This is a genomic window from Micromonospora sp. NPDC049891 (assembly GCF_040660295.1).
Taxonomy (GTDB): Bacteria; Actinomycetota; Actinomycetes; order Mycobacteriales; family Micromonosporaceae; genus Micromonospora.
On the sequence record NZ_JBFAML010000002.1, the window covers coordinates 170,944 to 228,614 of the forward strand.

Here is a 57,671-nt window from a genome sequence, read left to right on the forward strand (position 1 = left end):
GTGCACATCTCGGCGCGGTCGGACTACGCCGTGCGGGCCATGCTGGCGGTGGCGCAGCATCACCCGGAGGTGGTGAAGGCGGCGGTGCTGGCGGCCAGCCAGGACATCCCGTACCCCTTCCTGCAGGGCATCCTGCTCGACCTCCGGCGCGCCGGACTGTTGCACAGCCTGCGCGGCACCGACGGCGGGTACGCGCTGACCCGGGCGCCGGCCGAGATAGCGGTGGGGGACGTGCTGCGAGCCACCGCCGGAGCGTTGACGACGGTACGAGGGGCCCCGGCCGAGGTGGCGACCTACCACGGCGTGGCCACCGGCCTGGGCGAGGTGTGGCTGTCGGTGCACCGGGCCATCGAGGGGGTGGTCGACGGCACCAGCCTGGCCGACCTGCTCGGGCGAGACCGTCTGGTCAGGCGAAGCGTGGCCGACTGTGGACCCGACGCGGCGTGACGGTGGGGTCGGCGACCAGGTGTCGTCGTCAAGGCTTGAAAACCTGTCGAGTTAGTGGGATATTCGGTGCGCGGTCGGTGTGTGGCGACCGCCGCACGTCGCGCGGCTCGATGTCGAGTGCGACGGCGTTCGTTCCTGCGGGGCATGCCGGGCATCGAGGCCCGATGCGTGATCCGTACTCGTGTTGCCGTCCTCGTGGCGGCTTCATGCTGGGCGAATTACCTATTTAACCAGTCGGATTTATATAGTGCGGGCGCACTGAAGGAGGACGGGTTCGCAGATGAGGCACCGGATCAGAGCAGTAAGCGCCCTGGCCGTAGTCGTCGGCCTGGCCCTGGCGGGTTGCGGTGGCGGGGACGCCGCCGGCAGTTCCACCACGCTGAGCATCGTCGGTTTCGCGGTACCCGAGGCGGCGAACAAGGCCATCGCCGCGGAATGGAACAAGACCGAGGCGGGCAAGGGGGTGCGGTTCCGCACCTCGTACGGCGCCTCCGGAGACCAGAGCCGGGCCGTCGTCTCCGGGCTGAAGGCCGACTACGTCCACTTCTCCGTCAGCAGCGACGTGACCCGGCTGGTCGAAGCCGGCCTAGTCGAGGAGAGCTGGGACGACGGGCCGAACAAGGGCATCGTCTCGTCTTCGGTCGTGGTCCTCGCAGTACGCAAGGGCAACCCGAAGAACATCCAGGGCTGGGACGACCTGATCAAGCCGGGGATCGGCATCGTCACGCCGAACCCCGCCTCGTCGGGTGCCGCCCGCTGGAACGCCCTCGCGGCCTGGGGCCACATCGCTGCCAACGGCGGCACGGACGCCCAGGCCGAGGAGTACCTCACCAAGCTCTTCGCCAACGTGGTGTCGCTGCCCAACAGCGGCCGGGACGCCACGACCACCTTCCTGGGTGGCACCGGCGACGTCCTGCTGGCCTACGAGAACGAGACGATCCTGGCCCGGCAGAACGGCGAGGAACTGGACTGGGTGCTACCCGCCACCACCATCCTGATCCAGAATCCGGGCGCGATCCTGAAGGACGCGGACCCGAAGGCGAAGGAGTGGCTCGACTTCGTGCTGGGCCCGCAGGGCCAACGGCAGTTCGCGCTCACCGGCTTCCGCCCGATCATCGACGGCGTCGACACCAGCGGCGTCGAGGGGGCGGTCGACCCGAGTAACCCGTTCCCCGCGCCGCGGCAGCTGCTCACCGTCGACAAGGACTTCGAGAGCTGGTCGGCGTTGTCGGAGAAGTTCTTCGACGAGAGCGACGGCATCGTCACCAAGGTCATCGCGGCCTCCGGGAAGGCGAAGTGACCTCGACGACCCTGGTTCCGGACCGGCCGGCGGGCGACCGCCGGCCGGCCCGGGCCGGTCTGCCGCTGACCCGGGTCTCCGGCCTGGGCCTCGGCGTCGCCATGGTGTGGTTCAGCCTGCTGGTGCTGATTCCGCTCGCCGCCGTGGTGGTGACCGCCTCCGAGGGCGGGTGGGGCGGGTTCTGGGGGACGGTCACCAACGAACAGACCGCCGCCACGCTCCGGCTGACAGTGGGTACCGCGCTGCTCGTCACGCTCGTCAACGTCGTCATGGGCACCCTGATCGCCTGGGTGCTGGTGCGGGACCACTTCGCCGGCAAGCGGGCGCTCGAAGTCCTCATCGACGTGCCGTTCGCACTGCCGACGATCGTCGCCGGTCTGGTGCTGCTGTCGTTGTACGGGCCGGACAGCCCGCTCGGCGTCAACATCGCCAACACCAGGATCGCGGTGTTCCTCGCCTTCCTCTTCGTCACGCTGCCGTTCATCGTGCGGACCGTGCAGCCGGTGCTGGCCGAGCTTGATCCGGAGGCCGAGGAAGCGGCGGCGTCGCTGGGCGCGAGTCGGCTCGTCACGTTCCGGCGGATCATCCTGCCCAGCCTCACCCCGGCCATCGCGGCCGGCGCTGCGCTCTCCTTCGCCCGCGCGGTCGGTGAGTACGGCTCACTGGTCCTGCTCTCCGGCAACCTGCCGATGCGTACCGAGGTCGCCTCGGTGCGCATCCTCAGCAGCATCGAGAACGACAACCCGGACAGCGCGGCAGCGGTCGCGGTGGTGCTGCTGGCCGTCTCGCTCGCCGTCATCGTGCTCCTCGACGTCATTCAGCGGAGGGTGATGCGCCGTGGCTGACAGTTCGATCGCCGCCCCTACCCCGGTCGGCCGCCGCCCCGGCCGCCACGTCCTGCGCGCCGTCGTGGTGGCGTACCTGTTCTTCCTGGTGGCCTGGCCGTTGTATCTGGTGGGACGGAACGCCTTCGCCGACGGGCTCACCAGCTTCCAGGACATTCTCACCGACCCCGACGTGACCCACGCGCTGCAACTAACCGTGGTGATCGCGGTGGTCGCCGTGGTCATCAACACGGTGTTCGGTGTCGGCATCTCCATCCTGCTGGTCCGCTACGACTTCCCCGCTAAGCGGGCCCTCAACGCCCTGCTCGACATGCCGCTGTCGGTCTCACCGATCGTCGTCGGGCTCGCGCTGATCCTGGTCTACGGCGGTCGTGACGGCTGGTTCGGTCCGACCCTGGAAGCGGCCGGTATCCAGATCATCTTCGCGGTGCCGGGCATGGTGATGGCCACCGTGTTCGTCGCGCTGCCGCTGGTCATCCGGGAGGTGGTGCCGGTACTCCAGGAAGTGGGCGACGAGCAGGAACAGGCCGCCCGCAGCCTCGGCGCCAACGCCTGGCAGACGTTCCGGCGGATCACACTTCCGTCGATCAAGTGGGGCGTGATCTACGGGGTCGTGCTCAGCCTCGCCCGCTCGCTCGGCGAGTTCGGCGCGGTCAAGGTGGTCTCCGGCAACGTGCTCGGTGACACCCGTACGGCCACCCTCGTGGTGGAGGAGAAGTACCTCAACTTCGACAAGGGCGGGGCGTACGCCACCGCCTTCCTCCTCGCCCTCGTCGCGGTGGCCTGCATCATCGTCGTATCCGTTCTCAGGCCGAAGGAAGAGCGTTGAGCATCGAGATCTCCCACGTCGGCAAGCGGTTCGCGGACTTCGTCGCCCTGGACGACGTGTCGGTGAGCATCCCGGCCGGTCGGCTCACGGCGCTGCTCGGTCCCTCCGGTGGTGGCAAGTCCACCCTGCTGCGGATCATCGCGGGACTGGAACGCGCCGACACCGGACGGGTCGAGATCGACGGCGTGGACGCCACCAGGCTGCCCCCGCAGAAGCGCAACGTCGGTTTCGTGTTCCAGCACTACGCGGCCTTCAAACACCTGTCGGTACGCCGCAACGTGGCCTTCGGCCTGGAGATCCGCAAGCGGCCCAGGGAGGAGATCCGACGGCGGGTCGATGAACTGCTCGCCCTGGTGCATCTGGGCCAGTTCGGCGACCGGCTGCCCACGCAGCTCTCCGGCGGGCAGCGGCAACGGATGGCGCTCGCCCGCGCCCTGGCCGTGGAGCCGACGGTGTTGCTGCTCGACGAGCCGTTCGGCGCCCTCGACGCGAAGGTCCGCAAGGAACTGCGGGACTGGCTGCGCCGGTTGCACGACGAGGTGCACGTGACCACCGTCTTCGTCACACACGACCAGGAGGAGGCCCTTGAGGTCGCCGACGAGATCGTGGTGATCAACGAAGGCAGGGTGGAGCAGATCGGGTCACCGGACGACCTCTACGACCGCCCGGCGAACGAATTCGTCATGCGGTTCCTCGGCCCGGTCACCCAGCTCGGCGACCAGCTCGTACGCCCCCACGACCTTCAGCTCGCGGTGGACCTGGCCGACGGTGTGCCCGGCCGGGTCACCCGGGTCACCCGGATCGGCTTCGAGATCCGGGTCGAGGTCACCACCACCGACGGACAGCCGGTCACGGTGACCCTCACCCGCAACGAGTTCCTCGCCCAGGGCATCGAGACCGGCACCGACGTACGACTCCGCATCGCCCCCAACACCCCCACCCCCACCCTGCCCCCCACCCCCACCCTGCCCCCAACCCCCACCCTGACCCCCGCCCACTAGGTTTCCGCCCGCACACCCCCGCTGATCAAGAAGTTTGCGTCGCCTCCGGGCGCAGATCCGACGCGAACTTCTTGATCATCCCGGAGGGCGGGGGGTGGGTGGGGTGGTTGGTGCTTAGCATCCTTGCTGGAGCCGCAGGTTGCGGCGGGTCGGTGGAGGGGAAGGGTCTGCGGCAGGTGCGCCGTCGATGGCGGGTGGGTCGGCCGGCGCCGGGTCGTGGGGTGCGCACGGTCACGCCGTTCGAGATCTTCTTCGACCTGGTCTTCGTCTTCACGCTCACCCGGATCGTCGCCTTCATGGGGAAGCCGCCGGATCCGGTGGCGATGGGCCGTGGGCTGCTGTTGCTGATGCTGCTCTGGTTCGCCTGGTCGGGATATCTCTGGCTGGGCAACCAGACCCGCGTCGACCGGCCACCGGTACGCGTGCCGGTGCTTGCCGCGATGGCCGGGTTCTTCGTCGCCGCCCTGGTCATGCCGGACGCCTGGGACTCCGCGCCAGGTCTGGACGGACCGCTGCTGCTGGCCCTTTCGTACGTGCTGCTGCGCGCCGTCCACCTGGCGCTCTACTACTGGGTGGGCGAGCCGGTGCTGCGGCTGCGGATCCGGCGTTTCGCCGTGGCAAGTGTGCTGGCCTGGTTTCCGCTGCTGGTCGGCGCCGTGCTCGGCGGCTGGGCGCAGACCTGGCTCTGGGCACTGGCCTTCCTGGTCGAGATCGGCGGGCAGCGTGGCGTCGTGCAGAACCGCCTGGGCGGGTGGCCGGTGCACAGCCCCGAGTACTTCGCCGAACGGCACGGGCTGGTGCTGATCATCGCGCTGGGGGAGTCGTTTCTCGCCGCCGGTGTGGGCGTCGGCACCATGGTCACCAAGCTTCCGGTGCTCGCCGGCGCGGTGATCGGTTTCATCCTGATCGCGTGCCTGTGGTCGATCCACTTCGACCGGGTCAGTCCGCTCGCCGAGCAGGCGCTGTTACGGGCCGGCGGTGAACGGCGGGACCGGATCGGCGCGGACGCCTATTCCCTTGGACACCTGCCGCTGATCGCCGGGGTGCTCTACACGGCGCTCAGCTTCGAGGACGTGCTCTCGTTGATCTCTGCCGCCGACCGGCCAGGTGGGGAGCCGCTGGAGTGGCCCGGGGTGGTGGCGCTCTACGGCGGCACCGCGCTCTACCTGCTGGGCACCCTGCTGGTGCGGTACCTGTCCGGCCGGGGCACCCGGACGAGCCACCTGGTCATCGCCGTCGTACCGCTGCTCCTGCTGCCGGTCGGCCGGGCGCTGCCGGCCCTGCTCTCGATCGGCCTGCTCGCCACCTACCTGGTCGGGCTGGTCCTGCTGCCCGGGATGGCATCCGGCGGGCGTCAGCCGGCGTCGCCAGCCGACCGATGACAGCTCAGCGGCACGACCAGGGCACCGGGCACCGGGCCGGCCGGACCGAGCAGGCGTTCTCGGCACCTGATTCACCGACGGTCAGTGGGCACCGGGCCGGCTGGACGGAACAGGCGTTCCCGGCACCTCACTCGCCGACGGTGGTCGCGACCCGGGGGACCAGGCCGACGGCGGGGTCGTAGCGGACCGGGACGGGATCGCTGAGTTCGCCGACGAACTCGCCGTCGGCGTGCTCGACGAAACCGATGAGGGACCAGCCGTCACCGTCGGGGACCAGGCGGGGCGCGTACAGGTGCGGTTGCGCGACCGGCTGAGCGGCGGCGATGTCCCACGGGCCGCGCACCGTGGGCCCGGTGGCGACCCAGAGCCGCGACCCGGATTCCTGCCCGGGGGCGAAGGCGTTGGTGCAGAACAGCAGCAGTGGCTGTCCGTCGACGACGGCGACCTGCGGCACCTCCAGGTGACCGAACCCGGCCGGCGTGGACAGCGGCGGCCGGACCGTCCAGTTCACCAGGTCGGGGGAGGTCGCGTGGCCGACGACGCCACGCGCTTCGCCCGGCCCCTGGTTGGCCCGGGCGGTGATCAGCATGTGCCAGCCGTCGCCGTCGGGGTCCGGGAAGACCCACGGGTCGCGCCAGGCCTGCTCGTACCACATCTCGCGGTCGAGCAGCTCGTACCAGGTCGGGTCGGCTTCCAGCAGCGGCGCGTCGCTGTGGCGGTGCCAGGTGACCAGGTCGTCGGAGACGGCCAGGCCGATGCGCTGGACCAGGCCGTCCTCGGCTCGGCCGACCCCGGTGTAGAAGAGGTACCACCGCTGGTCCGGTCCGCGTACCGTGCAGCCGGTCCAGGTCGCCAGGTCGTCCCAGGCGGGCGCGTCGGCGGGCACCAGGGCGTCGGCGCGCAGGTGCCAGGAGCGCAGGTCGGTGGAGACCGCGTGGCCGATCGAGGCGCGCCGGTGGCGGCGGTGCGGGTCGAGCAGGGCTCGGGAGGCGCGCAGGAAGAACGCGTGCCAGTGGCCGTCGTCGTCCTGGGCGTACCAGCTGTCCCACACCCAGTGGTCGGGCAGTCGAAGCATGGCCGGAAACGTACCAGTGAATCGGTTTAGCGACTACGGCGGGTGCGGGCCGCCTGGCCAGCGGGACGGTGGGCTCAGTCGGCGGGGGCGGCCACGGACCGCCGCCGCCGCAGCGGCATCGGGACGAACGACGCGGCCCCGTCACCGCCGTCGAGCAGCACCTCCACCGCGCGGCGGCCCATCTGTTCGTGCGGCAGCGCCGCGGTGGACAGCCCCGGACGTAGCCACGCGGCGATCGGGTCGTCGTCGAAGGAGATCACCGAAAGGTCGTCGGGAATGGTCAGGCCGGCCTCGCCGAGCGCCTGGTACGCGCCGAAGGCCAGCCGGTCGTTCATGCAGATCACCGCAGTGGGACGGGTCGGGCGGTCCAGCAGCGTACGCATGGCGGCGTAGCCGTGCTCCGGCAGCCACTCCGGGCAGAAGCCCTCGGTGAGCAGCGAGACACCGGCGGCGGCGAGGGTGCCCCGGATGCCACGCAACCGGGCGTCGGCGGCCAGTGAGATCTCCGGGTCGCGTTCCTTCTGCCGGTTGCGACCGATCAGGGCGATCCGGTCCCGGTGACCCTGGGCGAGCAGTGTCTCGGCGGCCATCGCGCCGGCGCCCTCGTCGTCGGGGAGTACGCAGGGCAACGGCTCCGGACTTGTGGCGTTGAGCAGCACCACCGGGCCGCCGAGGATGGCCGGCGGCACCGCCAGTCGGCGGGTCGCCATGGCCGCGTAGATCACGCCGTCGACCTGGCGGTCGAGGATCGCCTCGATGGCGTACCGCTCGAACGTCGCGTCGCCCTGCGTCTCGGTGATCAGCAGGACGTGGTCACGCTCGCGGGCGGCGTCCAGCGCGCCGCGGATGAGGCCACCGGCGAAGCGGGTGGTGGCGACGATGTCGGAGACGAACGCGATGGTGGCGGTCTTGCGGGTGCGCAGGCTGCGGGCGGCGACGTTGGGGCGGTAGCCGAGTTCCTCCGCGGCCGCGAAGACCCGCTGGTGCGCCTCGGCGGAGAGTCGGGTGCCCTCACGCCCGTTCAGCACCATCGACGCGGCGGTCTTGGACAGACCTGCCCGTCGCGCCACGTCGGCAAGTGTGGCTCTCTCGCGGCCCATTGAGTCCTCCGATCACGGCGGCCGTCCCGACACCGCCGTCGTCCCATCATGATGGGTCGAGTCGCTTCCGTGGTCACCGGCGGTGTGTCCCAGCTGGCCACGAGGCCGGTGAACCATCTGTTTCCAGACCGTTGCGAACTCGTCCTTGACAGTCCCCGACGACGCGCGCATGCTCTGCTAAATCAGTTTAGCGACGTGGTTTCACCTCTGCGGTGGACGCCTTCGCGTCTTCCGACGTCATATTGGGTACCGCGGGCCGCGAGCCGGGTTCGGCACGCGACGTGCGACACGTGGTGGCCGACGGTCCGGCTCGTGGCGGTCGCCACGGACGACCGTCAACCGGCTCGGCGCGCGGATGAGTCAAGGAGCATGAGGTGCCGGAGTTCTCGACGAGGTTCACCCGACGCCGGTTGGCACTGCTGGTGCCACTACTGGGCGTCAGTATGGTTATCACCGCCTGTAGCGCGCCAGGTTCGGAGCAGACCCCCTCGGGGGACTCCGACGCCCCGGTCAGCACCGAGCTGGGTAGCGACCCGATCACCCTGGAAATGTACGCCGAGACCGGCTTCCCGCTGGCCAAGGCTCTCGCGGACGAGTTCACGAAGCAGCACCCGAACGTCACGTTCAACATCCGCGAGGACCAGTTCACCGTGATCACGGAGAACGCGCCCCGGGTGCTCGCCTCGGACAACGCGCCCGACATCATCCGGCTGCCCACCATGGTCGACCTGGTCAAGGACGGGCTGCTGAAGAACCTGGACCCGTACTTCGACGCGTACGGCTGGGACAAGTTCCCCGCCTCGTCGCTGATCCAGCTGCGTCTGTCCGACGGCGGGGCGGTGCGCGGCAGCGGCTCGCTGTACGGCATGGGCCTCGGCTACAGCGTGACCGGCGTCTTCTACAACAAGAAGCAGGCCGAGCAGGTCGGCATGACCCAGCCGCCGGCCACCATCGCCGAGTTCGAGGAACTGCTGGCCAAGGCGAAGGCGGCCAACCTGCTGCCGATCATGCAGTTCAACAAGAACACCGCCGGCATCAACTTCCCGCACCAGGCACTGCAGAACCAGTACGGCGACCCGACCGCGATCGCCGACTGGATCTTCCAGAAGCCGGGCGCGACCTTCGACACGCCGGCGGCGCTCAAGGCCACCCAGACCATCCAGAAGTGGGCCGAGGCCGGCTACTTCCCGAAGGACGCGAACGCCATCGACTACACGGCGATGATGGGCGAGTTCCAGAAGGGCAACGGCCTGTTCATGTTCAACGGCGACTGGGAGTCGGGGAACCTGGACAAGAACATGGCCGGCGAGGTCGGCTTCTTCCTCTTCCCGGGTGAGACCGCCGACGCCAAGCGGGTCGCGATGTCCGCGCCGAACACGTTCGGTGTCGGTGCCAAGGCCAAGAACGCCGACGCCGCGGCCTTCTTCCTCAACTGGGTGCACACCAACGACAAGGCCCGCGAAATCTCGGTCACCATCGGCGGCTCGCACCCGGGCGGCCCGGCCGACCTCGCCCTGCCGCCGGTGTCGGAGGGCACCGTGCTGGCCGAGACGCTCAAGGCGTCCCAGCAGCTCGGCGCGGACAACGGTGCTGTCGACTTCACCGCGAACGCCACCGGCGGCATCTTCGCCGCGGCCATCACCCCCGAGATGCAGAAACTGATCGCCGGTCAGCAGACCCCCGAGGGGTACGTGAAGGCGGTCCAGGCCGAGTACGAGAAGGAACTGTCCCGATGACGTCTGCCCTCGGCAGCGCCCCGGCCGGGTCGGACACCACGTCCCGACCCGGCCGGGGGGACCCCCGGTCAGCCGCGCGGCCCCACCGGAAGCGGTGGGGCCGCACGGTCCGGTGGACCGGGTGGGTCTGGGTCCTGCCCGCACTGATCATGTACGGCATCTTCGTGCTGCGTCCGCTCGTGCTGACCGTGCAGTACTCGCTGTACCACTGGAACGGCATCGGTGCGGCCCGCTGGGCGGGGCTGGACAACTACCTCACGGTCTTCACCGACCGCGACCTGTTGAAGATCATCTCGAACGCCTTCATCCTGATCATCTTCTTCAGCTTCATCCCCGTCCTGCTCGGCCTGCTGGTGGCCAGCCTGGTCCGGCGGATCACCACCGGCCCGGCCGGCACCATGGTCCGGACCGTGCTGTTCCTGCCCCAGGTGATCCCGCTCGTCGCGGCCGGCATCGCCTGGAGCTGGGTGCTCTCCACAAACGGCCTGGTCAACCAGGCGCTGCGGGCCGTCGGACTGGACGGCGTCACCCGGGCCTGGCTCGGCGAGTTCGACACCGCGCTGCCGGCGGTGGGCGTGATCGGCACCTGGGTCATGCTCGGTCTCTGCACGATCCTGCTGATCACCGGGATGAGCAAGATCGACCCTTCGCTCTACGAGGCCGCCCGCATCGACGGCGCCGGCCCGGTGCGTGAGTTCTTCGCGGTGACCCTGCCCAGCCTGCGCCAGGAGATCGGCATCTGCCTGACGGTGACCATCATCGCGGCGCTGGCCAGCTTCGACATCGTCTACATCTCCACAAGCGGCGGTCCGGGAATCCAGACCACCGTGCCCGGCCTGGAGATCTATCGGCTCGCCTTCTCCCAGCGTCAGGTCGGCCTCGCCTCGGCCCTCGCCGTGGTGCTGATGGCGCTGGTGCTGGTGTGCGTCCTGCCGATCCAGCGACTGACCCGGGGAGAGAAGTGATGAACCTGACCACCCGCAGCGAGCGGCTGACCGGACGCATCTTCCTGATCGCGCTGGTCGTGGTCACCCTGCTGCCGTTCCTGAGCATGTTGTCGGCGGCCCTGCAACCACGCGGCACCGTGCCCACCGGCCTGGCCTGGCCCACCGATCCGCAGTGGGGGAACTTCGTCGACGCCTTCACCGCCGCCAACATGGGCGCGCTGCTGAAGTCGAGCGCGCTGATCGTGGCCGGTGTGGTGCCGGTCGGCGTGCTCATCGCGACAATGGCCGGCTTCGGCCTGGGCCACCTGCGGGTACCCGGCGGTCACCTCGCCTTCGGGCTGCTGCTGCTCGGCCTCACCCTGCCCTTCGAGGCGGTGGTGACCCCGCTGTACTACCAGATGCGGGACCTCGGCCTGCTCAACACCCGTTGGGCGATCGTCCTGCCGTTGATCGGCCTCTACATGCCGTTCGCGGTCTTCTGGATGCGCGCCCACTTCATCAACGTGCCCCGGGAACTGTCCGAGGCGGCACGGGTGGACGGCAGCAACACCTGGCAGCTGTTCTGGCGGGTCCACGTGCCGCTGGCCCGGCCGGCCATCGCCTCGCTGACCATCCTGTTGTTCCTCTGGACCTGGAACCAGTTCCTGCTCGCCATCGTGCTCGTCGACGATGCGACGAAGCGGACGATGGCCGGCGCTCTCGGTGCCTTCCAGGGGCAGTGGGGAACCGATCTGGTGCTGCTCTGCGCTGGCTCACTGCTCATCCTCACGCCTACCCTCATCGTGTTCCTGATCTTCCAGCGACAGTTCATCAAGGCCCTGCTTCAGGGCTCCGTGAAGGGATAGCGGGTTGACTGACACCCAGATCCACGGTGACGTCGACGAGGGCTTCGGCCCGGTAGCCGACGTGTTCCGGGACAACTTCGCCCACCGTCAGGAGGTGGGCGCCGCAGTCGCCGTCTACCTGCGCGGCCGTAAGGTCGTGGACCTGCACGGTGGGCTGGCCGACACCCGGTCGGGACGTCAGTGGTCGGCGGACACCACAGCCGTCGTCTTCTCCTGCACCAAGGGGATCATGGCGATCTGCGCGTACCTGCTGGTGCAGGAGGGGCGGCTGGACCTCGACGCGCCGGTCACCCGCTACTGGCCGGAATTCGGCCAGCACGGCAAGGCGGAGATCCCGGTCCGCTGGCTGCTCACCCACCAGTCCGGCCTGCCGGCGCTGGACCAGCACTTCTCCCGCGAGGAGGTGCTCGCCTGGGACCCGGTGATCAAGGCGATCGAGGCGCAGACTCCACTGTGGAAGCCGGGTACCGCGCACAGCTACCATGCGATCACCTATGGCTGGCTGATCGGCGAGGTGATCCGGCGGATCACCGGCGAGATGCCCGGTGCCTACTTCGCCCGCGTTCTCGGCGAGCCGCTGGGCCTGCGTACCTGGATCGGGCTGCCGGCCGCCGAACGGGACGCCGTCGCCTGGATGCTCGCGCCGATCGGCGAACCCGTCCCGGCCGGCGACCCGGTCGCCGAGCGCGGCATCACCATGGGCGGCGCCTTCGCGTTTCCCGCCGACGAGAACGGTCTGGTCAGCTTCAACGACCCGGCCATCCAGGCCGCCCAGATCCCGGGCGCGGGCGCGGTCAGCACCGCCGAGAGCCTGGCCCGTCTCTACGCCGCCTGCGTCTCGGAGGTCGGCGGTGCCCGGCTGCTCAGCCCCGCGTCCGTCGACGATGCCGTCACGGTCCGGGTGAGCGGGCAGCAGGTCTACGGGCTTCCCGACGCGGGACACCGCTGGGGTACCGGCTTCCTGGTGCACTCGGTGCCGCGCCCGATGCTCGGCGAACGCAGCTTCGGCCACGACGGCGCGGGTGGGCACCTGGCGTTCGGCGACGACACCCACCAGGTCGGCTTCGGCTACGTGGTCAACCAGATGGGCGGCTTCGATGACGAGCGCGCCAACCTGCTCGCCGCAGCGGTCCGGGACTGCCTGGCGAGATAGGCCCTGTGTCGCAGTCCCTGGCCGGCCCACGACAGGCCCCGGCGACGGACGGGACCCACCCGTGACCGGGATCGACGTACGGTGGGCCGATGTCGAGCGTAGACGCTGAGCTGGCGATCCGGGCGGCGCAGGCCGGTGCCGAGGTCGTGCGCTCGCACCACGGGACATCAGTGGACCATTTCGCGAAATCGGGCTGGGACTTCGCCACCACCGCAGACGTCGAGGCGGAGGAAGCCATCCTCGCCGTGTTGCGGACGGCCCGGCCCGATGACGCCCTGTTGGCCGAGGAGAGCGGGCGCAGCGGCTCCGTCGGGGACGGGCGTGTCTGGCTTGTCGATCCGCTCTGCGGGACGCTGAACTTCGCCGTACACACCATGCTGGTCTCGGTGAACGTGGCCCTGCGGGTCGGCGCGCAGGTCGTGGTGGCGGCTGCCGTCGACCCGTTCGCGCAGGAGGTCTTCTGGACCGACGGCACCGGCGCCCGGGTACGGCGTGCCGGTGCCGACCAGCGACTCACCCCGTCGGCGGTGTCCGGGCTGGTGGACGTCAATCTTGATCCGCCCTGGCCGAACGAGCGGGTGTTCCGGGCCGCGCGGCTGCTGGCCGACGAGGGGTTCACCGCGCGGTTCCGGCCCCGGGTGGTGTCGACCACGTTGGCGTTGGCATGGGTCGCGGCCGGTCGACGCGCGGCGTACGTGACCGACGGCCAGCTGCGCGACAACGTGCACTTCGCCGCCGGCATCGCACTCTGCGCGGCGGCCGGCTGCGTGGTGACCGGGATCGACGGCCGGCCCTGGCACAGCGGCCGGGGCGGGCTCGTCGCGGCAGCCGACGCGGGTACGCACGCCGAGCTGCTGGCGCTGATCGCGGCGCAACGGGATCCGGCGTAGGGCCGGGAGCGTCGGGTGTTCCCGTCAGTCGAGGCAGAACTCGTTGCCCTCGGGGTCGGTCAGCACGATGAAGCCGGCCTCGAGCGGTGGCGCGGGCTCGACCCGGCGTACCTGCGTGGCACCCAACGCGACCAACCGGTCACACTCGACCTGCAACGCCGCCATCCGCTCCGCTCCGGTGAGCCCGGGTGCGGCCCGCACGTCGAGGTGCACCCGGTTCTTGACGACCTTGTCCTCCGGCACCTGCTGGAAGAACAACCGTGGACCGTGCCCCTCCGGGTCCTCGATGGCCGACCTCGTGTTGCGCTGCTCCGGCGGTACGCCGATCCGGGCGAGGAAGTCGTCCCACGCGGCCAGCGGGTCGGCACCCTCGGGCAGGTCGACTCCGGGCGGGCCGGGATGCACGTAGCCCAGCGCGTCCCGCCAGAACGTGGACAGCGCGGTCGGGTCGTGAGCGTCGAAGGTGACCTGGATGTGCCGGCTCATCGGGTTGCTCCAATCGGTTCGCGTCCAGACAACCACCCTGGCAGGCAGGGCTGACAAATTGATGCGCGACCGCGGTTCCCGGCGATGCCGTCGACGGATTGGATCCTCCTGATCCCAGCCGAAACAAGCTAGCAATCTCAGCGCCATCGATGTTAGCGTTCGCACAACGCGCCTTCGCACTCGGAAGGACGGCCGCTGCCGGGTCGATGTGATCGCCAACATCGCCGGCCCGATGTCCCCCGCGCGTCGCGGGCTGTCGCCGACGGGCGTCTGCTGCCCGGTCCACTTCCTCGCGACACATCTGATGTCTGCTGCGATCAGAGTGTGTTCTTGTGCCACCGTGACGGAATCTTGGCCGTTGACGTCACATGTCTGTAACCCCTAACGTCTGATGTCTAAGCCACGTGGTCCACCGCCCCGCCATCGTGTTTTGGAGGGATCGCCATGTCCCGTTCCCCTGCGAAATGGGCAGCGACACCGACGGTGGCAGATCACCGAGCAGGGCGAACCGGCGGTACCGGATCGTCCAGCGGACGGCAGCACGCATCTGCTGTGGACCAGCGGCCCCGCACGAACCCTTCGCACGTCACGTCCGGCACGTCCGTCGTCCCAGCCGACCCGGCCAGGGCGACGCACGTGGGGTGACGCCTGGATATGGAGGAACAAGAATGAGAAACAGGGCACTGCTGAGTGTGGGGCTGACGGTGCTGCTCGGCGCGTCGGCCACCTTCGCGGCCGGTTGTGGTGACGGCACGGCCGACGGGACCGGATCAGGCGGCTCGCAGGTCATCGGGGTCGACTACCCCCGCTCCGACACGGACTTCTGGAACTCCTACATCAAGTACGTTCCGCAGTTCGCCGACGAGCTCGGCGTCGAGGTCAAGACCACCAACTCGCAGAACGACATCGCCAACCTCATCTCGAACACCCAGACCTTCATCAGCCAGGGCGTCAAGGGTGTGGTGATGGCACCGCAGGACACCGCAGCCATCGCGCCGACCCTGTCCCAACTGGACAGCAGGAAGATCCCGGTGGTCACCATCGACACCCGGCCGGACACCGGCAACGTGTTCATGGTCGTCCGCGCCGACAACCGCGCCTACGGCATCAAGGCGTGTCAGTTCCTCGGTACCAGGCTCGGCGGCAAGGGCAAGGTCGTGATGCTCCAGGGCGGGCTCGACTCGATCAACGGCCGGGACCGCACCGAGGCGTTCAACGAGTGCATGCAGAAGGAGTTCCCCGAGATCACCGTCTTCGGCGAGGCCACCGACTGGAAGGCCGACGTGGCGGCGTCGAAGCTACAGACCCGGTTCGCGTCGGACCCGGACGTCAAGGGCATCTACATGCAGTCCTCGTTCGCCCTGTCCGGGACTCTCCAGATCCTCAAGCAGCGGGGTCTCCAGGTGCCGCCGAGCGACCCGAAGCACGTCTTCGTGGTCTCCAACGACGGCATCCCCGAGGAGCTGAAGAACATCGGTGCAGGGCTCATCGACGCCACCGTCAGCCAGCCGGCCGACCTCTACGCCAGGTACGGCCTGGAGTACGTCAAAGCGGCGATCGAGGGCAAGACCTTCCAGCCCGGCCCGACCGAGCACGGCAGCACCATCATCCAGGTGCGCGACGGTCTGCTTGAGGACCAGTTGCCGGCACCGTTGGTGACGCTTGACGGCGCGCCGATCGCGGGGGAGCCCACCCTGAAGTTCGACGACTCGTCCCTGTGGGGCAACAACGCATGAGCGTCATCCCGCAGGCGCCGACCGACGGGCTGGTCGGTGCCGACCAGCCCGTCGTGGAGGCCGTGAACATCACCAAGCGGTTCGGGTCGACCGTGGCGCTCGCCGACGCGGGGATCGTGGTCCGCCGTGGTGAGACGCACGCCCTGGTCGGGCGCAACGGTGCCGGCAAGTCCACACTTGTCGGCATCCTCACCGGGTTGCAGGCCGCCGACGACGGCGCGGTGGCCTTCGACGGGCGTCCGGCACCACCGCTCGCCGACCGTGACGCCTGGCGCAGGCGGGTGGCCTGCGTCTACCAGAAGTCCACGATCATCCCCACCCTCACCGTGGCGGAGAACCTCTTCCTCAACCGGCACGCCCGTGGCCGGGCCGGGTTGATCCGCTGGTCGCGGCTGCGTCGTGCGGCGGAGCAACTGCTGGCGGAGTGGTCCGTGGACGTCGACGTACGCCAGCCCGCGTCGACCCTCTCCGTCGAGCAGCGGCAGTTCGTCGAGATCGCCCGGGCGCTCTCCTTCGGTGCCAGGTTCATCATCCTCGACGAGCCGACCGCCCAGCTCGACGGTGCCGGCATCAACCGCCTGTTCACCCGGATCCGGGAGCTGCGGGCGCAGGGCGTGACGTTCCTGTTCATCAGCCACCACCTACAGGAGATCTACGAGATCTGTGACCAGGTGACGGTCTTCCGCGACGCCCGGCACATCGTCACCGCCCCGGTGGCGCAGCTGAGCCGGCCGGCGCTGGTGGCCGCGATGACAGGTGAGGACGTGACCATGCCGGAGGCCGATCACCGGCCGCTGGCCACCGACGCGCCGGTGCTGCTGTCCGTACGCGACCTGGTCACCACCTCCGGTGCCGAGCTGTCCGTGGCGGCTCGGGCGGGTGAGGTGGTGGGGATCGCCGGTGGCGGCGGCAGCGGCAAGGTCGAGGTCGCCGAGGCGATAGTCGGCCTGGCCCGACCGGCCGGCGGGACGGTCGTCGTCGACGGTCGGACGCTACGCCCCGGGAGCGTGCCGGACGCCCTCGACGCCGGTGTCGGGCTGGTGCCGCAGGACCGGCACCGCGAGGGGCTGGTGCCGCTGCTGTCCATCGCCGAGAACGTCACAATGACCGTCCCGGGGCGGATCGGTAGGCGGGGCCTCATCTCGCCGGCCCGGCGGGACGCCCTGGCCCGGGGCACCATCGCCGACCTGGCGATCAAGGCATCGGGGCCGCAGGTGCCGGTCTCCGACCTGTCCGGCGGCAACCAGCAGAAGGTGGTGATGGGCCGGGCGCTGGCCAGCGACCCGAAGCTGCTGGTGCTGATCACCCCGACCGCCGGGGTGGACGTGCGCTCCAAGCAGACCCTGCTCGGCGTCGTCGAGGAGGTACGCCGTCGCGGTACCAGCGTGCTTGTCGTCTCCGACGAGCTGGACGACCTGCGGATCTGTGACCGCGTACTTGTGATGTTCCAGGGACGGGTCGTCCGCGAGATGGCCCACGGCTGGAGTGACAACGATCTGGTAGCCGCCATGGAAGGGGTGGATCTCCACCATGTCTGAGACGCTCTCCGCCACCGAGCGGCCGGCCGCCACGCCGCCACCGTCCCCGCCGGGTGCCTCGTCGCGCAGCCTGGCCATCGCCCGGCTCCGGGATCTGGCGCTGGTACCGGCGATCATCGCGGTCGCCATCGTCGGGTCGATCGTCAGCCCGGTCTTCCTCAGCACCGACAACATCATCAACGTGCTGCAGAGCATGTCGGAGATCGCCATCGTGGTCCTCGCCCAGACCATCGTGCTGATCACCGGCAAGATGGACCTGTCGCTGGAGTCCACCTTCGGCCTCGCGCCGGGTGTCGCGGCCTGGCTGGTCGTGGACCCGGCGTTGACCCGGGGCCTCGGTCTCGACGTGCTACCGGACGCCTGGGCGGTCCCGGTGGTGCTCCTCGTCGGTGCCCTCGTCGGCGCCTTCAACGGGCTGCTCATCGTTCGCTTCGGCCTCAACGGGTTCATCGTCACGTTGGGCATGCTGATCGTCCTGCGGGGGCTGCTCACCGGCATCTCCGGTGGCCAGACCTTCTTCATGCTGCCCGAGTCGATGACCTATCTCGGCTCCGCCACCTGGGTCGGCGTGCCGGCCTCGATCTGGCTGTCGCTGCTGCTGTTCGCCGCCGGGATCGTCGTGCTCGGCTACACCCGGGCCGGTCGGGCGCTGTACGCGATCGGCGGCAACGCCGACGCGGCCCGGGCGGCGGGTATCCGTACCGACCGGGTGCTCTGGATGGCCCTCATCGTGGCCAGCGTCCTCGCGGCGCTCGCCGGGCTGCTGATCAGCGGCCGGCTCGCGGCGGTGCCGTCGGCCCAGGGCAGCGGTGCCATCTTCCAGGTCTTCGCGGCGGCGGTGATCGGTGGCGTCAGCCTCAACGGTGGCAAGGGCAGTGTCTTCGGCGCCTTCACCGGTGTCCTGCTGCTGTTCATGATCATTAATGTGTTGACCCTGGCCGGGGTGCCCGCGCAGTGGACGAACTTCCTCAACGGCACCGTCATCCTGGTGGCCCTGGTGGTCTCCCGCATCACCGGAGGTAAGGCACAGACGTGAGGCGGCCCGGCCGCTGGCCGGGCCCGACCATCGCGCGGCAGACAACCAGACCCACCTGTTCGACCCCTCAGGAGTTGTGGTGAGTGAGCGCATCTCGTCCGTAGACACCATCGACGTACGGTTCCCCACGTCCCGGCACCGGGACGGGTCGGACGCGATGAACCCGTTCCCCGACTACTCGGCCGCGTACGTCATCGTGCGGACATCGGCCGGTGCTGAGGGCCACGGACTGGTCTTCACCGTGGGCCGTGGCACCGACCTCCAGGTGGCGGCGGTGCAGGCGCTCGCTCCGATGGTGGTCGGCCAGCGGGTCGACGAACTGGTCGCCGATCCGGGGGCGCTGGCCCGCCGGCTCGTTGGTGACAGCCAGATCCGGTGGCTCGGGCCGGAGAAGGGGGTCGTGCACATGGCCGCCGGCGGTCTGGTCAACGCGGTGTGGGACCTCGCGGCCCGGCGGGCGGACAAGCCGTTGTGGAAGCTGCTCGCCGACCTCACCCCGGAACAGGTGGTCGCCCAGGTCGACTTCCGCTACCTGCGTGACGCCCTCGACGAGGATGAGGCGGCGGCGTTGCTGCGGGCCGCCGAGGGCGGGCGGGGCGAGCGCGAGCGACGGCTACGGGCCGAAGGTTATCCGGCGTACACCACCACCCCCGGCTGGCTGGGTTACGACGACGAGAAGCTGGCCCGGCTCTGCCGGGAAGCGGTCGAGGCGGGCTACCGGCTGATCAAGCTCAAGGTGGGCGGGAACCTGGCCGACGACGTACGCCGGATGGGCATCGCCCGGCAGGCGGTCGGCCCGGACATCCGGATCGCTGTCGACGCGAACCAGATCTGGGGTGTGCCCGAGGCGATCCGCTGGATGCGGGAGCTGGCCTCGTTCGACCCGTACTGGATCGAGGAGCCGACCTCGCCGGACGACGTGCTCGGGCACGGCGCCGTACGCAAGGCTCTCGCGCCGGTGAAGGTGGCCACCGGCGAGCACGTGCACAACGCGGTCATGTTCAAGCAGCTGCTCCAGGCCGACGCCGTCGACGTGGTGCAGATCGACGCCTGCCGCGTCGCCGGGGTCAACGAGAACCTGGCGATCCTGCTGCTCGCCGCGAAGTTCGGGGTGCCGGTCTGCCCGCACGCCGGGGGAGTGGGGCTGTGCGAGCTGGTGCAGCACCTGGCCATGTTCGACTTCGTCGCGCTCAGCGGCAGCACCGACGACCGGGCCATCGAGTACGTCGATCACCTGCATGAGCACTTCGTCGATCCGGTACGCGTCAGTGGTGGACGGTACCGCGCGCCGGAGGCGCCCGGAATGAGCGCGCGGATCCTGCCCGACTCGTTGGCGCAGTACCGCTTCCCTGACGGCCCGGCATGGGTGGACGCGCCGGTGATGGCGGGAGCGCCGACCGCATGATCATCGACGCGCACCACCACCTGTGGCGGCCGGAACGCGGCTACACCTGGCTGGCGGAGCCGGGCCTGGCCGCGATCCGCCGGCCGTTCACCCCGGCGGACCTGACCGTCGAACTCGCCGCAGCCGGGGTGCACGGCACCGTGCTGGTGGAGGGCGGTCGGTGCCACCCCGACGAGGCTGCCGAGTTCCTCGGCTACGCCGCCGACACCGCACCGATCCTCCGGGTGGTGGCCTGGATCGACGTGGCGGCCGGCGACGTACCCGCCACCATCGACGGCTACCGCCGGTCGCGGGGCGGCGAGTTGCTGGTAGGGCTGCGCTCCCAGGTGCAGGGGGAGGCGGACCCGGACTACCTCGACCGGCCCGACGTACGCCGTGGCCTGGCCGGGATCGCCGCCGCCGGCCTCGCCTTCGACCTGGTGATCCGGGCCGACCAGTTGCCGGCGGCGGCCCGGGCCGCGCGGGCGGTCCCGCAGCTCCGGTTCGTCCTCGACCATCTGGGCAAGCCGCGCATCGACGAGGGTGCGGCCGGTTTGCGACGGTGGCGCGATCCGTTCGCCGCGCTGGCCGCCAACCCGAACGTCACCGGCAAGCTCTCCGGCCTGGTCACCGAGGCCGCGCCGGAGTGGTCACCGGACGACCTGCGTCCGTTCGTCGAGGTCGCGGTCGAGGAGTTCGGTCCGGATCGTCTGATGTTTGGCTCGGACTGGCCGGTCTGCCTCCTCAGATCCGGCTACCCGGGGGTACGCCGGGCACTGGAGGCGGCCCTGCCGCCGCTCACCGCACGGGAGCGGCACGAGATCTTCGCCGGTACCGCGCTGCGCGCCTACGAGCTGACCCGGCAGGGTGCCCGGCCCGAAACGGTGAGGCCGTCGGCATGAACCCGGCGGATCCCCGGTTCGCCCCGGCACAGGGCTGGGCGCGGCGCCCCGGTAGCCGGCCCCCGCCGCGTCCCGGGCGACCGCGCCCGTCGGCGGCTACCCGTCCGTCGGCTTGGCGGCGAGCACCGTACGCAGCCACGCCTCGGAGGTGTTGACATGCAGCAGGGCGCTGGCCTGTGCCAGCAACTGGTCACGCGCGCGCAGGGCGAGGTAGATCGTGTGATGCTCCTCGATCGTCTGGTGGGCCGCGTTGCCCTCTATCAACCCGCGCCACACCCGGGCCCGCAGCGTACGGCCGGAGAGGCCGTCCAGCAACGAGGTGAGGGTCTCGTTGCCGGTGGTGGCGACGACCGTGTGGTGAAAGGCGGTGTCGAACTGGATGAGCTTCTCGGCGTCGTCGGCCGCCGCCCGCATGTCCTCCAGGATCTGGCCCAGTTCGTCGAGGTCGGCGTCGGTCATCCGCAACGCCGCCAGGCCGGTCGCCATCGGCTCCAGCATCCGGCGTACCTCCATGACCTCCAGGAGCGTGTCGTCGCGCAGCAGCTCCACCGCGACGCCGAGCCCTTGCAGCAGCAGCCGGGGGGCGAGGCTCGTCACGTATGTCCCGTCGCCGCGTCGCACGTCGAGCACCCGGGCCGATTCGAGCACCTTCACCGCTTCCCGGACTCCGCTGCGCGAGAGTCCCATCTGCGCGGCCAGCTGCGGCTCCGGCGGCAGCCGCGTCCCCGGTGGCAGCTCACCGCTCTGGATCATGCTCCGGATCCTCGCGATCGCGTCGTCGGTCAGTGCCATCCACGCCCCCTTCGGACCGGCCAGCCGGACGCCGCCGGCCCTGACCCGGCATCTGCGGTCGGGACCGGCAACCCCCACCACTATAAAGACATCCGACGTTTGCCTGCGCCGCCGCTCGCGCGCCGAGTGGCGGCCGGGATCAGGATCAACCGACCTCAGCGGAGGGTGTGACGTGCGACGTTACGGCATGGTGATCCGGCTCAGGCCGGAGCACCGGGACACCTACCTGCGGCTGCACGCCGCGGTCTGGCCCGGTGTCGAGCAGACGCTGCGCGAGGGGAACATCCGAAACTTCACCATCTTCCTCCACGGCGACCTGTTGTTCGGTTACTACGAGTACGTCGGCGACGACCACGACGCGGACCAACGTCGGATGGCCGACGACCCGCAGACCCAGGCGTGGTGGAAGCTGACCGACCCGTGCCAGGAGTCCCTCGCCGAACCCGGATCTGGGCACTGGTGGGCTCCGATGCAGGAAATCTGGCACCTGACCGAGGAGGCGCCCTGAACTGTCCTACCGGGACCCGCCATGACGCCTACCGATTGACGGCTGCTCGCGCTCCACGCGCCAGGGGGGGCGAGCGCCGCGACGGACCGGCCCTGACGCCGATCCGTTCCGCCGGGCGTTACATCTGACGAATACGGTGATGATCGCCTGTCACCCGGTGCCGGGGCCGGTCCGACCGGGCCGTACGCCGGGGGCGGCAACGCCCTGCCCTTGTTCGGAAAATGCCTGTTCGGGTCGGGTATCCCGGAACTATCGGGGCTCCTCGGCCGCTCGGCCCGATCGACAAATCGACAATTGCCTATCGCGCTGACTGGGGGTAACATTCGCGAAACACATCAGACGTCTGACCGTTCTGGGCCTGCCGGCGATCAGTGAGGATTCGCATGGCCGGATCGGTCACGGTTGGAGGATCGATGTCAGACCTGACTCGACGGCAGGCCCTGAAGATCGGCGCGGCGGGTGCGGGCGGCGCCCTGCTGCCGCTGCCGTGGACCGCCGTGGCCCGAGCGGACTCGGTCGCACCGCCACAGGTGCTCGCCGCCGGTGACCTGGCACTCTGGTACGACCGGTCCGCCGGCACCGACTGGCTACGGGCACTGCCGATCGGCAACGGCCGGCTCGGTGCCATGGTCTTCGGCAATGTCGACGCGGAGCGGCTACAGCTCAACGAGGACACCGTCTGGGCCGGCGGACCGCACGACCCGAGCAACCCCCGTGGTCTGGGCGCGTTGGCCGAGATCCGGCGACTCGTGTTCGCGAACCAGTGGACCCAGGCCCAGAACCTGATCAACCAGAACATGCTCGGTAACCCGGTCGGGCAGTTGGCGTACCAGACCGTCGGCAACCTCCGGCTGGCCTTCCCGACCTCCGGCGGGGCGTCGCAGTACGACCGGCAGCTGGACCTCACCACCGCGACCACAAGCGTGTCGTACGTGATGAACGGCGTGCGGTACCAGCGAGAGACGTTCGCCAGCGCGCCCGATCAGGTCATCGCGATGCGGCTGACCGCCGACCGGGCCGGCTCGATCACCTTCACCGCCACGTTCGACAGTCCGCAGCGGACCTCCGTCTCCAGCCCGGACGGCACCACGATCGCTCTCGACGGCGTCTCCGGCAACCAGGAGGGCGTCAACGGCGCGGTGCGCTTCCTGGCGCTGGCAAACGCCACCGTCAGCGGCGGCACGGTGAGCAGTTCCGGTGGCACGTTGCGGGTCACCGGTGCCACGAGCGTGACCCTGCTGGTCTCCATCGGTTCCAGCTACGTCAACTACCGCAACGTCGGCGGCGACTACCAGGGCATCGCCCGCCGGCACCTCAGTGCGGCGCGGGCCAGCAACTACGACCAGCTGCGCGGCCGGCACGTCGCCGACTACCAGGCGCTGTTCGGGCGGGTCAGCCTCGACCTGGGGCGTACCTCCGCCGCGGACCAGCCGACAGACGTCCGGATCGCCCAGCACAACAGCGTCAACGATCCGCAGTTCTCCGCGCTGCTGTTCCAGTTCGGTAGGTACCTGCTGATCTCGTCCTCCCGGCCGGGCACCCAGCCGGCCAACCTCCAGGGCATCTGGAACGATTCGCTGACGCCGGCCTGGGACTCGAAGTACACGATCAACGCCAACCTGCCGATGAACTACTGGCCGGCCAACACCACAAACCTGTCCGAGTGCCACGCACCGGTCTTCGACATGGTCAGGGACCTCGCGGTGGCGGGCGCCCGCACCGCCCAGGTGCAGTACGGCGCCGGCGGCTGGGTCACCCACCACAACACCGACGCCTGGCGAGCCACCTCGGTGGTCGACGGCGCCTTCTGGGGCATGTGGCAGACCGGGGGCGCCTGGCTGGCCACCCTGATCTGGGACCACTACCTGTTCACCGGGGACATCGAGTTCCTCCGGGCGAACTACCCGGCGATGAAGGGCGCGGCGCAGTTCTTCCTCGACACCCTGGTGACCGAGCCGAGCCTCGGTTACCTGGTGACCAACCCGTCGAACTCGCCGGAGATCGGCCACCACGCCGACGCCAGCGTGTGTGCGGGACCGACGATGGACAACCAGATCCTGCGGGACCTCTTCGACGGGTGCGCCCGGGCGAGCGAGATCCTCAACACCGACGCCACCTTCCGGGCGCAGGTACGGGCCACCCGGGACCGGCTCGCGCCGAACCGCATCGGATCGCGCGGCAACATCATGGAGTGGCTCTACGACTGGGTGGAGACCGAGCGGAACCACCGCCACGTCTCACACCTCTACGGGCTGGCGCCCAGCAACCAGATCACGCGGCGGGGCACCCCCCAGCTGTTCGAGGCGGCCCGGCGCACCCTGGAGATCCGGGGCGACGACGGCACCGGCTGGTCACTCGCCTGGAAAATCAACTTCTGGGCCCGGATGGAGGAGGGCAACCGGGCCCACGACCTGATCCGCTTCCTCGCCACCCCGGCCCGGCTCGCGCCGAACATGTTCGACCTGCACCCGCCGTTCCAGATCGACGGCAACTTCGGTGCCACCGCCGGCATCGCCGAGATGTTGCTGCACAGCCACGTCGGTGAGCTGCACATCCTGCCGGCCCTGCCGGCGGCCTGGCCCAGCGGGCGGGTCAGCGGCCTGCGCGGCCGGGGCGGTCACACCGTCGGCATCACGTGGAGCAACGGCCAGGCCACCGAGATCCTCGTCCGGCCGGACCGGGCCGGCACCGTCCGGCTGCGGGGCCGCATGTTCACCGGCAACCACACGGTGGTCGACGCCGCCGACGGCACCCCGGCCCGGACCACGAAGGTCGAGAACGACCTGATCGAGGTCACCGTCGCGGCCGGGCGCACCTACCGGGCAACCGGGTCCGGCGGCGTGCCCACGGCGCCGCCGCTCGAACAGAGCTTCACGAACGTCAGCACCACGAACGACAACAACACCGGCGCCGGGAACTTCGACGGCAACGGAGCCACCCTCTCCGCGCAGGCCCTGGCCCAGGCCGGGGTCACGCCGGGTAGCACGTTGAGCCGTAACGGGGTCACCTTCCGCTGGCCCAACGTCGCACCGGGCGGTGCCGACAACGCCATCGCCTCAGGGCAGTCGATCGGTCTGACCGGCACGGGCCGTACCCTCGGCTTCCTCGCGACCGGCACCTACGGGGCCGTGTCGGGCACCGCCGCCGTGGTCTACGCCGACGGTACCCGGCAGACGTTCACGCTCAGCACCCCCGACTGGTACGGCGGACCGCACGCCGGTGGCACCGCGGCCATCGTGATGGCGTACCAGAACCGGCCCGGCAACCAGCGGCAGAACACCGCGGCCTGCGTCTACTACGTCGGGGTGACCTTGCAGAACAAGCCGGTGGCCCGGGTGGAGCTGCCGAACATCAGCGCCCGTCCGGCGGCGAACGTACCGACAATGCACATCTTCGCCATCGCGATCGGCGCCTGACGGTCGCGGGCGGATCTCCGGATCGGGCGGAGCCGCCCGGCGGGCTCGCCGGCCACGACGTTTCCAGTCGCGGCCGGCGGGCCCGGTCGTCACGCCCCGGCTGGCCGGCCCGTGCTCACTATCGCTGGGCCAGCAGCCACTGCAGGATGCTCCGGTCGTCGTAGGTCGGACCGTAGGCCGCGTGGTAGTCGGGCAGTGAGAACGCCTCGTTGCCGTACTCGGTGTAGTGCAGCAGCTCGGCGATCTGCTCGGGCGACGCACCCCGCGCCTCGTACGCCGAACGCAGCGCCGCCCGCGAGTTGCGGGCCAGCGAGATGTTCAGCAGGTGGTCGTTGACGCCGTGGGTGATCCACAGCGGGATCTCGGCGGCGGCGATGGCCGTCGCCTGGCTGGCGCTGACCTGGAAACCACCGGTGACCAGGCCGGCGGTGAACAGGTCGGGACGCTTGGCGAACGCCTCCCACAGCAGCCGCGAGCCGTACGAGACGGTGGTGGCGTACACCCGCTCGGTGTCCACCGCGTGGTCCTTGCTGAACTGCTCGACCAGCTTGACCAGCAGGTCCGCCTCGGCCACGTCGCCCACCCGCTGGTTCTGCGGGGCGAGCACGATGACGTCCTCCCGGCTACCGGTGATGCTCGGCTGGAGCCAGGCCGTCGCGGGGATGTCGGCGGCGATCTGCACGCCCGTGTTGTCGCCGTCCCAGCCCATGCCGTGCCCGGGCAGGACGACCATCAGCGGGTACTTCCGGCCGGCCTGGTAGTTCTTCGGCAGGTGGTAGTGGTACGGAAGCACCATGCCGCCACTGAGGTACGAGCCGTAGCGGAACTCGTCGACGAGCAGGTTCACCGGTGCCTCCGTGACCCCGTGCGAGGTACCCGGCGCGCCCTTGGCCAGCACCGGTCCGGCGCCCTTGCCGTTGCCCGGCTGGGCGTGCACGTCCTTGCGCTGGGTCACCCGGGTCGGCAGGTCCGGGTTCACCTTGACCGTGCACAGGAAGGTCGGGCACTTGGAGACGATGACGGTCCAGCCGGCGTCCTGGTCGGGGTCCAGCTCGACGATGACGTACCGGCCGGGTACGGACCGCCGGTCGGCGCGGACGGTGGCGGTGCTGTTGGTGTAGGTGTGGGTGATCTTCCGGTCGGTCAGCTTGGGCAGGTCCTCGATGGGGTTGAAGCGGAAGTTGTAGCTGGTGTCGGAGACCGCGAAGGTTGAGTTGTCCAGCTTGCGGGGGTTGACCGTGGCGCCGTACTCGACGGCGACGGCGGAGACCTTCTGGCCGTAGGTGTAGACCGTGGTGATGGGGGTGACACTGCGGATGCCACCGGTGCCGCTGCCGTGATCCCTGGTCGCGGCGTAGGCGGCGGTGCCGGACGTGGCCAGCAGCAGCACCGCAGCGACGGAGACGAGCGTCCTGCGCAGTCTCATCGGCCCTCCTCGTTGGACGCGTCCGTCTGGTCCGGTTCGCGCCGGAGCGGCTCTGCCGAACTCCGAAACAGCGGGCGCTAAACTGATTTAGCAGAGCATCGGCGTCGGTCTGGTGGATGTCAAGGCCGGGTTGGTGACGGTGCGGAAACCGAGTGTTCACATCGCGCGACGGCGACGCCGAGTCGCTGGTCGGTCGCGGCGGGTGCGGGTCGGCTGTGGACGGAGGCTGGCCCGAGGGTGTTCACCGGCTCTGGCTTGCCGTATTCTCTGACGTCGATGACCGTCGCCCGGTGGGCCGGTGCGATCCGGTGGACGGATCCCATGATCGCCGGCTTGACCTGCGACAACTCGGCCGGTCGGTGGAGCGGGGCGTTCGTTACGAGACCGTGACCGCGGTATTTCCAACCAGGTGTTGACCTAGGCATTGTGAGCGCTAACACTTGGGCCCCAAGTGCGACCCGCGCAGCCGGTGCGACGGCGCGAGTTCCAGATTGGGGAAGCCAGTGAACAGAAGAGTCCTGGCCGCTCTCGGTAGCGCCGCCCTGGCGCTGAGCATGGCGGCCTGTAGTGGCGACGGCGCCGGCAGCGGCGGAAACGACAGCGACAAGCCCGCCGACCTGACCATCGGCGTCTCGATGCCGACCCAGACCTCCGAGCGGTGGATCGCGGACGGCAACTCGGTCAAGGAGAAGCTCGAAGCCAAGGGCTACAAGGTCGACCTCCAGTACGCCGGTGACGACATCCCCACCCAGTCCCAGCAGGTCGACCAGATGATCACTCGGGGTGCCGACGTGCTCATCATCGCGGCGATCGACGGCACGGCGCTGAGCGGGCAGTTGCAGGCGGCGGCCGACGCGGACATCCCGGTCATCGCCTACGACCGGCTCATCCGGGACAGCCCGAACGTCGACTTCTACGTCAGCTTCGACAACTACAAGGTCGGTGTCGCCCAGGCGACCGCGTTGCTGGTCGGCCTCGGGGTGCAGACCAAGGACGGCGCGAAGGGCGAGGCGAAGGGCCCGTTCAACATCGAGCTGTTCGCCGGATCGCTCGACGACAACAACGCCCACTTCTTCTTCAACGGCGCGATGGACACCCTCAAGCCGTTCATCGACGACGGCACTCTCAAGGTGACGTCCGGGCAGACCGCGATCGACAAGGTGGCGATCCTGCGGTGGCAGCAGGAGGCCGCGCAGAAGCGGATGGAGGACCTGCTGACCTCCAGCTACAACAGCGGCACCAAGGTCGACGGGGTGCTGTCGCCGTACGACGGGTTGTCGCGGGGCATCATCACCGCCCTGCAGAACGCCGGCTACAAGGGGGCCGACTTCCCGGTGGTGACCGGCCAGGACGCCGAGATCGCCTCGGTCAAGCTGATCGACGACGGGGTGCAGAGCTCCACCATCTTCAAGGACACCCGGCTGCTGGCCGAGCAGGCCGTCATCGCCGGTGAGGCGTTCCTGACCGACAAGGCGCCGGAGGCCAACGACACCGAGACGTACAACAACGGTGTCAAGGTCGTCCCGTCGTACCTGCTGCCGGTCCAGACCGTGTACAAGGACGACATCAAGCCGATCCTGATCGACTCGGGCTACTTCACCGCCGAGGAGGTCGCCGCCGGCCAGGCCGGCTGACGGCGCCGTCCGGGCTCGGTGGCGCACCCGCCACCGGGCCCGGCACCACCCCTGCCACACACGACGATCTGGAGGCTCAGGATGGTGAGCACGGACGACAACATCCTCGAGATGCGTCGCATCACCAAGACCTTCCCGGGCGTGGCGGCGCTCCAGGACGTCACCCTCGCCGTCCGGCGTGGGGAGATCCACGCCATCTGCGGCGAGAACGGCGCGGGCAAGTCCACCCTGATGAAGGTGCTGTCGGGGGTCTACCCGTCCGGCAGCTACGACGGCGAGATCCTGCTCGACGGCGAACCGGTGCACTTCAAGGGCATCCGGGACAGCGAGAGCCGGGGGATCGTCATCATCCACCAGGAACTCGCCCTGGTGCCGTACCTGTCGATCGCCGAGAACATCTTCCTCGGCAACGAGCAGCGTGGCCCCGGCGGGCTGATCGACTGGAACCGTACCAACGCCGAGGCGGCCAAGCTGCTCGCCTCCGTGGGGCTGGCCGAGAACCCGGTGACACCAGTGGTGCAGCTCGGCGTCGGCAAGCAACAGTTGGTGGAGATCGCCAAGGCCATCTCCAAGAAGGTCCGGCTGCTGATCCTGGACGAGCCGACCGCCGCGCTCAACGACGTCGACTCGGCGCACCTGCTCGACCTGATGCGACGCCTGCGCGACGAGGGCATCACCTGCATCATGATCTCGCACAAGCTCAACGAGATCACCTCGATCGCCGACTCCACCACGGTGCTGCGCGACGGGCGGACCGTGGAACGGCTCGAGATGGCCTCCGGCGAGGTGACCCAGGAACGGATCATCCGTGGGATGGTCGGCCGCGACCTGGACAGCTACTACCCCGACCGGGTCTCCACGCCCGGCGAGGAGGTGCTGCGCATCGAGGACTGGTCGGTGCGGCACCCGACCCAGGACCGCCTGGTCGTCGACGGCGCGAACCTGAACGTGCGCGCCGGCGAGGTGGTAGGCATCGCCGGCCTGATGGGCGCCGGGCGGACCGAACTGGCGATGAGCGTCTTCGGGCGTTCGTACGGCCGCGACATCACCGGCCGGTTGTTCGTGCACGGCCGGGAGGTCAGGGCGCGCAACGTCGCCGAGGCGATCCGCAACGGCATCGCGTACGCGACGGAGGACCGCAAACGCTTCGGGTTGAACCTCATCGAGGACATCCGGCGCAACATCTCGGCGGCCGGGTTGCGTCGGCTCGCCCGGCTGGGCTGGGTGCACGACAACGAGGAGATCAAGGTCGCCGAGACCAGCCGTCGGGACATGAACATCAAGGCGCCGAGCGTGATGTCGGTCGTGGGCAAGCTCTCCGGCGGCAACCAGCAGAAGGTCGTCCTGTCGAAGTGGCTGTTCACCGATCCGGACGTGCTGATCCTGGACGAGCCGACCCGGGGCATCGACGTCGGGGCGAAGTTCGAGATCTACACGATCATCAATCGGCTGGTGGCCGACGGCAAGGCCGTCATCATCATCTCCTCCGAACTGCCGGAGCTGCTCGGTATGTGCGACCGCATCTACACGTTGTCGGCAGGTCGCATCACCGGCCAGGTGCCGGTCGCTGAGGCGACCCAGGAGAAGCTCATGGAACTCATGGCGAAGGACAAGGAAAGCGTCGGATGACCAGCACCAGGCCCTCCTCGGCGGACAAGAAGTCGGCCGAGAGCGCTCCCGCCGCCGCACTGCACGTCGGCACCAGCGACCCACGTACGCTGATCATGAACAACCTGCGGCAGAGCGGCATCTTCGTCGCCCTCGTCGTCATCGTCGCCCTGTTCGCGTTCCTGACCGACGGTCTCTCGCTGAGTCCGGGCAACATCACGAACATCGTCCTTCAGTACTCGTACATCCTGGTGCTCGCCATCGGCATGGTCATCGTGATCATCGGCGGGCACATCGACCTCTCGGTCGGTTCAGTGGTGGCGCTTACCGGCGCGGTCTCCGCCGTGGTCGTCATCCGGCAGGGCCAACCGTGGTGGGTCGGTGTGCTGGCCGCCCTGGCGGTGGGACTCGCGGTCGGTGCCTGGCACGGCTTCTGGGTGGCGTACGTCGGCATTCCCGCCTTCATCGTGACCCTCGCCGGCATGCTGCTCTTCCGTGGTCTCACCCTGCGGGTGCTCGACAACATCTCGCTGTCGCCGTTCCCGGCCGAGTACAACCGGATCGCGGCAGGTTTCCTCAACGGTCTGATCGGTGGCGACGGTTACGACGCCTTCACCCTGCTCATCGGCGGCATCGCGGTGGCCGGCTACGTGGTGAGCAGCTTCCGCACCCGGGCGGCCCGCGTCCGCTACCAGCAGCCCGTCGAGTCGTTCGCGCTGTTCGTCGCCCGGATGGCGCTTGTCGGTGCCGTGGTCATGTGGTTCGCCTGGCAGTTGGCCCACGCGCGCGGCCTGCCGATCGTGCTGATCATCCTGGCCGCCCTGGTGCTCGTCTACGGGCTGCTCACCCGGCGCACGGTCTTCGGCCGGCAGGTCTACGCGATCGGCGGCAACCTCTCCGCGGCGATGCTGTCCGGCGTCAAGGTCCGTACGGTGAACTTCTGGATCTTCGTCAACATGGGCTTCCTGTCCGCGGTGGCCGGCATCATCTTCTCCTCCCGCTCCAACGGCGCGCAGCCCGCGGCGGGCAACATGTTCGAACTTGACGCGATCGCCGCGGCGTTCATCGGCGGTGCGGCGGTCACCGGCGGCGTCGGTACCGTCGTCGGCGCCATGGTGGGCGGGCTCATCATGGCGGTGATGAGCAACGGAATGCAGCTGATGGGTGTGGACCAGTCGTTGCAGTCGGTGGTCAAGGGGCTCGTGCTGCTGGTCGCGGTGGCCTTCGACGTCTACAACAAGCGGCGCGCCGGCGCGAGCCGCTGAGGCACCGCCTGGAGACCTGGCGGCGGCCGGCGGGCTCGGCGGTCCGCCGCCCCACGGTTTCCGTCAGCTCCGGACCCGTACCGGCGCCGGCCCGCGCTTGACGTCGCGTCACGAGGTGGAAACACTTCCTCGGGTCAGCTCTGTGCGACGCGGAGCTGGCCCGGAGGTCGGATTGGTCCAGGAGGAGATCCGCCGGCGCAACGCCGGCTCGCTGCTGCGGCACGTGCATTTCCGTGGTCCGCTGTCCCGAGCCGAGCTGGGCGAGCGGATGGGCCTGAACCGCAGCACCATCATGGCGTTGACCACCGAGCTGAGCCGGGTCGGCCTCGTCGATGAGGAGTCGCCCGTGGACACCGGCCGTGCCGGCCGGCCGTCCCTGGTGGTCCGGCCGGCGTCCGACAGGTGTTACGTGCTGGCTTTCGACGTCGCCGTGGACCGGTTGGTCGCCGCTCGGGTCGGGCTCGGCGGGAGAATCCTGGACCGGCGGGAGGCGGTACGTCCGCGGGCCGGTCCCGACCTGCACGACGTGGTCGCGGTCCTCGCCCGCTTCGGTCGTCAGCTGCACCGGTCGGCGCCGTCCGAGGCGCGGTGCGTCGGCGTGGGCGCCTCGTACTGCGGCATGATCCGGCCGGGCGACGGGATGGTGCGGTACGGACCCGACCTGGGCTGGGTCGATCAGGCGTTCGGCGACGAACTCGGCCGCCGCCTCGGCCTCGGCCTGCCGGTGGCGGTGGGCAACGAGGCCCACCTCGGTGCCCAGGCGGAGCAGCGGCGCGGTGCGGGGGTCGGCCTCGACGACCTCATCTACCTGCACGGTGACGTCGGTGTCGGCGGCGGGATCATCGTGGGCGGGCGGCTGCTGGGTGGCGACGGCGGCTACGGCTGCGAGTTGGGGCACATGGTGGTCAACCCGTACGACGGCCGACCCTGTGGTTGCGGATCCCACGGTTGCCTGGAGGCGGAGGTCGGTGAACGCGCGCTGCTCGACGCCGCCGGTCGGCCCGCCGAGCTGTTCGGCCGCGCCGCCGTCCGGTCCGTGGCCGACGACGCCGACCGGGGGGATCCGGCGGCGCGGGAGGCGCTGCGTCGCATCGGCGACTGGCTCGGTATCGGGGTGGCGAATCTGATCAACCTCTTCAACCCGGGCATTGTGGTTTTCGGCGGGATGCTCTGCGACCTGTATCCGGGTGCCGCCGCGCAGGTGCGCGGTCGCATCGCCCGCCACGTGCTGCCGGTGGCCCGGGAGACGGTGCGGCTGCGCATCGCGGCCCTCGGCGACGACGCCACCCTGGTCGGCGCGGCCGAACTCGGCTTCGCCCGGTTGCTCGACGATCCGTTGGCGGTGCTGACCGAACCGGTGCCGCCGGACGTCGGCCTTCCCGCATCCGCACCGCCGGCACCGGGTTTCCGGCCGCGACAGCAGGCCTGACCAGGCGGTCCGGTGCCGGAAGCGGGGTCCACCCGGTGACACCGGGGTAGCCGACCGGTGGGTGTGCCTGCGACCATGCAGTCCGTTACGGAGCTGTTGCCGGGAGGTGTCTTGACGACATCGGATGTGAGCGTTAACACTGAGGTCCGTCATCGGCCGGAGGTGAAGATGAGCGGTGTGGCAGGGGGCGACAAGTACGTCGTCGGCGTCGACTACGGCACCCTTTCGGGGCGGGCCCTGGTGGTCCGGGTCCGCGATGGTGCCGAGCTGGGAACCGCGGTGCACGAGTACCGCAACGCGGTGATCAGCGCAGCGCTGCCGGACGGCGGCACGCCGCTGCCGCCGGACTGGGCGTTGCAGGACCCGGAGGACTACCGCGAGGTGCTGCGCCAGGCGGTGCCGGCGGCGGTGGCCGCCGCCGGGGTCGACCCGGGCGACGTCGTCGGCATCGGCATCGACTTCACCGCCTGCACCGTGCTGCCGACGCTCGCCGACGGTACGCCGTTGTGCGAGGTGCCGGAGCTGCGCCAGCGGCCGCACGCCTGGGTGAAGCTCTGGAAGCACCACGCCGCCCAGCCGCACGCCGACCGGATCAACGCGTTGGCCCACGAGCGCGGCGAGCCGTGGATCGGTCGCTACGGCGGCAAGATCTCCGCCGAGTGGCAGTTCGCCAAGGGTCTGCAGATCCTGGAGGAGGACCCGGAGGTCTACCGCCGGACGGAGCGGTTCATCGAGGCGGCGGACTGGATCGTCTGGCAGCTGTGCGGCGTCGAGACCCGCAACGTCTGCACCGCCGGCTACAAGGGCATCCGTCAGGACGGCAGCTATCCGTCGGCGGACTACCTCACCGCACTCAACCCCGGTTTCGCTGACTTCGTGGCCAAACTGGACGGTCCGCTGATGCCTCTCGCCGCCCGGGCCGGTGGACTGACCGCCCGCGCCGCGGCCTGGACCGGGCTGCCGGAGGGGATCGCCGTAGCGGTCGGCAACGTCGACGCGCACGTGACCGCGGCCGCCGCCCAGGCGCTCGACCCGGGCCGGCTGGTGGCCATCATGGGCACGTCGACCTGTCACGTGGTCAACGGCACCCATCCCGCCGAGGTGGCCGGGATGTGCGGTGTGGTCGACGGTGGCATCAGCTCCGGGGCCTGGGGTTACGAGGCCGGGCAGAGCGGCGTCGGCGACATCTTCGGCTGGTTCGTCAAGCATGCGGCCCCGGCCGGCGTCGACTCGCACGAGCGGCTCACCGAGCTGGCCGCCGCCCAGCCCGTCGGCGGGCACGGCCTGGTCGCGCTCGACTGGTGGAACGGCAACCGGTCGCTGCTGGTCAACCACGACCTCAGCGGGCTGATCGTCGGGATGACCCTGGCCACCCGCCCGGAGGACATCTACCGGGCACTGCTGGAGGCGACGGCGTACGGCACCAGGATGATCATCGAGGCGTTCGTCGAGGCCGGGGTGCCCGTCAACGACCTGGTGATCGCCGGTGGCCTCACCTCGAACAAGCTGCTGATGCAGATCTACGCCGATGTCACCAACCGACCGTTGGGCATCATCGGCTCCGCGCAGGGGCCGGCACTCGGCTCGGCGATCCACGCCGCCGTGGCCGCCGGCGCCCATCCCTCGATCCAGCAGGCGTCGCAGGCGATGGGGCGGATAGCGGCGGCGGTCTACCAGCCGGACCCGGACCGGGTACGCGCGTACGACGCCCTCTACGCCGAGTACCGGGCGCTGCACGACCACTTCGGTCGCGGTGCCAACGACGTGATGCTGCGCCTGCGGGCGATCCGCAACGCGGCCGTGGAGTCGGCGACGTCGCCGCAGGAGGTGTTCGCGTGAACGTCGATGTGACCCGACAGATCAGCGAGCTTCGCGAGAGCGTGGCCCGGCTGCACGGGGAACTGACCCGGTACGGCCTGGTCGCCTGGACGGCGGGCAACGTCTCCGCGCGGGTCCCCGGCCACGACCTCATGGTGATCAAGCCGAGTGGCGTCGACTACGACGACCTGTCGGCCGACAACATGGTGCTCTGCGACCTCGACGGCATGCCGGTCGAGGGGGAACTGTCGCCGTCGAGCGACACCGCGGCGCACGCCTACGTCTACCGCGCCATGCCCGAGGTGGGCGGCGTCGTGCACACCCACAGCACGTACGCCACCGCCTGGGCGGCGCGGGGCGAGTCGATCCCGTGCCATCTGACCGCGCAGGCCGACGAGTTCGGCGGGGAGATCCCGGTGGGCCCGTTCGCCCTGATCGGCGGCGACGACATCGGCAAGGGGATCGTCAGCACCCTCACCGGGCACCGTTCGCCCGCGGTGCTGATGCGCAACCACGGCGTCTTCACCATCGGGCGTAACGCCCGGGCCGCGGTCAAGGCCGCGGTCATGTGCGAGGACGTCGCCCGAACCGCGCACCTGGCGCGCGCGCTCGGGCAACCGGTGCCGATGGCGCAGGCCGACATCGACGCCCTCTACGACCGTTACCAGAACGTCTACGGCCAACGTTCTTCGCCTCCGGCGAACTCCTGACCGGCCCCGGCTAGCCGGGACCGCTGGCACCACCCGACGCACAGGATCCGCACCACGAGCGCCGGCCGCTTCCGTACCGCCGCGGCCGGCGTGGACAACCGCACCCCCACCCGAGGAGATCCGATGAGGAACATGCGAATGCCCATGGCGCGTCGGCGCGCCATGGCGGTCGTCGCTGCCGTGCTGCTCGCCGGCGGCGTGGCGGCCTGCGGCAACAGCGACACCGGCAGCGGCGGCGACGGCGGCGACGACGGCAAGCTCGTCCTGGGCTTCTCCCAGGTCGGCGCGGAGAGCGGCTGGCGTACGGCCAACACCAACTCCATCAAGGAGGCGGCTGCCGAGGCCGGCATCGAGCTGAAGTTCGACGACGCGCAGCAGAAGCAGGAGAACCAGATCAAGGCCATCCGGAACTACATCCAGCAGAAGGTCGACGTGATCGCCTTCTCGCCGGTGGTGGAGTCCGGCTGGGACACGGTGCTCAAGGAGGCCAAGGACGCCGGCATCCCGGTGATCCTGACCGACCGCGCGGTGGACTCCGCCGACAAGTCGCTCTACAAGACCTTCCTCGGCTCGGACTTCGTCAAGGAGGGCCGGCTCTCCGGTGAGTGGCTGGTGGAGAACAAGAAGGACGCGACCGGCGACGTGAACATCGTCGAGTTGCAGGGCACCACCGGCTCGGCCCCGGCCAACGACCGGAAGAAGGGCTTCGCCGAGGCGATCGCGGCAGACCCCAAGCTGAAGGTCATCGCCTCCCAGTCCGGCGACTTCACCCGGGCGGGCGGCAAGCAGGTGATGGAGCAGTTCCTGAAGGCTCACCCGAAGATCGACGTGCTCTTCGCGCACAACGACGACATGGGTCTGGGTGCGCTGGAGGCGATCACCGCGGCGGGCAAGGAGCCCGGCAAGGACATCACCATCATCACCATCGACGCGGTCAAGGACGGCATGCAGGCCCTGGCCGACGGCAAGTTCAACTTCATCGCGGAGTGCAGCCCGCTGCTCGGCCCACAGCTGATGGACCTGGCCAAGAAGGTGAAGGCCGGCGAGGAGGTGCCGCCGCGGATCGAGACCGAGGAGACCACCTTCACGCAGGAGCAGGCCAAGGAGGCCCTGCCCAACCGCAAGTACTGATGACGCACGGGGTCGCCGCACAGCGTGGCGGCCCCGCCGCGTCGCCCATTCCGACGGACTGGGCGTCTGGCCCGACATCCCGTGCCACACCGCCCGGCCGGCCCGCAGGCCGGCCGGGCGCGTGCCGGGGTAACTGGCTCTTCCGCATCGATGAAAATTAGAAGAGGATCGATGGGATGACGGATAGTCGTCCGGTCCTGACGATGACCGGGATCAGCAAGTCCTTTCCCGGGGTGCGCGCACTCCACAACGTCGACTTCCGGCTCCTTCCCGGCGAGGTGCACGCCCTGATGGGCGAGAACGGCGCCGGCAAGTCGACCCTGATCAAGGTGTTGACGGGCGTCTACGGCATCGACGAGGGCAGCGTCACCCTCGACGGCGAGCAGGTGGCCTTCAACGGACCGATGCAGGCCGCCGCGGCCGGGGTCAGCACGGTCTACCAGGAGGTCAACCTCTGCCCGAACCTGTCCGTGGCGGAGAACATCTTCATCGGCCGGGAGCCGCGCCGCTTCGGTGCCGTCCACTGGGGCGAGGTCCGGCGGCGGGCCCGACAGCTGCTGGCCCGTCTGGACCTCGACATCGACGTCACCGCGCCGGTGGCCAGCTTCTCGCTGGCCGTGCAGCAGATGGTGGCGATCGCCCGGGCGATCGACGTGCAGGCCCGGGTGCTGATCCTGGACGAGCCCACGTCCAGCCTGGACGCCGGTGAGGTCGCGCAACTGTTCCGGATCATGCGGCAACTGCGTGACGAGGGCATCGCCATCCTCTTCGTCACCCACTTCCTCGACCAGGTCTACGGCATCGCCGACCGGATCACCGTGCTGCGTAACGGCGCGCTCGTGGGGGAGTACCCGATCGCCGAGCTGCCGCAGCTCGCGCTGGTGGAGAAGATGATCGGCAAGGAGCTCGACGTCCTCGAACGGATCGAGGAGCAGCCCCGGCCGGAACTGGCGGCCATCGAGGGCGGAACTCCGTTCGTCCAGGTGTCGCAGCTCGGTCGCAAGGGCGCGGTCGCCCCGTTCAGTCTGACCATCCACGCCGGTGAGGTGGTCGGCCTGGCCGGCCTGCTCGGCTCGGGGCGTACCGAGGTGGCGCGGCTGTTGTTCGGCGCGGATCGGGCCGACCGTGGCGACGTCGAGGTCAACGGCGCCCGGACGGGCCTGCGCAACCCGGTGCAGGCCATCGAACAGGGCATCGGCTTCTGTTCGGAGAACCGCCGGGCGGAGGGGATCATCGCCGACCTGTCGGTCCGGGAGAACATGATCCTGGCCATGCAGGCCGCTCGTGGCTGGCTGCGTCCGATCCCCCGTCGCCGTCAGGACGAGCTTGTCGACAGGTACATCAAGGCCCTGAGCATCCGGCCGGCCAACCCGGAGATGCCGGTACGCAACCTCTCCGGCGGCAACCAGCAGAAGGTGCTGTTGGCCCGCTGGCTGATCACCGAGCCGCGGCTGCTCATCCTCGACGAGCCGACCCGGGGCATCGACATCGGCGCGAAGGCCGAGATCCAGAAGCTGGTGGTGCAGCTCTCTGACGGCGGGATGGCGGTGCTGTTCATCTCCGCCGAGCTGGAGGAGGTGCTGCGCCTCAGCCACAAGATCGCGGTGATGCGCGACCGGGAACTGGTCGCCCAACTCGACAACGACGACACTGTGGACGCGGACCGCGTCATGCAGACCATCGCCAGCGGCACCGAGCGTGAGGAGGCGAGCCGATGAGCGACGCCGGTAACCGCTTCCGGACCCTGCTCGGTCACCGGCTGTTCTGGCCGGTCGCCGTGCTCGTGGTCATGTTGGCGGCCAACACCGTCTACCGTCCGGGGTTCCTGGCCGTCGAGGTCAACAACGGGCACCTGTACGGCACCCCGATCGACATCCTCCGGTTGAGTGCCCCGCTGATCCTGGTCGGGCTCGGCATGACCCTGGTCATCTCCACCGGTGGTATCGACCTGTCGGTCGGCTCGATCTGCGCGATCAGCGGTGCCATCGCCTGTCTCTACATCAGCCGGGCGCCCGACCAGAACAATCTGGTCACCGTGCTGACCGCGCTCGCCATGGCGCTCGGGGTCGCGTTGGTGCTGGGTGCCTGGAACGGGGTCCTGGTCTCCGTCATCGGCATCCAACCGATCATCGCCACGCTCATTCTGATGGTGGCCGGCCGGGGCCTCGCGCAGCTGATCGCCGAGGGCCAGATCATCACCATCAACTCCGGGCCGTACCGGGCGATCGGGCTGGGGCACCTGCTGACCCTGCCCCTGGCGATCTTCATCGCATTGGCCGCGGCACTGCTCGTCGCGGCATTCACCCGCCGCACCGCGCTCGGCATGATCGTCGAATCGGTGGGCGGCAACCGGGAGGCCAGCCGGCTGGCGGGCATCCGGTCCGGTCGGGTCGTCTTCCTCGTCTACGTCGTGAGCGCCGCCTGCGCCGCGATCGCCGGGTTCATGATGACCGCGAACGTCTCCAGCGCCGACGGCAACAACACAGGTCTCTGGGTGGAACTCGACGCGATCCTCGCGGTCGTCATCGGTGGCACCTCACTCGCCGGCGGCCGTTTCTACCTCAGCGGCACCATCGTCGGCGCGCTGATCATCCAGACCCTCACCACCACGGTGTACGCCATGAACATCTCACCGCAGACGGCGCTGCTGTTCAAAGCGGTGGTCGTCATTGCCGTCTGCCTCATCCAGGCGCCGGCCTTCCGGGCCAGGTTCCGCCGTCGACGGCCCGGGACACCACAGCCGCCGCAGTCGTCGCCGCAGCAGCAGAAGGAGCAGGTGGCGGCATGAGCACGACGTCACTCACTACGGGCCCGAGCTGGGCCAGGCTGCCTCGGCGGCACATGCCGGTGCTGGCGACCCTGGCGCTGCTGCTGGTGATGTACGGCATCGGCGTGTCCCAGTACCGGGCGTTCTCCAACATCCAGGTAGTTTTCAACGTCTTCATCGATAACGGTTTCCTGCTGGTCATCGCCGTGGGGATGACCTTCGTGATCCTCACCGGTGGTATCGACCTGTCGGTCGGCTCGGTGGCGGCGATGACCGCGATGGTCTCGGCGTGGTTGCTGCAATCCGGTCTGCCCGCGGTGCTGGTGCTGGTGATCGCCCTGCTGATCGGGCCGACGCTCGGGTTCCTGATGGGTTGTGCGATCCACTTCTTCGACATCCAACCCTTCATCGTCACCCTGGCCGGGATGTTCTTCGCCCGGGGCATGTGCACGTTCATCAGCAACGCGTCGATCCCGATCACCGACGGGTTCTGGACCACGATGTCGCAGTACCGGATCGGCGATCCCCGGGGCAACTTCGTCTCGATCAGCGTGCTCGTCGCGTTCGCGGTGGTGCTTGTCGCCGCGTACGTGCTGGCGTACACGCGCCTCGGACGCAACGTCTACGCGATCGGCGGCAACCCGCAGTCGGCACTGCTGATGGGGCTGCCGTTGGGCCGGACCCGGATCGCTGTCTACACCATCAGTGGTCTGTGCGCGGCGATCGGCGGGATCCTGCTGTCGTTCTACACGCTCTCAGGCGCTCCGCTGATCGCCATCGGGATGGAACTGGACGTGATCGCGGCCGTGGTCATCGGCGGCACCGTGCTCACCGGTGGCTCGGGCTACATCTTCGGCACGGTGCTCGGTGTGCTGGTACTCGGCGTGATCCAGACCTTGATCACCTTCGACGGCAGCCTCAACTCCTGGTGGACCAAGATCGTGATCGGAGGCCTGCTCTTCGCGTTCATCCTGCTCCAGCGCCTCATCGGCATCCGCTACAAGTGACCGCCCCTCTCGCGGAAGGCAACTCCCATGGCAACACACCCTGAACCCGAGGTCTGGTTCCTCACCGGAAGCCAGGCAATGTACGGCGAGGACACGCTCCGGCAGGTGGCCGACCAGTCCCGTCAGATCGCCGCTCTGCTCGACGAGTCGCCGCACATTCCCGCCCGGGTGGTCTGGAAGCCGGTCCTGACCACAAGCGCCGACATCCTGCGGACCTGCCGGGATGCCGCGACGCAGGGGGCGGTCGGGGTGATCGCCTGGATGCACACCTTCTCGCCGGCCAAGATGTGGATCTCGGGCCTGGACGCGTTGCAGACTCCTCTGCTGCATCTGCACACCCAGGCGAACGTCCTGCTGCCGTGGGACGAGATCGACATGGACTTCATGAACCTGAACCAGGCCGCCCACGGCGACCGGGAGTTCGGGTACATCCAGACCCGGCTCGGGGTGGCCCGCAAGACGGTCGCCGGGCACGTCTCCGACCCCCGCGTGGTCACCCGCGTCGGCGCCTGGACCCGGGCGGCGATCGGCTGGTCGGCGATGCGCTCGCTGCGGCTGGCGCGGTTCGGCGACAACATGCGCGACGTGGCAGTGACCGAGGGGGACAAGGTCGAGGCGGAGCTGCGCTTCGGCGTCTCGGTGAACACCTACGGCGTCAACGACCTGGTGCGGGTGGTCGACGAGGTGACCGAGGCGCAGATCAACGACCTGGTCAAGGAGTACGACGACACCTTCCGGGTCGCCGCCGAACTGCGGCCCGGCGGCGAGCGGCACGACTCGCTGCGGTACGCCGCCCGGCTGGAACTGGGTCTGCGCACCTTCCTCGACGCCGGTGGCTTCCGCGCGTTCACCACCAACTTCGAGGACCTGGGCGGGCTGCGTCAACTGCCCGGCATCGCGGTGCAGCGACTCATGGCCGACGGCTACGGCTTCGGAGGTGAGGGGGACTGGAAGACCTCGGTGCTGGTGCACACCCTCAAGGCGATGGCCGTCGGCACCGAGGGCGGCACCTCGTTCATGGAGGACTACACCTACGACCTCACCCCCGGTGAGGAACTGGTGCTCGGTGCCCACATGCTCGAGGTGTGCCCCTCGATCGCCGGGGACGTGCCGAACGTGGAGATCCATCCGCTGAGCATCGGCGGTCGCGAGGATCCCGTCCGGCTGGTCTTCGACGCCGCGCCGGGGCCGGCGGTGGTGCTCGGCCTGGCGGACATGGGCGAGCGGTTCCGGTTGGTGGCCAACGAGGTCGACGTGGTCACCCCGCCGCACCCACTGCGCCGGCTGCCGGTCGCCCGGGCGGTCTGGCGGCCACGGCCGCACCTGCCCGGCTCCGCCGAGGCGTGGATCACCGCGGGCGCTCCGCACCACACGGTGCTGTCCCAGGCGGTGGGCGTGGAGGAGTTGCACGATCTCGCCGAGATGAGCCGGACCGAACTGGTCGTCATCGACGCCGACACCGATCCCCGGCGGTTCGCCGACGAGCTGCGCTGGAACCAGGCGTACTACCGGCTCGCCCGGGGGTTCTGACCGCCATCGGATGCTGGCGTGGTGGACCGGCCGCAGCGGCCCGTCCGCCACGCCAGCGGCTGCCCGCGCCTGCGGGTGGCAGGGTCCCCGGCCGGCGTGCCACCCCGCCGGCCGGGGACCGCAACAGCTTCCGCCGAGCAGTACGTGAGTCATCGATGTTACGTCTTGACGAAGGCCGTGTTATCGCTCACAGTCGTAGTGAAGACGGACGATATCTGTGGCCGTCCGGGACGTGCCACGTTGCTGTGAAGCTGGTGGTCACCTGATCTCTCCCTGGGCAGAGCGGTCATGTTAGCGATCACACGTCGCATAGGAACAGCGACGGCGTAGGCCGCAGAGAGACCGTCCCGCTGTTCGTTCTGCTCGCATGCTGAAGGAGGATCATGATTGCCATTGGTGAGGTCCCACGAGCCGTGCCGGGCCGGCGCGGCTGGCTGTCGCGCGCGGTCGCCGTCCTGGCGGCGATGGTGGTGGGCGGTTCCCTCGCGGCGGTGGCACCATCGCCGGCGGCCGCCGCCACTGTGGACACAAACGCCTGGTACGTGCTGGTCAACCGCAACAGCGGCAAGGCGCTCGACGTCTACAACCAGGCGACGAACGACGGTGCGCGGATCACCCAGTGGGCGCGCAACGACGGTGCGTGGCAGCAGTGGCAGTTCGTCGACTCCGGCGGCGGCTACTACCGGCTGCGTTCGCGGCATTCGGGCAAGGTGCTCGACGTGTACAACTTCTCCACCGCCAACGGTGCCTCGATCGTGCAGTGGAGCGACCACAACGGGACCAACCAGCAGTTCCGGCTGGCCGACTCGGCCGGTGGCTACGTCCGGCTGATCAACCGCAACTCCAACAAGGCGATGGAGGTGCAGAACGCCTCGACCGCCGACGGCGGCAACATCGTGCAGTACGACGACTGGGGCGGGGCCAACCAGCAGTGGCAACTGGTTCAGGTCGGCAGCGGCGGTAACCCCGGCACGCCCCCCGGCGGCAGCTTCACCAACCCGGTGGTCTGGCAGGACTTCGCCGACGTCGAGGTCATCCGGGTCGGCGAGGTGTACTACATGACCGCCTCCACCATGCACTACTCGCCAGGTGCCCCGATCCTGCGCTCGTACGACCTGGTGAACTGGGAGTTCGCCGGGCACTCGGTACCCCGCCTGGACTTCGGTACCAAGTACGACCTGCCTGCTGGGCAACAGGCGTACGTGGAGGGCATCTGGGCCTCCACGCTGAACTACCGGCCGAGCAACCAGACCTACTACTGGGCCGGGTGCATCAACTTCGCCCAGACCCACATCTACACCGCGACGGCCGTCGACGGCACCTGGAGCCGACACGCCACCCTGCCCCAGTGCTACTACGACGCCGGAATGCTCATCGACGACAACGACACCATGTACGTCGCGTACGGCAACGGCACCATCAGCGTGGCTCAGCTCTCCGCCGACGGACGCAGCCAGGTCCGGGCCCAGCAGGTCTACCAGACCCCGTCGAGCATCGGCACCCTGGAGGGCGCGCGCTTCTACAAGCGCAACGGTGCCTACTACATCTGGCTGACCCGTCCGGCCAACGGCCAGTACGTGCTCAAGTCCACGAACGGTCCCTTCGGCCCGTACGAGCAGCGCCAGGTGCTGCTCAACATGCAGGGCCCGATCTCCGGCGGCGGGGTGCCGCACCAGGGCGGACTGGTGCAGCTGCCGAACGGTTCCTGGTACTACATGGCCTTCACCGACGCGTACCCGGGCGGCCGGATGCCGACTCTCGCACCGATCACCTGGACCGCGGACGGTTGGCCGCAGGTGCAGACGGTAAACGGCGCCTGGGGGGTCAACTACCCGAACCCGCTGCCGCTGCGCCCGGTCAAGCCGCTCACCGGCGCCGACACGTTCGCCGGCACCACCCTCGGTCCGCAGTGGGAATGGAACCACAACCCGGACAACAGCCGGTGGTCGGTGAACAACGGACTGCGCCTGCAGACCGCCACCGTGACCAACGACCTGTATCAGGCACGCAACACGATCACCCACCGTATCCAGGGGCCGACCTCGACCGGCACGGTCGAGATCGATTACTCGACGATGCGCGACGGCGATCGCACCGGCCTGGCCATGCTGCGGGACGTCTCGGCGTGGATCGGCGTCCGGCGGGACAACGGGACCACCAGGGTCGTCATGACCAACGGGCTGAACATGAACAGCAACTGGGACACCACCAGCACCGGCAGCGAGGTCGCCAGCGCCGCGGTCTCCGGCGGCCGGATCTGGCTGCGGGCCAACGCCGACATCCGGCCCGGCTCCGGACGACAGGCGCGTTTCTCCTACAGCACCGACGGGGTCACCTTCGTCCCGCTGGGCAACGCCCTGACGCTCAACAACAACTGGACGTTCTTCATGGGGTACCGGTTCGCCATCTTCAACCACGCCACCCAGGCGCTGGGCGGCGCGGTCACGGTACGGCGGTTCGAGCTGGCCACGCCGTGACGTAGCGGTGGCGGTCCCGGCGCCGTACCGACCATCGCCGGGTCGTCACCCACGGACCGGGGCCTGTCGTCTGCCCGCCGAGCGGGCGACAGGCCCCTCCTCCGGTCCGGCAGAACGCCGCCGCCGGCCGCCGGGGGAAGTGCGGGTGCCGGGTGGGAAACGTCCCACCCGGCACCCGTCCGTGCGGCGTCGTCAGTGCAGGGTCGGTCGGCGTCTGCTCGTCACCTGCACGGATCGTGGCTGGCCGTCGCCGCCCTGCCAGACGGTGCCGTTCTGACTCAGCGGCGCGTACCAGAGGTCCACATCGTTGATGAGGACGTGCAGGGTGTGCGGGCCGGGATCGCCGACGGCGGTGCGGCCGAGGAGGATCTGCGCCTTCCATCGGGCGGTGGTCACGCGCCCGTCACGGCACTCCACTGCGGACATGGAAATCGCCTCGCCGTAGGTGCCGCCGGTGACGAAGACGCTTGGCGCGTGGTACTGGCCGGGGTGATGGCGAGGCTGAGAACCGAATCCGGTGCGGCTGGTCGCGCCGTCGAGCAACTCGATCTCGAATTGGAGGTCGGCACCGGATCCGCGCCGGACCATCTCCACCGCTTCGGGGAGCGGGATGACCCGGTATGCCAGGGGTGCGCACTGCGGTTCGAAGGTGACCGGGGCGAAGGTGGGTACTTCCTCCCGAGTCCGATCGAGCCTGACCCGGAGCCGATAATGCACGGACCTGCCGCGGAAGTCGAGCAGCATTGACGAACCGTGTGCCAACGGGCGGACCCAGGGAATCGCCAGGCCACGGAAATTGGTGAAGACGAGCAACTGCATTCCAAGCTGGTCGTCCGGGTCGGCCCCGGACGCAGCCCAGATTGCGATCTTGCTGCGAAGAGGAGGGTCGACAGCCGCCGCGATCGAGGCAATCGTCGACTCGACCTCTTCCTGCGCCTCCTGCGGCACGAAGATGGTGAGATGCCGGTTTTCCAGCAGTCTGACAAGCTCCCCGTGCAGGACCGTGACCGCCTGGTCCATGAGGTGCGCGGCGATCGACGGCGGGCTCCCATCTCGTTCCGCCGCGACGATGACGACACCGAACACCTCGGCATCGATGGTGCCGGGACGCATCCTGCGGACCTCGGGAAAGTCGACCGCCCCGACCGCTGGGTCGATCGGATAGAACAAATGTGACCGCACCCCGGTCGGCCATTTGTCGCCGTCGACAGGAAGCCGCCAGACGCGGGTAGAGCCGGAAATTCCGAATCGGCTGCGGAATCCGATCACCGCGAACATTGGCTCGTCCCCATCGCCGCCGTCCTCGTCGGCGTCGACACAGTGCAGCTCTTCGAGGGTAATTCGCCAATCGTCCGTCATCGCGTCCACCGTCTCTTGTCGACACCCCGGAAAGGGGGACGGTAGTCGCTGCTGACCCGCCAGCCGATCGGATACCTGACTTCACACTCCGGCGGATGCCCGACAGAAGGACGTCAGGTTGGCACGAGAGGCACTACCTGCGGAGTGGGTATGTCACTGAGACATGATCATGCCTCAGTGACATACCCCTCCACAGCAGTCCTGTGGCTCAGGCAGCGCGGGTCCACTGCATGCTGGTCGCGGAGCCGCACGTCCGCTGCTCAAGGGCAGCGCCGGCAGCGGTCGAGCCGCCGACCACGTTCAGGCACTTGCTGCTGTTGACGTTTACCAGCTGGTGGTAGCCGTCACCCGTCGACCGCCAGCTGAAGACCTGGTTCAGGCCGTCGTGGCAGGTGTACTGGATGATCTGCGCGCCGTCGGCGGTGGAGACGTCGCGTACGTCGACGCACTTGCCGCTGTGCACGCTCTGCAGCCGGACGTTGCCGTTGCCGGCGTCGAGGAAGCGCCACTGCTGCCAGGCGCTGCCGTTGCTGCTCCACTGGCCGATCACCGCGAGGTTGTCGAGGTTGGGCTGCTGCACGTCGACGACCTGTCCGCTGTTGCGATTGGTGATCCGGTAGGCCGTGGGGGCGCTACCGCCACCGGCGAACTGCCACCAGTTGACGTTGAACAGGTTGCCGCTGCCACCGGCGAAGCGCAGGTAGAGGTCGCGGGTACCGGTGGCTCCGCTCACCCCGCAGCTGGTTGTCGTCCAGTTCTGCCAACCGCCGGTGCCGGCCACCGTGCAGGTGCCGACGAGCGGGCCGCTGGCGCTGTCCAGCCGGACCTCGATGCGGCCACCGCTGGTGGCCGAGGCGACCCGCGCGGAGAAGGTGGTCGCCCCAGTGCCGAAAGCGACCCCCTTGACCTTGATGTAGTCGCCGTTCTCGATCCAGCCGACGTTCATGCCACCCTCGCTGGACGGCTCGGTCTCGATGCCGGACCCCCAGGCGATCGTCTCGGCCTCCTGTCGCACGTACGGGTTCAACGTGCCGACCTGGGGCGCCCCGGCGGTGGTCATGTTCATTGTGGGGATGGTGCCGTTGGAGTTGTAGGTGAACTTCTCCACGGCGACCGACCGGGTGTAGCCGCCACCGCCGGGCAGCGCGCCGTTGTGATAGAAGAAGTACGATCCGCCGGCAAAGTCGATCACGCCGGGGTGATTGGTGAAGCTGGAGCCCTGCCGGGGCATGACCGTTCCCCGGTACGTCCACGGACCGGTCGGGCCGGGTGCCGTCGAGTAGCCGATGAACTCCGAGCAGCACTCCGCCGCGAACACGTTGTAGTAGAGCCCGTTGCGCTTGTAGACCCACGGCCCTTCCTCGTAGAGGGTGGGCCGGCTGGCGTTACCGGTACGGGTACCGAAGCCCGCAGTGGTCAGCGGGATCTGGGTCGGGCCACCGGAAAACGAGATCATGTCGGAGTTGAGCCGTACGTACCACAGGTTCGGATTGCCCCAGTACAGGTACGCCTGGCCGTCGTCGTCGATGAACGCGTGCGGATCGATCTCGCCGTTGCCGACGAGCGGACGGCCGAGTGCGTCACGGAACGGCCCGGTCGGGCTGTCCGCGACCCCCACCCCGATCACCATCTGCCCGTTCGAGCGTTGCCGGACGGGCACGTACCAGTAGAACTTCCCGTTACGGGCGATGACGTGCCCGGCCCACGCGTTGGCGTCCGCCCAGGCGAACGTGGCCAGGCTCATCGGCGTGCCGTGGTCGGTCCAGTTCACCATGTCGGCCGAGGAGAAGACCCGCCAGTCACGCATGGTGAAGTAGGTGGAGCCGTCCTCGTCGTGTCCCGTGTAGAGGTACACCCGGCCGTTGTGCAGCATCGGTGCCGGGTCGGCGGTGTAGATGTGCTGGACGATCGGGTTGTCGGCTCGCGCGGTGCCGGGTAGCAGGGCGATCGTGCAGGCCACGCTCGCGAGCACGGCGACGAGGCGGCGGAGCCCCGTCGCACTCCTACGCGCGGCCCGCGGCGTCATGCGACACCTCCAGGGTGCCGGGTGGTGCGGGCACGCGGCGTCGCGCCGCGTGCCCACGATTGCCGTCCGGTCCTCATGCCCGGCTCCATCGCTGGTTGGCGTTGCCGTGGCAGGACCAGAGGATCACCGCGGTCCCGTTGGCCGTACCGGCGTTGTTCACGTCCAGACACAGCGAGGGGAAGCGGCCGTTGCTCACCGTCCCGTTGGCGTTGAAGGTCCACTGCTGGTTGGTGCCGCCGTTGCAGTCCCAGATCTGCACCCGGGTGCCGTTTACCGCGTTCGTCGGCACGTCCAGGCACTTGCCGAGAACCCGCAGCGTCTGGCCCTGCTGGCTGATCTGCTGGTTGGGGTTGCCGTGGCAGTCCCAGATCAGGGTGCCGGTGCCGTTTGCGGTGTTGGAGTTGTCGAGATCGAGGCAGCGCCCGGAGGACTCGCTGCGCAGCCGGAAGGTGCTCGGGACCGGCGGGTCGGTGGTGCCGCCGCCGCTGACCCGGTACACCACGGTGCCGTGTGCCGGCACGCTCGCGGAGATGGTGCCGGTGGTCGTCGAGGTGCCGTTTGTCCACGCGTTGAGCAGCGTGAACGAGCTGCCGGTCTTGCCGATAGCCGCCGCCGTGGTGGAGATCGTCGTGGTGGAGTTGCCCTGGTTGAACAGGGCGACCGCGACGTCACCGTTGGCCAGGCGCTTGGCCAGGATCCGTCGGGTGCCGTCATGGGAGACCTGGACGGCCTGGAGTCCCAGCGTGTCCTGGTTGATCGCGACCAGGTTCTGGTTCCGCAGGATGTCCAGCGTCGCCGTGCTGGCCGAGCGCAGGTCGTTGCCCATCATCAGCGGCGCTGCCATGATCGCCCAGAGCGCGAAATGGCTGCGCATCTCGGTGTCGTTCATCCCACCGTTGCCGACCTCAAGCATGTCCGGGTCGTTGAATCCGCCCGGTGCGGCGTAGCCGGCCAACGGCACGTTCACGTTGACGATGTTCTGGATGCCCATCGGGTACCCGTTGGTCTGGCCGCTGTCCCAGGTGTTTGTGATGTCCTCGGTGGTCCGCCAGAGGTTCGCCACGTCGCTCCAGTTGCGTTGCGGCCCGGTCTTCTCGTGGATGCTGTTCGAGTTGATGCTGTAGACGATCGGCCGGCCGGTGGCCGCCAGCGCGTCGCGCATGATGCTGAACCGCGCCACCTGATCGTTGATGGTGCCGGTGGGGGAGCACCAGTCGTACTTGAGGTAGTCCACGCCCCAGGCGGCGAACTGCCGGGCGTCCTGGTACTCGTGTCCCAGGCTGCCCGTGGCGCCGGGGAAGGAGTTGAAGTACTGGGCACAGGTGCGGTCCAGCGGTGCCTGGTAGATGCCGAACAGCAGGCCACGGGAGTGCAGGTAGTCGCCGAGGGCCTTCATGCCGCTCGGGAACCGCTGCGGGTGGGCCTGGAGGTTGCCCTGCGCGTCCCGGTTCGGATCGAACCAGCAGTCGTCGACGACGACGTACTTGTAGCCGAGGTCGCGCAGACCCTGGTTGACGATCGAGTCGGCCATCTGCCGGATCAGGGTCTCATTGATGTTGCAGCCGAACGTGTTCCAGGTGTTCCAGCCCATCGGCGGGGTACGGGCGACGCCGTTGTTCAGCGCCTGCGCCGGCTTGGGGGAGATGACCCCGTCGGCGAAGCTCGCGGTGAGCGTCACCGCCAGGATGCCGAGGGCGGCGGTCAGCCACCTTCTTGCGCTACGCACGTTGAATTCCTCCTTGTCAGTGCGGTCATCGGTTCGGCCACCGGTTGCCGGCGTCGCGGCGGTCGGCGGGGGTGCGGCCGTGGAACTGTGCTGGTGGTGGATCCCGACCCGACGCCCCGCTCACGCGCGCTGTCGTGCGGGGCGCCGACGCGCAGGGCTCGGCTGGCACCGGTCGTCACGCCGTTTCGGGCCTGGACGGCGCCAGCCGTGACGTGCCGACAGGTACCGTTCCGATGACGAAAATGTTATCGCTATCATCAATGTCTGTAAATTGCCTGTTGCCAGCTGCGCGGCATCCTGGCGCACTGTGCGGGCTTCGGGCGGTACTCAGCGGAATGCCGGTGTGACCGCTAACAGAAGACTCTGGGAGAAGCTGTGCGGCGGACGCGGTCGGGCCGCCGGTCACCGGGGCCGCTGCTGGCGCTAGACTGTGCGTGATCTAGCGCTCTCCACCCGGACGGCACGGCCGGCGTGGGCACCGCGCGAGGGGATCTTTGTACCTGAGCCGTGCCAGTCATCGCCGACGGGCTGCGGCGATGACTGGATTGCGGGGAGTGTGAGATGGCCGTACGCGATCCTGCGATGACGGACGTGGCCCGCCTCGCCGGTGTTTCCCATCAGACGGTCTCACGCGTGCTGAACGGTCACCCGAACGTCCGCGAGCAGACCCGGCTGCGCGTGCAGGCGGCCATCGCCGAGCTGGGCTACCGGCCGAATCGAGCGGCCCGTGCGCTGGTCACCGGCAGGTCGCAGGTGATCGGGGTGGTGGCTCAGAACACCACCCTCTACGGCCCGGCCTCCCTGCTGGCTGCGCTGGAGCAGACGGCCGCCGAGTCCGGTTTCGCGGTGAGCGTGGGCAGTGTGCGCGACCTCGACCATCGGTCGATCTCCGCGGTGGTCGAGCGGCACCTGGCACACCGGGTCGCCGGCATCGTGGTGATCGCGCCGGTGGAGTCGGCCGGTGAGGCGCTGGAGCGGCTACCCAAGGACGTGCCGCTGGTGACCGTGGACGGGGATCCCCACCGGCCGATGCCGCTGGTGACAGTGGACCAGGCGGCCGGCGCCCGGGCCGCCACCCAGCACCTGCTCGACGCCGGGCACCGTACGGTCTGGCATGTCTCCGGTCCGTCCGACTGGTTCGACAGTGCCGGCCGCATCGAGGGCTGGCGGGAGGCACTGACCTCGGCCGGCGCGGAGATCCCGCCGCTGGTGCCGGCGGACTGGTCCGCGGCGGCCGGTTACCGGTGCGGGCAGATGCTGGCCCGGATGCCGGACGTCACAGCGGTCTTCACCGCCAACGACCACCTGGCCCTCGGGGTGCTGCGGGCCCTGCACGAGCACGGTCGCCGGGTGCCGGACGACATAAGCGTGGTCGGCTTCGACGACGTGCCGGAGGCCGCGTACTTCATCCCGCCGCTGACCACCGTGCGACCGGACTTCGGCGCGGTGGCCCGGGCGAGCCTGGAGATGCTGCTCACCCAGATCGAGTCGGTGAGCGGCGGCGCGTTGCGCGAGACCATCGCCCCCACCCTGGTGGCGCGCCGCAGCGTCGCCCCACCTCCCCGCCGCTGAATCACTTCCGATGAGCTGATCAAGAAGTTCTGGTCGCGTTTGGCGCGACCAGAACCTCTTGATCAACCTGGGTCCCCCCATCCCGGCAGGGGTGGGGGAGTGGGTGGGTGGGTCAGGTTGCGGTGCAGGTGGGGGTGGCGGAGGGGCCGGTGCCGGTGCCCTGGAAGCCGAACTCGGTGCTACCGCCCGCGCCGACCTGGCCGTTGTAGCTGACGTTGCTGAAGTTCACCGTCCCGGTGCTGCCACTGGCCTGCGCGTTCCAGGTGCCGGTGACCGCCGCGCCGCCAGGCAGCGTGATCCGCACGGTCCAGCCGCGGATCGCGGCGTTGCCGGCGGTGACCCGGACGGTGGCCACGAAGCCGCCGTTCCACGAGTTCAGCGACACCGACGCCGAGCAGGCGCCACCGCCGGGCGGCGGAGGCGTGGTGGTGGTCGGCGGCGGGTTCGTCGGGTTCGGTCCGCTGACGCTGTTCAGCGCGTTGAGCACCGACGTGTACGCGGGCTTCTTGTTCCCGTTGCGGTCGAACAGCAGCGGGTTGTCATCTCGCCAGGAGGCGGCGTCCCAGACACCCCACACCGTGATGCCGGTACACCGCGTCACGGCCAGGCAGGCCCGGGTCACCCGCTCGTAGATGCTCGCCTGGTTGCCTCCCTCGGCGACGTCCAGCTCGGTGATCTGGACGTCGACGCCCAGGTCGGCGAAGCGTTGCAGGTTGGCCTGGTAGTCGCTGGCGATCGTGGTGCCCAGGTGGGACTGGAAGCCGACGCAGTCGATGGGTACGCCGCGCTGCTTGAAGTCGCGCACCATGTTGTAGATGCCTGTCGACTTCGCGTTGATGCCGTCGGTGTTGTAGTCGTTGTAGCAGAGCTTGGCACCGGGGTCGGCCGCGCGGGCGGCCCGGAACGCGGCCTCGATCCAGTCGTTGCCGGTGCGTTGCAGGTTCGAGTCCCGCCGCGCGCCGCTGCCACCGTCGGCGAACGCCTCGTTCACCACGTCCCACGAATGGATCTGCCCCCGGTAGTGGGTGGCTACCCGGGTGACGTGGTTGATCGCCGCGTTGCGCAGCGCGGTGCCTGACATGTTCTGCGCCCAGCCCGGCTGTTGAGCGTGCCAGAGCAGGGTGTGGCCCCGGACGGACATCCCGTTGGCCCGGGCGTGCGCGACGAGCCGGTCACCCGCGCTGAAACTGAAGGAGTTCTGCTGAGGCTCGGTGGCGTACCACTTCATCTCGTTCTCGGCCACGATCGAGTTGAACTCGCGGTTCAGGATCGTGGCGTAGGCGCCGTTGGAGAGTTGGAACGAGTTGGTGGCAGCACCGAAGTAGCGACCGCTCTGCGCTGCCGCCGCGCCGAGGGTGCTGGCGGCGGCGTGCGCGGAGGGCGCGATGAGCGCGGTGGAGACGAGCAGCGCGGCAGTCGCCGCGACGGACATCAGCACGGTACGTGGGCGGATGCCCGCGACTCTGCCTCCGCTGGTTCTGAGTGTCATCGACGTGCCCTTTCGATGGTGGTGGTCCCGGCTCTCCGCTGCGGAGCAGGTGCCGTCGGCGGAGGTCCCGGCCCGGGCGTCCGGATCCGGGCACGGCGAGGCCGACCCGGACGCGGATCGCGCGGGTTACGCGGTGGGTTGAGATGTTCCGGTCCGCTCTTGGCAGCGGCCGTCCCCCGGGGTGGCGCGGTGATCTGTGCCGTCGAGGCGTGCCCTTCCGCGCGGATGGACAGCGCGCGGCGTCTCGCGGATGCCGGCCCGGACAGGCCACCGGGCGGGGTCGGCGGGTGGCCGCCTCGGCCCGGTGGCCGGTGATCTCGAACAGGAGCGTGCCCGTGCTCCCTGCCCCGAAGTTAGCATGTTATCGATAACATGCTCAAGCGATGATGGTGAATGTGGTGACGGTTCCGGACCGTCGTGGAGGCCGGTGTGCGCGCCCCGTGGCGGGTCCTGCACACCGGCCTCGGTGGCAGGTGCTCAGGCTCAGATGAAACGCCAACGGTGGTCGCCCGCGCCGCTGTCGTCCCAGATCACGATCTGGGCGCCCTGGCTGGACGAGGCGCCGGTGACGCCGAGAACCCGCCCGCCGTTGGCGGACTGGATCCGGAAGTAGCCGTTCGCGGCGTACCGCAACCGCCACCGGTTGCTGGCCGCCCCGTTGTCGGCCCACTGCACCACCCGGGCGCCGTTGGCGCTGCTGCCGTTCTCCACGCCCAGCACCTTGCCGCTGTTGGAGTTGCGCAGCCGCAGATAGCCGCCGCTGTCCACGATCGCGGTCCAGAGGTGGTCGGCGGTGCCGGTGTCACCCCACTGGATCACCAGGCCGCCGTCGGCGGTGGACATGTTCTGAACGCCGAGTACCAGGCCGGTGGCCAGGTTCTGGATCCGGCGGGTGCCGTTGGGCAGGAACCGCCACTGGTTGTCCGACGTGCCGTTGTCCGGATCCTGGACGACTCGGGCACCCTGAGCGGTGGAGCCGTTGAGGACGGCGAGCAGCTTGCCGGTGTGCCCGTTGCGGATCTTGTGCGATCCGTCCCCGACGTCCACGATCGTCCACCGGTGGTCGGCCGTGCCGGTGTCCGACCATTGCAGGACCTGTGCGTTGTCGGCTGTCGACATGTCCTGCACGCCGAGCACCTTGCCGCTGTTGGCGTTGCGGAGCTTGATCGCGCTGCCGTCGACGACAAGCTGCCAGTCGTGGTCCGCGGTGCCGTTGTCGGCCCACTGCAACGCCGGGGCCCCGTCGGCGGTGGACATGTTCTCGATGCCGAGTACCAGGCCACTTGCCACGTTGGCGAGCCGGAACGTTGCCGTCGTCCCGCCCGGTGACTGGCCGTTGGCGCTCCAGTAGACGGTGTAGTTGTGCCCGTGCGCCTCGTAGAACGGACCCAGGTTGACAGTGGAGCCGTTGGCGGTGGCGGTGAAGGTCAACGCCGAGGTGCTGGTCCGGGTGACCGAGGTGGTGGCCAGGGCGGGCAGCGCGGAGAGCGCGGTGTTGCCGTAGTTGCCGGAGAGCACCGCCGGACCGTAGGTCAGGGCGACCACGTTCGGATTGTCGTTGGCCGCCTGCACGATCACGCGCATCGGCAGCCGTACGGTCACCGTGTCGCCGGAGGTCCAGGACCGGGTGAGGGTCGCGTACGAACCCGGGGTGGTGGTGATGTTCTGCGTGGTGCCGTTGACGCTCACCGTCGCGCCCTGCGTCCAGGCCGGGATGCGGATTCGCATCGCCCAGGAGCCGCTGACGTTGCCGGTGACGGTGAGGGTCGTGGTGTCGCCGACCGGGTAGGTGGTGGTCTGGGTGACAGTGATGCCGCGTTGGGACCAGTTGAGCACCGAGGGCATGAACAGGTTCACCGTGAGCGTGGTGCCGTTGTGGAAGTAGATCGAGTCCATGAGCGTGGTGTTGCTCTCCAGGCCGGTGCCCTGGCAGCACCAGAAGGAGTTGTAGTCGGTACTCCAGGTACCGCCGCCCCAGGCCGGTCCCACGCCCCGCCGCCCGCCGGGATTCAACGGCGTGAAGTAGGTGATGTGGCCGTGGTTGTCGGCCGGGTTCTGCGCACCGACCAGGTGGTTGAGCAGGGCTCGCTCGTAGAAGTCGAAGTACGCCACGCGGTTCGGGTCCAGCAGCCACAACTCCCGGGTCAGCTTGAGCATGTTGTACGTGTTGCACGCCTCGCAGGTGTCGTTGCGCAGGTATCCGGCGATGGCGTTGGGTGCCCGGAAGTGCTCGGCCTGGCTGTTGCCGCCGATGACGTACGTGTGCGCGTTGACCGTCATGTTCCACGCGTTGCTGGCGATGTCCCGGTACCGGGTGGTGCCGGTGGCCTTGAACTCGCGCGCCGCGCCGATCCACTTCGGTACCTGGGTGTTGGCGTGCAGCCCGTTGAGCTGGTCGGAGTTGGCCGCGAGCGGGTTGAACACGGCGTTGTGGTCGAACCGTTGGGCGGCGGTGAGCCACCGGGCGTCGCCGGTCTGCTGGTAGAGGTCGGTCAGCACCGCGTTCATGCCGCCGAACTCGGTGCCCAGCATCGCCTGCATCTGAGCCGAGGTCAGCCGGCTGGTGCGCCAGTCGACCCAGCCGGCGAACGCCAGCAGGACGTCACGGGCCTGGTTGTTGCCGATGTACCGCCACACGTCGAGCAGCCCAGCCAGGGTCTTGTGGATGGCGTAGTACGGCACGTTGCCGTTGTTGAGCGTGCGGTTCTCCACGGCGGTGAAGTCGGACTCGGGGAAGCCGCTGAGGTACCCGGTGTTGAAGCCCGCCGCGGCGTTGTTGGCCTGACACCTGGCCAGCTCGGCCACCATCTGGTTGGCCTTGTCCCGGCAGGTGGTGTCGCCGAGTACCGCCCACATGTACGACCAGGCGGTCAGGAAGTGCCCCTGGGAGTGGGTGCGGAACGGGAAGTTGGGTGCCTCCCAGCCGCCGAGGGCCGCGGCACCGGCGGTGGAGAGCCGGTGGTTGGCCCGGAAGTTGTAGAGCAGCCGGTTGACGTCGACGAAGCGCAGGTAGTTGAGCGTGCGGTTCTGGTTGTCCAGCCAGCGGCTGGCGGTCAACCGCACCTGGCCCGGCTCGAAGGCGTAGGCGGAGACGCCGAGATCGGGCCGCACCGGGGCGAGCGCCGCGCTGGCGGTGCCGTTGGCGAGCGTGGGGCCGACGGCGGCGGCGACGGCGGCCGCACCGGCGGCCCGGAGCACGTGTCGACGGTTGAGGGACGGGTAGGGCATCACGACCTCCGTGGTGGCATGGGGCAGCGCCGCCCGACCCGGCGGGGGTGGTGGCCGACCGGGCGGCGAGGGTCTGTGCGATGGCGTCGACGCGCGACGCGCAGCACGCGTCGACTGGACCCGGCGAGTGGTTCGCCGTGCCGGCGTCTTATACCAAGTCCATCGATGTTATCGCTAACATACGTGGCTCAATATGCGTTCGCAAGATGTGGAACGGCGACCCCGATTTGACCCTCGACCCGGTCGAGGTCGGACGGTGCCGAAGGCAGTCGACCGGCGTCCTCCATCGACGCCGGCCGGGCGGTCGGCGGCGACGGGGGGTCTGTGGTGGTGGCGACGAGCGGGGACCGGACGAGGGTGCCGGGTGCGTACTGGGTGTGGGTGGGCGGCACCGCACTGAGTCTGATCGGCGTGCAGGCGATGGCGTTCGCGATGGCCTGGGCCGCGGCCGGGCACGGAGCTCGCTTCGCCGCTCTGGTGCCGAGCGCGATCGTGCTGCCCCGGGTACTGCTGCTGTTGGTCGGCGGCGCGGTGGCCGACCGGTTCGGCGCCTGGCTCGTCCTGCTCGTCTCGGACGCGGCGATGATCGTGGTCACCGTGGCGCTGGCGGCCGCCACCTGGTCGTCGCTCGACCCCCGGTTGCCGCTGCTGCTCGCCGCGCTGGCCATCGGGACCGTGGACGCCTTCCAGCTACCGAGTTCGGGCTCGATGCCGCGGCGGCTGGTGCCGCCGGAGGCGCTGGCCCGCGCGCTGTCGGCCCGCCAACTCGCCGGGCAGTTCGCACTGTTCGCCGGTCCGCCGCTGGGCGGCCTGCTGCTCGGCGTGGCCGGGCTCGCCGGGGTGGCGCTGAGCAACACCGCGACCTTCCTGGTGATGCTTGCGGTCCTGTTGGTGGTCCGTCCCACTGTCGACCGCCGGGGTGACGCCGGGCCGGCTTCGGGCCCGCCGGCTTCGGGCCCGCCGGCTTCGGGCCCGCCGGCTTCGGGCCCGCCGGCTTCGGGCGTGCTGGACGGGCTGCGCCTCGCCTGGTCGGTGCCGGTGCTGCGAGCCGCGCTCCTGGTGACCGGGGTGGCCGCCGGGTTCCTCCTGCCGGTCGGCAGCCTGCTGCTGCCCCTGCTGGCCCGGCAGCGGGACTGGTCACCATCGGCCACCGGCGCGGTGGTCGCGGCGATGGCGCTGGGCACCGCCGCCGTCGCGGTGGGCGTACTGCTGTGCGGCGCGTCCTCCCGTCCGGGCGTGGTTGCCGCCGTCGGTCTGCTGGTGGCCGCCGGAGGTGTGGTCGTGCTCGCGGCCGGACGCACCCCGCTGCCGGCCGTCCTGGCCGGTGTGGTCGTCGGTGTCGGCTCCGGGGGTTTCGCCACGCACGTCGGTCCGCTGGTGCTGGCCGCCACACCGCTCACCCACCTGGCCCGGGTGCAGTCCGTGCTGGTCCTCGCCCAGAGCCTGCCGTTGCTGGTGACGACAAACGGGTTCGGCCTCGTGGCGGAGGCCGCACCCGTTCCGGCGGTGCTGCGCGGCTGCGCGGGCGTACTCGTCGTGACCGGGCTGGCGGCCCTGGCGGTGCCGGCCCTGCGCCACGCGTCCCCGGTAATCACCCCTGCGGCTACCCGCCGCCGGAATATCTGACTAAAGTCAGCAATCATGGATCGTGCACTTGTCGACCTGGTGCGGCGCTTCAACCGCACGGTGACCCAGCGCGTCGGCGCGCTTGACGACAGCTATCTCGCCCGGGACCGGCCGCTCGCGCAGTCGCGGCTGCTCTGGGAGATCGGCCCGGGCGGTGCCGAGGTGGCGGCCCTGCGCACCCGGCTGGATCTCGACGCCGGCTACCTGAGCCGACTGTTGCGCACCCTTGAGGGGGCCGGCCTGGTGGTCGTCGGGCCCGGCGAGAGCGACGGGCGGGTACGCACCGCGCGCCTCACCGAGGCCGGCCGCGCCGAGTGGGAACTGCTCGACGGCAGGTCCGACGACCTGGCCTGGGCGGTGCTGGCGCCACTGACCGACGGCCAGCGGACCCGGCTCACCACCGCGATGGCCGAGGTGGAGCACCTGCTGATGGCCTCGCTCGTCGCCATCGGGCCCGGCCATCCGGGTGAGCCGCAGGCCCGGGCCTGCCTGCGG

General features: G+C 69.5%; 44 protein-coding genes (1 of these 44 running past the window's edge). 34 read left to right on the plus strand and 10 right to left on the minus strand.

Annotated features, from left to right (window positions below):
* The 6 genes from AB0I71_RS04060 (at position 1) to AB0I71_RS04085 (ending at position 5,804) form a co-directional block, all read left to right on the plus strand.
* On the plus strand, positions 1–447 hold the full coding sequence (locus AB0I71_RS04060; RefSeq protein WP_357581766.1) for an Rrf2 family transcriptional regulator: 447 nt from the start codon (positions 1–3) through the stop codon (positions 445–447).
* A gap of 280 nt (positions 448–727) precedes the next feature.
* A complete protein-coding gene (locus AB0I71_RS04065) occupies positions 728–1,747 on the plus strand; it encodes a sulfate ABC transporter substrate-binding protein (protein WP_357581767.1) in 1,020 nt (339 codons plus the stop codon).
* A complete protein-coding gene (cysT, locus tag AB0I71_RS04070; RefSeq protein ID WP_357581768.1) occupies positions 1,744–2,592 on the plus strand; it encodes a sulfate ABC transporter permease subunit CysT in 849 nt (282 codons plus the stop codon). The genes AB0I71_RS04065 and cysT overlap by 4 nt, the downstream gene beginning before the upstream one ends.
* Positions 2,585–3,421: a sulfate ABC transporter permease subunit gene (locus tag AB0I71_RS04075; protein ID WP_357581769.1), complete on the plus strand. Its 837-nt coding sequence runs from the start codon at positions 2,585–2,587 to the stop codon at positions 3,419–3,421. The genes cysT and AB0I71_RS04075 overlap by 8 nt, the downstream gene beginning before the upstream one ends.
* A complete protein-coding gene (locus AB0I71_RS04080; protein WP_357581770.1) occupies positions 3,418–4,422 on the plus strand; it encodes a TOBE-like domain-containing protein in 1,005 nt (334 codons plus the stop codon). The genes AB0I71_RS04075 and AB0I71_RS04080 overlap by 4 nt, the downstream gene beginning before the upstream one ends.
* A gap of 152 nt (positions 4,423–4,574) precedes the next feature.
* Positions 4,575–5,804: a low temperature requirement protein A gene (locus AB0I71_RS04085; protein ID WP_357581771.1), complete on the plus strand. Its 1,230-nt coding sequence runs from the start codon at positions 4,575–4,577 to the stop codon at positions 5,802–5,804.
* A gap of 127 nt (positions 5,805–5,931) precedes the next feature.
* Here AB0I71_RS04085 and AB0I71_RS04090 read toward each other — a convergent pair whose 3' ends face one another.
* Positions 5,932–6,879: a glycosyl hydrolase family 32 gene (locus AB0I71_RS04090; RefSeq protein WP_357581772.1), complete on the minus strand. Its 948-nt coding sequence runs from the start codon at positions 6,877–6,879 to the stop codon at positions 5,932–5,934.
* A gap of 74 nt (positions 6,880–6,953) precedes the next feature.
* Positions 6,954–7,949: a LacI family DNA-binding transcriptional regulator gene (locus AB0I71_RS04095; RefSeq protein WP_357581773.1), complete on the minus strand. Its 996-nt coding sequence runs from the start codon at positions 7,947–7,949 to the stop codon at positions 6,954–6,956.
* 404 nt (positions 7,950–8,353) lie between these two features.
* Between AB0I71_RS04095 and AB0I71_RS04100 the strand changes: the two genes are divergently transcribed.
* The 5 genes from AB0I71_RS04100 to AB0I71_RS04120 all read left to right on the plus strand — a co-directional run bounded on the left by AB0I71_RS04100 (position 8,354) and on the right by AB0I71_RS04120 (position 13,550).
* The gene (locus AB0I71_RS04100) at positions 8,354–9,715 is read left to right on the plus strand and encodes an extracellular solute-binding protein (protein ID WP_357581774.1); all 1,362 of its coding nucleotides are present in this window, start codon (positions 8,354–8,356) and stop codon (positions 9,713–9,715) included.
* Positions 9,712–10,680 (plus strand): sugar ABC transporter permease, encoded by a 969-nt coding sequence (locus AB0I71_RS04105; protein WP_357581775.1) that lies wholly within the window; start codon positions 9,712–9,714, stop codon positions 10,678–10,680. Before AB0I71_RS04100 ends, AB0I71_RS04105 begins: the two co-directional genes overlap by 4 nt.
* A complete protein-coding gene (locus AB0I71_RS04110) occupies positions 10,680–11,507 on the plus strand; it encodes a carbohydrate ABC transporter permease (protein ID WP_210936882.1) in 828 nt (275 codons plus the stop codon). The genes AB0I71_RS04105 and AB0I71_RS04110 overlap by 1 nt, the downstream gene beginning before the upstream one ends.
* Positions 11,508–11,511: 4 nt before the next feature.
* Positions 11,512–12,660 carry a serine hydrolase domain-containing protein gene (locus AB0I71_RS04115; protein WP_357581776.1) on the plus strand — a complete coding sequence of 383 codons (1,149 nt, stop codon included), beginning with the start codon at positions 11,512–11,514 and terminating at the stop codon, positions 12,658–12,660.
* Between the two features lie 89 nt (positions 12,661–12,749).
* Positions 12,750–13,550 carry an inositol monophosphatase family protein gene (locus AB0I71_RS04120; RefSeq protein ID WP_357581777.1) on the plus strand — a complete coding sequence of 267 codons (801 nt, stop codon included), beginning with the start codon at positions 12,750–12,752 and terminating at the stop codon, positions 13,548–13,550.
* Between the two features lie 24 nt (positions 13,551–13,574).
* Here the strand turns inward: AB0I71_RS04120 and AB0I71_RS04125 are convergent, their stop codons facing one another.
* Positions 13,575–14,036, minus strand: a complete 462-nt coding sequence (locus AB0I71_RS04125; RefSeq protein WP_357581778.1) for a VOC family protein — start codon at positions 14,034–14,036, stop codon at positions 13,575–13,577.
* A 668-nt stretch (positions 14,037–14,704) separates the two neighbouring features.
* On the opposite strand from AB0I71_RS04125, the gene AB0I71_RS04130 reads away from it, so the two are divergent.
* The 5 genes from AB0I71_RS04130 (at position 14,705) to AB0I71_RS04150 (ending at position 20,632) form a co-directional block, all read left to right on the plus strand.
* Complete coding sequence (locus tag AB0I71_RS04130) at positions 14,705–15,772, plus strand: sugar ABC transporter substrate-binding protein (protein ID WP_357581779.1); 1,068 nt, start codon at positions 14,705–14,707, stop codon at positions 15,770–15,772.
* The gene (locus AB0I71_RS04135; protein WP_357581780.1) at positions 15,769–17,310 is read left to right on the plus strand and encodes a sugar ABC transporter ATP-binding protein; all 1,542 of its coding nucleotides are present in this window, start codon (positions 15,769–15,771) and stop codon (positions 17,308–17,310) included. The genes AB0I71_RS04130 and AB0I71_RS04135 overlap by 4 nt, the downstream gene beginning before the upstream one ends.
* On the plus strand, positions 17,303–18,346 hold the full coding sequence (locus AB0I71_RS04140; RefSeq protein ID WP_357581781.1) for an ABC transporter permease: 1,044 nt from the start codon (positions 17,303–17,305) through the stop codon (positions 18,344–18,346). Before AB0I71_RS04135 ends, AB0I71_RS04140 begins: the two co-directional genes overlap by 8 nt.
* A 76-nt stretch (positions 18,347–18,422) precedes the next feature.
* Positions 18,423–19,751, plus strand: coding sequence for an enolase C-terminal domain-like protein (locus AB0I71_RS04145; RefSeq protein WP_357581782.1), 1,329 nt, complete (start codon positions 18,423–18,425; stop codon positions 19,749–19,751).
* Positions 19,748–20,632 (plus strand): amidohydrolase family protein, encoded by an 885-nt coding sequence (locus AB0I71_RS04150; RefSeq protein WP_357581783.1) that lies wholly within the window; start codon positions 19,748–19,750, stop codon positions 20,630–20,632. Before AB0I71_RS04145 ends, AB0I71_RS04150 begins: the two co-directional genes overlap by 4 nt.
* 96 nt (positions 20,633–20,728) lie before the next feature.
* Here the strand turns inward: AB0I71_RS04150 and AB0I71_RS04155 are convergent, their stop codons facing one another.
* Entirely contained in the window at positions 20,729–21,424 is a 696-nt protein-coding gene (locus AB0I71_RS04155) for a FadR/GntR family transcriptional regulator (protein ID WP_357581784.1), read from the minus strand.
* Between the two features lie 172 nt (positions 21,425–21,596).
* Between AB0I71_RS04155 and AB0I71_RS04160 the strand changes: the two genes are divergently transcribed.
* Positions 21,597–21,932: an L-rhamnose mutarotase gene (locus tag AB0I71_RS04160; protein ID WP_357581785.1), complete on the plus strand. Its 336-nt coding sequence runs from the start codon at positions 21,597–21,599 to the stop codon at positions 21,930–21,932.
* Positions 21,933–22,345: 413 nt separating this feature from the next.
* Positions 22,346–25,348 (plus strand): glycoside hydrolase family 95 protein, encoded by a 3,003-nt coding sequence (locus AB0I71_RS04165; RefSeq protein ID WP_357581786.1) that lies wholly within the window; start codon positions 22,346–22,348, stop codon positions 25,346–25,348.
* Between the two features lie 118 nt (positions 25,349–25,466).
* Here AB0I71_RS04165 and AB0I71_RS04170 read toward each other — a convergent pair whose 3' ends face one another.
* Entirely contained in the window at positions 25,467–26,774 is a 1,308-nt protein-coding gene (locus AB0I71_RS04170; protein WP_357581787.1) for a hypothetical protein, read from the minus strand.
* Positions 26,775–27,277: 503 nt separating this feature from the next.
* On the opposite strand from AB0I71_RS04170, the gene chvE reads away from it, so the two are divergent.
* The 12 genes from chvE to AB0I71_RS04230 all read left to right on the plus strand — a co-directional run bounded on the left by chvE (position 27,278) and on the right by AB0I71_RS04230 (position 44,150).
* Entirely contained in the window at positions 27,278–28,408 is a 1,131-nt protein-coding gene (gene chvE, locus AB0I71_RS04175) for a multiple monosaccharide ABC transporter substrate-binding protein (RefSeq protein ID WP_357581788.1), read from the plus strand.
* A gap of 81 nt (positions 28,409–28,489) precedes the next feature.
* Complete coding sequence (gene mmsA, locus AB0I71_RS04180; RefSeq protein ID WP_357581789.1) at positions 28,490–30,037, plus strand: multiple monosaccharide ABC transporter ATP-binding protein; 1,548 nt, start codon at positions 28,490–28,492, stop codon at positions 30,035–30,037.
* On the plus strand, positions 30,034–31,281 hold the full coding sequence (mmsB, locus tag AB0I71_RS04185; protein WP_357581790.1) for a multiple monosaccharide ABC transporter permease: 1,248 nt from the start codon (positions 30,034–30,036) through the stop codon (positions 31,279–31,281). Before mmsA ends, mmsB begins: the two co-directional genes overlap by 4 nt.
* Positions 31,282–31,423: 142 nt before the next feature.
* A complete protein-coding gene (locus tag AB0I71_RS04190; RefSeq protein ID WP_357581791.1) occupies positions 31,424–32,710 on the plus strand; it encodes an ROK family transcriptional regulator in 1,287 nt (428 codons plus the stop codon).
* A 168-nt stretch (positions 32,711–32,878) separates the two neighbouring features.
* Entirely contained in the window at positions 32,879–34,549 is a 1,671-nt protein-coding gene (gene araB / locus AB0I71_RS04195; RefSeq protein ID WP_357581792.1) for a ribulokinase, read from the plus strand.
* Complete coding sequence (locus tag AB0I71_RS04200; RefSeq protein WP_357581793.1) at positions 34,546–35,238, plus strand: L-ribulose-5-phosphate 4-epimerase; 693 nt, start codon at positions 34,546–34,548, stop codon at positions 35,236–35,238. The genes araB and AB0I71_RS04200 overlap by 4 nt, the downstream gene beginning before the upstream one ends.
* Before the next feature lie 132 nt (positions 35,239–35,370).
* A complete protein-coding gene (locus tag AB0I71_RS04205) occupies positions 35,371–36,369 on the plus strand; it encodes an ABC transporter substrate-binding protein (protein ID WP_357582007.1) in 999 nt (332 codons plus the stop codon).
* A 176-nt stretch (positions 36,370–36,545) separates the two neighbouring features.
* Positions 36,546–38,087 carry a sugar ABC transporter ATP-binding protein gene (locus AB0I71_RS04210; RefSeq protein WP_357581794.1) on the plus strand — a complete coding sequence of 514 codons (1,542 nt, stop codon included), beginning with the start codon at positions 36,546–36,548 and terminating at the stop codon, positions 38,085–38,087.
* Positions 38,084–39,157 (plus strand): ABC transporter permease, encoded by a 1,074-nt coding sequence (locus tag AB0I71_RS04215; protein ID WP_357581795.1) that lies wholly within the window; start codon positions 38,084–38,086, stop codon positions 39,155–39,157. The genes AB0I71_RS04210 and AB0I71_RS04215 overlap by 4 nt, the downstream gene beginning before the upstream one ends.
* Positions 39,154–40,143: a galactofuranose ABC transporter, permease protein YjfF gene (yjfF, locus tag AB0I71_RS04220; RefSeq protein ID WP_357581796.1), complete on the plus strand. Its 990-nt coding sequence runs from the start codon at positions 39,154–39,156 to the stop codon at positions 40,141–40,143. The genes AB0I71_RS04215 and yjfF overlap by 4 nt, the downstream gene beginning before the upstream one ends.
* Before the next feature lie 27 nt (positions 40,144–40,170).
* Complete coding sequence (araA, locus tag AB0I71_RS04225) at positions 40,171–41,673, plus strand: L-arabinose isomerase (protein WP_357581797.1); 1,503 nt, start codon at positions 40,171–40,173, stop codon at positions 41,671–41,673.
* A gap of 383 nt (positions 41,674–42,056) precedes the next feature.
* Positions 42,057–44,150 carry a family 43 glycosylhydrolase gene (locus tag AB0I71_RS04230; protein WP_357581798.1) on the plus strand — a complete coding sequence of 698 codons (2,094 nt, stop codon included), beginning with the start codon at positions 42,057–42,059 and terminating at the stop codon, positions 44,148–44,150.
* A 192-nt stretch (positions 44,151–44,342) separates the two neighbouring features.
* Here the strand turns inward: AB0I71_RS04230 and AB0I71_RS04235 are convergent, their stop codons facing one another.
* The 3 genes from AB0I71_RS04235 to AB0I71_RS04245 all read right to left on the minus strand — a co-directional run bounded on the left by AB0I71_RS04235 (position 44,343) and on the right by AB0I71_RS04245 (position 49,126).
* A complete protein-coding gene (locus AB0I71_RS04235) occupies positions 44,343–45,509 on the minus strand; it encodes a hypothetical protein (protein ID WP_357581799.1) in 1,167 nt (388 codons plus the stop codon).
* Between the two features lie 208 nt (positions 45,510–45,717).
* A complete protein-coding gene (locus AB0I71_RS04240) occupies positions 45,718–47,535 on the minus strand; it encodes a family 43 glycosylhydrolase (RefSeq protein ID WP_357581800.1) in 1,818 nt (605 codons plus the stop codon).
* A 73-nt stretch (positions 47,536–47,608) separates the two neighbouring features.
* Complete coding sequence (locus AB0I71_RS04245) at positions 47,609–49,126, minus strand: ricin-type beta-trefoil lectin domain protein (RefSeq protein WP_357582008.1); 1,518 nt, start codon at positions 49,124–49,126, stop codon at positions 47,609–47,611.
* A 717-nt stretch (positions 49,127–49,843) separates the two neighbouring features.
* Between AB0I71_RS04245 and AB0I71_RS04250 the strand changes: the two genes are divergently transcribed.
* Complete coding sequence (locus AB0I71_RS04250) at positions 49,844–50,833, plus strand: LacI family DNA-binding transcriptional regulator (protein WP_199172344.1); 990 nt, start codon at positions 49,844–49,846, stop codon at positions 50,831–50,833.
* Positions 50,834–50,945: 112 nt separating this feature from the next.
* Here AB0I71_RS04250 and AB0I71_RS04255 read toward each other — a convergent pair whose 3' ends face one another.
* A complete protein-coding gene (locus AB0I71_RS04255) occupies positions 50,946–52,322 on the minus strand; it encodes an endo-1,4-beta-xylanase (RefSeq protein ID WP_357581801.1) in 1,377 nt (458 codons plus the stop codon).
* Positions 52,323–52,326: 4 nt separating this feature from the next.
* On the opposite strand from AB0I71_RS04255, the gene AB0I71_RS04260 reads away from it, so the two are divergent.
* Positions 52,327–52,464, plus strand: a complete 138-nt coding sequence (locus AB0I71_RS04260; RefSeq protein WP_357581802.1) for a hypothetical protein — start codon at positions 52,327–52,329, stop codon at positions 52,462–52,464.
* A 341-nt stretch (positions 52,465–52,805) separates the two neighbouring features.
* Here AB0I71_RS04260 and AB0I71_RS04265 read toward each other — a convergent pair whose 3' ends face one another.
* Entirely contained in the window at positions 52,806–55,550 is a 2,745-nt protein-coding gene (locus tag AB0I71_RS04265) for a beta-L-arabinofuranosidase domain-containing protein (protein WP_357581803.1), read from the minus strand.
* Positions 55,551–55,880: 330 nt separating this feature from the next.
* On the opposite strand from AB0I71_RS04265, the gene AB0I71_RS04270 reads away from it, so the two are divergent.
* Complete coding sequence (locus AB0I71_RS04270) at positions 55,881–57,176, plus strand: MFS transporter (protein ID WP_357581804.1); 1,296 nt, start codon at positions 55,881–55,883, stop codon at positions 57,174–57,176.
* Between the two features lie 15 nt (positions 57,177–57,191).
* Positions 57,192–57,671, plus strand: partial view of a helix-turn-helix domain-containing GNAT family N-acetyltransferase gene (locus tag AB0I71_RS04275; protein ID WP_357581805.1) — the 5' portion only. Its footprint extends 402 nt past the window's final position; 480 of the gene's 882 nt are visible here — the first part of the coding sequence; its start codon is at positions 57,192–57,194; its stop codon lies beyond the right edge, outside the window.

Excerpts from the sequence above, each read along its gene's own strand:
- AB0I71_RS04265 (WP_357581803.1), bottom strand. The coding sequence starts at position 55,550 with ATGCCCTACCCGTCCCTCAACCGTCGACACGTGCTCCGGGCCGCCGGT.
- AB0I71_RS04125 (WP_357581778.1), bottom strand. The coding sequence starts at position 14,036 with ATGAGCCGGCACATCCAGGTCACCTTCGACGCTCACGACCCGACCGCG.
- araB (WP_357581792.1), top strand. The coding sequence starts at position 32,879 with ATGAGCGGTGTGGCAGGGGGCGACAAGTACGTCGTCGGCGTCGACTAC.
- AB0I71_RS04215 (WP_357581795.1), top strand. The coding sequence starts at position 38,084 with ATGAGCGACGCCGGTAACCGCTTCCGGACCCTGCTCGGTCACCGGCTG.
- AB0I71_RS04130 (WP_357581779.1), top strand. The coding sequence starts at position 14,705 with ATGAGAAACAGGGCACTGCTGAGTGTGGGGCTGACGGTGCTGCTCGGC.
- AB0I71_RS04235 (WP_357581799.1), bottom strand. The coding sequence starts at position 45,509 with ATGACGGACGATTGGCGAATTACCCTCGAAGAGCTGCACTGTGTCGAC.
- AB0I71_RS04155 (WP_357581784.1), bottom strand. The coding sequence starts at position 21,424 with ATGGCACTGACCGACGACGCGATCGCGAGGATCCGGAGCATGATCCAG.
- AB0I71_RS04255 (WP_357581801.1), bottom strand. The coding sequence starts at position 52,322 with ATGACACTCAGAACCAGCGGAGGCAGAGTCGCGGGCATCCGCCCACGT.
- AB0I71_RS04140 (WP_357581781.1), top strand. The coding sequence starts at position 17,303 with ATGTCTGAGACGCTCTCCGCCACCGAGCGGCCGGCCGCCACGCCGCCA.
- AB0I71_RS04165 (WP_357581786.1), top strand. The coding sequence starts at position 22,346 with ATGTCAGACCTGACTCGACGGCAGGCCCTGAAGATCGGCGCGGCGGGT.
- AB0I71_RS04205 (WP_357582007.1), top strand. The coding sequence starts at position 35,371 with ATGCGAATGCCCATGGCGCGTCGGCGCGCCATGGCGGTCGTCGCTGCC.
- AB0I71_RS04110 (WP_210936882.1), top strand. The coding sequence starts at position 10,680 with ATGAACCTGACCACCCGCAGCGAGCGGCTGACCGGACGCATCTTCCTG.
- AB0I71_RS04230 (WP_357581798.1), top strand. The coding sequence starts at position 42,057 with ATGATTGCCATTGGTGAGGTCCCACGAGCCGTGCCGGGCCGGCGCGGC.
- AB0I71_RS04245 (WP_357582008.1), bottom strand. The coding sequence starts at position 49,126 with ATGGGCTGGAACACCTGGAACACGTTCGGCTGCAACATCAATGAGACC.
- AB0I71_RS04210 (WP_357581794.1), top strand. The coding sequence starts at position 36,546 with ATGACGGATAGTCGTCCGGTCCTGACGATGACCGGGATCAGCAAGTCC.
- mmsA (WP_357581789.1), top strand. The coding sequence starts at position 28,490 with ATGGTGAGCACGGACGACAACATCCTCGAGATGCGTCGCATCACCAAG.
- araA (WP_357581797.1), top strand. The coding sequence starts at position 40,171 with ATGGCAACACACCCTGAACCCGAGGTCTGGTTCCTCACCGGAAGCCAG.
- AB0I71_RS04135 (WP_357581780.1), top strand. The coding sequence starts at position 15,769 with ATGAGCGTCATCCCGCAGGCGCCGACCGACGGGCTGGTCGGTGCCGAC.
- mmsB (WP_357581790.1), top strand. The coding sequence starts at position 30,034 with ATGACCAGCACCAGGCCCTCCTCGGCGGACAAGAAGTCGGCCGAGAGC.
- AB0I71_RS04120 (WP_357581777.1), top strand. The coding sequence starts at position 12,750 with ATGTCGAGCGTAGACGCTGAGCTGGCGATCCGGGCGGCGCAGGCCGGT.
- yjfF (WP_357581796.1), top strand. The coding sequence starts at position 39,154 with ATGAGCACGACGTCACTCACTACGGGCCCGAGCTGGGCCAGGCTGCCT.
- AB0I71_RS04150 (WP_357581783.1), top strand. The coding sequence starts at position 19,748 with ATGATCATCGACGCGCACCACCACCTGTGGCGGCCGGAACGCGGCTAC.
- AB0I71_RS04170 (WP_357581787.1), bottom strand. The coding sequence starts at position 26,774 with ATGAGACTGCGCAGGACGCTCGTCTCCGTCGCTGCGGTGCTGCTGCTG.
- AB0I71_RS04090 (WP_357581772.1), bottom strand. The coding sequence starts at position 6,879 with ATGCTTCGACTGCCCGACCACTGGGTGTGGGACAGCTGGTACGCCCAG.
- AB0I71_RS04250 (WP_199172344.1), top strand. The coding sequence starts at position 49,844 with ATGACGGACGTGGCCCGCCTCGCCGGTGTTTCCCATCAGACGGTCTCA.
- AB0I71_RS04105 (WP_357581775.1), top strand. The coding sequence starts at position 9,712 with ATGACGTCTGCCCTCGGCAGCGCCCCGGCCGGGTCGGACACCACGTCC.
- AB0I71_RS04065 (WP_357581767.1), top strand. The coding sequence starts at position 728 with ATGAGGCACCGGATCAGAGCAGTAAGCGCCCTGGCCGTAGTCGTCGGC.
- AB0I71_RS04240 (WP_357581800.1), bottom strand. The coding sequence starts at position 47,535 with ATGACGCCGCGGGCCGCGCGTAGGAGTGCGACGGGGCTCCGCCGCCTC.